This is a genomic window from Roseivivax isoporae LMG 25204, from assembly GCF_000521865.1.
GTDB classification, from domain to species: Bacteria; Pseudomonadota; Alphaproteobacteria; order Rhodobacterales; family Rhodobacteraceae; genus Roseivivax; species Roseivivax isoporae.
Genome location: NZ_JAME01000030.1, coordinates 1 through 55874, shown reverse-complemented (window position 1 = coordinate 55874; position 55874 = coordinate 1). Strand labels below are relative to the sequence as shown.

Here is a 55874-nt window from a genome sequence, read left to right as displayed (position 1 = left end):
ACGCGCGCGGGCCTCGTGCTGCGCGCGGTCGGCGAGAACCACGAGGCCGCGCACGCGCTCGGCTACAAGGTGGTGCGCATCCGGCTTCTCGCGATCTTCTTCGGCGGGGCCTGCGCGGGGCTCGGCGGCGCCTATCTGAGCCTCGTGCGCGTCCCGCAATGGACCGAGGGAATGACCGCGGGGGCGGGCTGGATCGCGCTCGCCATCGTGGTCTTCGCCTCGTGGCGGCCGTGGCGCGTCCTGGTCGGCGCCTACCTCTTCGGCGGCGTCACCGTGCTGCAGCTGAACCTGCAGGCGGCCGGCGCGCAGGTGCCCGTGGCGCTCCTGTCGGCGTCGCCCTACCTCGTGACCATCGCCGTCCTCGTCCTCATCTCGGCGCGCGGCGCGCATGCCGCGCCCGCCTCGCTCGGCCGGCCGTTCCATGCCACGCAGTAGGGCCGCCGCACGCGCGCTGCGCACAAGGGACCGTGGCGCGCGGGTTTTCCGGCATGCCCGGCCCGCACGGCCTTGCCCCGGGCGGGCGAAAGCGCCGATGATCCGATCCGAAAACTGACAGAAGAACAGGGGAGATTTCCATGCTTCGCAGAACCCTACTCGCCACCGCGGCTCTGGCGCTCGCCGCCGGCGGCGCGCTGGCCCAGGACGATCCCGTCAAGGCGGGCTTCATCTATGTCGGCCCGATCGGCGACGGCGGCTGGACCTACGAGCACGACCAGGCCCGCCTCGCCCTCGAGGAGCATTTCGGCGACCAGGTCGAGACCGTCTACCAGGAAAGCGTGCCCGAGGGCGCGGACGCCGTGCGCGCGATCACCCAGATGGCGCTGTCGGGTGCCGACATCATCTTCACCACCTCGTTCGGCTACATGGACCCGACCATGGAGGTCGCGGCGAAGTTTCCGGACGTGAAGTTCGAGCACGCCACCGGCTACAAGCGGTCGGACAATGTCGGCACGTACTCGGCCCGCTTCTACGAGGGCCGCGCGGTGCAGGGCCTGATCGCGGGCCGCATGACCGAGACGAACAAGGTCGGCTACATCGCGTCCTTCCCGATCCCCGAGGTCATCCGCGGCATCAACTCCGCCTACATCCACGCCAAGAAGGAAAACCCCGACGTCGAGTTTTCGGTCGTCTGGGCCTACACCTGGTTCGATCCCGCCAAGGAGGCCGACGCCGCCCGCGCGCTGATCGAGAACGGCGCCGACGTCATCCTGCAGCACACCGATTCGACCGCGCCGCAGGCCGCCGCGCAGGAGGCGGGCAACGTCATCACCTTCGGCCAGGCTTCCGACATGGCGGAATACGCGCCGTCGCCGCGGGTGTCCTCGATCATCGACAACTGGGCGCCCTACTACATCGACCGCGTGCAGGCGGTCATCGACGGCACCTGGGAAAGCGACGACACCTGGGACGGCATCGGCCCCGGCATGGTCGGGATCGGCGAGATCAGCTCGGCCGTGCCCGAGGACGTCAAGGCCGACGCGCTCGCGCTGAAGGACAGCATCGCCTCGGGCGAGTACCACCCCTTCACCGGACCGCTGAACCGCCAGGACGGATCGGTCTGGCTCGAGGAGGGCGAGGTCGCGGACGACGAGACCCTGCTCGGCATGGACTTCTACGTCGAAGGGCTGACGGGCGAGATCCCGAACTGAGCCACGGATCCGGGCGCGCCTGCCGCGCCCGGCGCCTTTTCCGCCCGGCGGCACCGCCGGGCGGTCAATCCTCGCCCTGCCTCCGCGCAGTCCCGTCGAGCCATGACAGCGCCGCGAAGGACAGCCCGAGCGCCAGCACCGCCGCCGCAAGCCCCATCAGGAGCACGCCCGTGACCGAGTCGAGCTCGAGCACGATGAGCTTGCGCACCACGGCGAGGATGCCGATCACGAGGATGCTGCGCACCTGCGCGAAGCCGCGCTGCCCGCTCGCCATCAATTGGACCGAGTTCGCGAGCTCGAGCGCGATGACCGCGCCGAGCAGAAGGTCGAAGAGCGTCTGGAGCGTGCCGTAGGTCACCGCCCCGCGCGTGTCGCGCGCGACCTGCACCACCTCGCCGAGGAAGGCCGCCACCGCCAGAAGCACCACCGCGGCCGCCCCCACGAGCAGCAGCACCGCCACGAGCCGCGAGAAGGCCGAGAACACCCGTTGCGTCACCTGTTCCATGCCCCCGAGCTAGGGCGCCCGGGCGCCCTGTCCCGCGCCGCTCAACCGCGCGGGCGGTCCGGCTCTGCCGGCGTGCCGCGCATCATCTGCGCCGCCTGACCGTCGAGGAGGTTCGGCACCAGCCGTTCCGAGAACCCAGCCATCACGCAGATGAAGCTCAGCCAGTAGGGATCGAACCGGCCCGCGCCGATCGGCAGGGCGGTGCCGCTCGGCGGCTGGAAGAGCCCTGTCAGCACGCCCGAGCGGAAGCCGAAATAGATCACGAGCGCGCCCATGGCGCCCACCAGCACCCGCTGCGCGCCGTAGACCCAGTGCATCATCTGGGTGACGGTCGGATCGACCTCCATGCTCTGCAGCCGCACCGTGGTGGAGAAGAGCGCGCCGACCGCGCCCATCATCACCGCGAGGGAGAACTCCTTGACGTCGAAGGCGAAGGCCGAGACGTAGCTCGACCGCGCGAAGCTCAGCGCGCCGACGATGGCAACGGCCACGAGGATCACGTTGATCATCAGGTGCACGACCCGCGCGCGGTTGGCGATGCGCGCGGCCAGCCGCTGGCGGAGCGAGACGAGCGAGGCGGCGGCCTCGTTCTCGTGGCCGAGCAGCGCCTGCGCGATGCAGCGTGCCAGTTCGCGTTCGTAATGCACGAGGTCCGCGCGGCGGCGGGTCTCGACCGGCACGACCCACCAATGCGGGCGCAGGGTGTGGATCAGGTGGTTGAAATCGGCGATGCCCTCGCCGATCCGCAGGTAGATTCCCTTCTGCTCGCGCGCGAGGTCGGGATCGTCGGAGAAGAAGGGCGAGATGCCCGCGTCGGTGCGGTAGATCTTGAATTCGTCCACGGCCCAGAGGATGTCCCGCACCAGCCGACCGCGCGGGTCCCTGCGCCCCGCCTGGAGATCGTCGAGCCGGAAATCGCGGGCCGGTTCCGGGCGCTTCATGGTCCCGTCTGGCATGGTGCAATTCCTTCCTCAAATATCCCTTCGTTCTATCATGGGTTGAAGGTGACGCAAGGTAAGGCAAACCGGACGTCGGCGCGGCAGGATCTCAGCCAGGGCGGTTTTCGTCGCGCGCGGGCGCCGCGCCCATCAGGTTGCAGCCGAGCGTGACCCGCATGGCCGCGACAAGGTCGTCGGCCGAATCGGCGGTGACGTACTGCCCGCCCGTCGCGTCGGCGAGGCAGCGCGCCACCGAGGCCACCGTGTCGTCCGGCGCGCCGCGGCTGCCCCAGCGCACGGGCCCCGGCCGCAGGCGAAAGCCCACCACGTGCACCGTCAGGTCGCGCCCCGCCGCGGCGAGGTGGCTCGCCAGCCGGCAGGGGGCGCCGCCGCAGGTCTCCTTGCCGTCGGTGATGAGCAGGATCGCGCCCGGACGGTTGCGGTAATCGAGGACCTCCGCCGCGCGCAGCACCGCGTCGGTGAGGGGTGTGGCCCCCGCGGGCCAGAGCGCCTCCACCGCGCCGATGATCGGGTCGGCGGCCCCCCAGACCGGCCCGAAGCGCAGGTGCACGTTGTCGCAGACCGGGTTTCCGCCCGGCCCGTAGACGATGAGCCCCAGCCGCCGGGTGCCCGCGATCCCCGGGATCGCCTCGCGGACCGCGCGGCGCGCCTCGATGATCCGGGGCGCGCCCGAGGGATCGAAGCCAATCTCGGACATTGACCCCGAGCCGTCGAAGACGATCATGGCGTCGTCGGTGCAAAGCTCGGAGGCGCGGCCTGCGGGCGCCATCAGGCAGCCCGCGAGAAGCGCCGCCCGCAGGCCCCGCAGCCCCGCCGCGAGCCCCCCTCCCGTCCTGCCCGGCCTTTCGCGCATGGGCGCTCTCCGCAACCGAACCCCGATCGTCCGAGCTTAGCAGAGACCGCCTTAAGGTTGCGTGCTTTCTGCCGCTGACCACCCGACCGCGCGGCGGTGGTCGCCAAACGCGTTCGCGCCGCTAGGATTCCGGGCAAGGCAAGTCCACGAGGGGAATGACAGCCATGCAGAAACTCCAGGTGCAGGGCGTGCACCACATCACGCTCACCGGCGCCGACCGGCAGACCAGCATCGATTTCTGGGAAGGCGTGCTGGGCATGCCCTTCGTGTTCGACCAGCCCAATCTCGACGATCCGGACGAGGGGCACCTCTACTTCGACCCGGGCGACGGGCGGCTCATCACCATCTTCACCAACGAAGCCCGCAAGCCCGTGCACCGGCGCACGCCCACCGATCCGGGCTGCGTGCACCACATCGCGTTCAACGTCAGCCGCGCGAGCTGGCTGCAGGCGGTCAAGCGGCTGGACGCGCGCGGCATCGGCCATTCGGGCCCGAAGGACCGCGGGTTCATGGACTCGATCTACTTCAAGGATCCGCTGGGCCTGCTGATCGAGCTCGCGACCTACAAGTTCGAACCGCCCGTGGGCTGCACCCATGCGGACGTGATGATCGAGGCGCACCGCATCCGCGTCTCGCGCGGCGACCACCACATCGCCGAGGAGCACCTGGCCGACGCGATCGAACTGCTGGTCACGCGCCGGCAATCGACGCTGTCTGACGACCGCGCGCCCAAGGACCCCTATGCGCGCTGAGCGGGCGGCCCCTTCCGTCCGCGCGCCCGCCCCGGCATCGTCGCGGTCGGACCACGGGAGATGCCCATGACGACCACGCTGACCACGCCGGACGGATCGGCCGTTCCGCCCTATGCCTTCGGCACGATGCAGTTCGGCGGGCGCGCCGACGAGGCGCAGAGCCGGGCGCTGTTCGATGCGTGCCGCGCCGCGGGCATCCGGCATTTCGACACCGCCTGGGTCTATACCGAGGGGCGGTCCGAGACCTTGCTCGGCCGGTTCGCCGCGGCCGAGCGCGACGCGCTCTTCATCGCCACCAAGGTCGCCAACACCCCCGGCTGCGGGCGGGCGGCGATTCGCAGCCAGTTCGACACCTGCCGGTCGCGGCTCGGGATGGACCGGATCGACCTTCTCTACCTGCATCGCTTCGACCCGGACACGCCGCTCGAGGAGACGATCGGCACGCTGGCCGAGCTGCAGGACGAGGGCCTCGTGCGGCACCTGGGGCTGTCGAACTCCGCCGCGTGGCAGGTGATGAAGGCGCAGGCCATCGCGACGCGCCTCGGCACGCGCATCGACGTGCTGCAGCCCATGTACAACGTGGTCAAGCGGCAGGCCGAGGTCGAGATCCTGCCCATGTGTGCCTCTGAGGGCATCCTGCCCGTGCCCTACTCGCCGCTCGGCGGCGGGCTCCTGACCGGCAAGTATGCCGCGGGCAGCTCAGGCCGGCTGACCGAGGACACGATGTATGCCCGGCGCTACGGCGCGCCCGAGATGCACGCCGCGGCCGCGGGTCTGGCCGAGATCGCGCGCGACGTGGGGATCGATCCGGCGACGCTCGCGGTCGCATGGGTGGCACGGCACGCGGCGCGGCCCGTGCCGATCCTCTCGGCGCGGTCGGTCGAACAGGTCGCCCCCTCCCTCGCCGCGATGGGCTTCGACATGGACGACGCGCTCTACGCGCGGATCTCGGCGCTGATGCCGCCGCCGCCACCCGCGACGGACCGCAGCGAGGAGGCCTGAGCGTCGCTCAGGCCCGCCCGCCCTCGGCCGACAGGGCCAGCGCCGCGACGCCGATCGATTGCAGAGCGGCCTCCCACTTGCGGGCGTCCGGCGTGCGGAAGACGAGCTCGGGCGTCGCGTCGCAGACGAGCCAGCCGTTCTGCGCGAACTCCGATTCGAGCTGGCCGGGGCCCCAGCCGGCGTAGCCCAGGCACATCAGCCGGTCGGTCGGCCCGGTGCCGCGGCCGATCTCCTCGAGGATGTCGAGCGTCGCTGTCATGTGAAAGCTCTCGTTCACCTCGAGCGTGGTCACGACCGAGGTGTAGTCCGGCGAGTGCAGCACGAAGCCGCGGCCGGTCTCGACCGGGCCGCCGAACCGCACCTGTTCCTCGGTCAGGTCCTCCCCGCCCTCGATGGACAGCTGCTCGAGCAGGATCGCCATGTCGATCTCGGGCGCGGGCTTGTTCACGATCAGCCCCATCGCCCCTTCCTCGGAATGGGCGCACATGAACACCACGCTGCCGGAAAATCGGGAATCGCCCATCCCCGGCATGGCGATCAGGAGCTTCCCGGTGAAGTCCGTGGGACTGTCGTCGGACGGCATGAGTGGCTCCGATGCGGTCATGCCCCGCAGCATGACGGCTCGCATCCGCGGGCGCAAGGCCGCGTCCCGCGGGCGGGGACGGCATGTCGCACTCGGCCGCCTGTCGCCGGAACGTGACTTTCCATTTCAGCGCGGCTGCGCCAATCCTCGCGCCATGTTTGACCGAACCCCGTCCAGGACTGCCCGCATCGCGCGCGCGCTTGCCGTTCTCTGCCTCGTGGCGGCACCCGTCGCGCGCCCGGCGCCCGCGATGGCGGAGGAAGCGATCTCGGCCGAGCTGCGGCCGGGATGGCGGCGCCCCGACGGCACGCATGTGGCGGCGCTGGAACTGCGCCTCGCGCCCGGCTGGAAGACCTACTGGCGCGCGCCGGGCGACGCGGGCATCCCGCCGGTCTTCGACTGGTCGGGCTCGCGGAACGCGCGCACGCTCAGCATCGCCTGGCCCGTGCCGCACGTGTTCCGCCAGTCCGGCATGCGGTCGGTCGGCTATTCCGACCGCGTGGTGCTGCCGCTCATGATCTCGCCGGGCGCGCCCGGCGACGTGGAGCTGTCGGCCGAGATGCAGCTCGGCGTCTGCAAGGACATCTGCCTGCCGGCGACGCTGCGGATCTCGGGCACCCTTCCGGGCGCGGGCGCCCGGCCGGACCCCGTGATCGCGGCGGCGCTCGCGTCGCGGCCCTTTTCGGCCTCCGAGGCGGGCGTCCGCGGCGTGACCTGCCGCGTGGCGCAGGACGGGCACGCGCTGCGGCTGACCGCCGAGATCGAGATGCCGACGCTCGGCCGCGACGAGGAAACCGTGATCGAGGCGCGCAATCCCGAGGTCTGGGTGGCCGAGCCCGACACGCGCCGCGCCGGCGGCACGCTGACCGCCGAGACCCGCCTCGAACACGTGGACGGACGGCCCTTCGCGCTCGACCGCTCGGGGCTGCGCATCACCGTGATCGCCGATGGCCAGGCGGTGGACATCCACGGCTGCACCGGCTGACGCCTCAGGTGGCGCGGCGCCCGCGCCGGAGTGCCACGGCCCCGGCCAGGTAGGCCGCCCCGCAGAGCACCAGGAGCCCCGCCGCGAACACGAGGAAAGCCGCGCCGGTCCCCGCGTCCGCCGGCAGGTGCGCGGCAAGCGGCGCGGGCGGCGTGCCCGTGAGCGCGGTCCAGCCCACCGTGACCCCGAGCCAGCCCAGGGCGAGCGCGCCCACCGCCCCGAGCCCCAGCCGGGGCCCCTGCCGGCGATGCCTGAGCCCGCGCCGGAACGCGGCCCGCGACCGTGCGATGTCCTCGCCCACGGCGAGCAGCGCGGGCACCACCAGCAGAACGAGCAGCATCCCGAACGCCAGCCCGAAGACCAGCGTCACGACCGTGGGCTTCAGGAACTCGGCCTGGCTCGACCCCTCGTAGAGCAGCGGCGCAAGCCCGAGGACCGTGGTCAGCGTGGTCAGCAGCACCGGGCGCAGCCGGTCCGCGGCGCCGTCGACGATGGCCGGCGCCATGCCGCGGTCGCGCGCGTATTCGTCGATCTGCGTCACCAGAACGATGGAATCGTTGATGATGATCCCGGTCATGCCAAGCAGCCCCACGACCGTGAACATCGACGCCGGCACGTCCCAGACCTGGTGCCCCCAGATCGCGCCGACGAGCCCGAAGGGAATGACCGCCATCACCACCAGCGGCCGCGACCAGCTGGCGAAGACCCAGGCGAGCACGAGGTAGATGCCGAGCAGCACGAAGACGAGGCCCGCGAACGCGTCAGACAGGAACGCGTCCTCGTCCTCGGACAGGCCCGACAGCGTGTAGTCCACCTGCCGCTCGGCCGAGATTGCGGGCAGGATCTCCTGCTCGAGCGCCTCCATGATGCCCGCGGCGCGGTCCGGATCGTCGCCCGAGATGTCGCCGGTGACCGAGATCACGCGCACCCCGTTCTCGCGCCGCACGGTCGAGAACCCGGTGCGCCGCTCGACTTCGACGATGTCGGCGAGCGCCACGTAGGCGCCGTCCGGCGTCCGCAGCTGGGTGGTCGACAGGAAGTCGGCGGTCAGCTCGTCCTCGGGCAGTTGCACCCGGATCTCGGCCGAGCGCGGCCCGAGCGGATAGGTCGCCGCCTCGACGCCGGCAAGCCGTGCGCGCAGCGTGCGGCCCAGCCCGTCGATGTCGAAGCCCAGCGCCTGCCCCTGCGCCGTCAGCTCGAGGATCAGCTCCTCCTGGTCGTAGGCGAGATTGTCCTCGAGCGCCGAGACTTCGGGAAAGCGGCCGAGCGCCGCCTTCAGATCCTCGGCCGCCTGTTTCAGCACCGATGCCTCGGCGCCCGAGAACTCGACGTCGATCGCATCGCCACCCGGCCCCGAACGCCAGCCGCGGAAGCTGACCGTCTCGGCCAGCGGATGCGGCACCACCGCCTCCTGCAGTTCACCGACGAAGGCGAAGGTCGAGAAGGGCCGCAGGTCCGCGTCGATCAGCTCGATCGAGATCGATCCCAGCAGGTCCGGGTCCTTGTTCTCGGTGCCGGCGAGCCCGCGTCCGGCGCTGCCGCCGATCTCGGTCATCACGTAGGCGACCGGGTTCGTGCCGTGCCGCTCCGCGTATTCTGCCGCGAGCGCCTCGGTCGCGCGCTGCATCTCGCGCATCATGGCGAGGCTGTCCGCGCGCGTGGCGCCCGGCGCCATGGCGAAGTTGCCGGAGATCGAGGACTGCTCGGGCGCGTTGAAGAAGCGCCACTGCACGTCGCCCCGGATCATCAGTGCGGCCGAGGCCGCAAGCGCCACGACGGCCGCCGCGAGCACCGGGTAGCGCGCGGCGATCACGCCGCGCATCAGCGGGCGGAACAGTCGTTCCCGCACATGCCGGAAGCCGCGGTTCACCACGCGAGAAGGAGCGTCGTACCAGCGGTCCTCCCCCGAGCGGGCAAGCGCGTGCGCCATGTGGTTCGGCAGGATCAGGAAGCATTCCGCGAGGCTTGCCAGCAGCACGGCGATAACCGTGAAGGGGATGTCGCGGATCATGTCGCCGAAGGGTCCGCCGATGACGGTCAGCCCGAAGAAGGCGATGACCGTGGTCAGCGTCGCGCAGAACACCGGCAGCGCCATCCGCCGCGCCGCCTGCTCGGCCGCCTCGGCCGGGGGCAGGCCGCGCCGGGCCAGCGCGTCCGCATGTTCGCCCACCACGATCGCGTCGTCGACGACGATGCCGAGCGTGATGATGAGCGCGAAGAGCGACACCATGTTGAACGTGATGCCACCCAGGTACATCAGCGCCACCGCCGCCAGCATCGCCGTGGGGATGCCCGCTGCGACCCAGAAGGCCACGCGCGCGTTCAGGAACAGGAAGAGCAGCGCCAGCACCAGCACGAGGCCCGTCAGGCCGTTCTCGACCAGGATGTCGAGCCGCGCGCTGATCTCCTCGGACCGGGTGCGGATCAGGTCGATGCGCGTGCCGCCCGGCAGCTCGGCCGTGAGTTCGGCGGCGATCTCCTCGACCTGGTTCTGGATGGCGATGGCGTCGCCGCGGGCGGTGCGGTCGACGCGGATCGAGATCGCCGGGTTGTCGCCCACGTAGTAGCTGCGCAGCCGGTCGATGCCCTCGACCCGCACGCGCGCCACGTCGCCCACGGTCAGGTTGGTGCCGTCGCGGTTCGAGCGCAGGACGATGCCCGCGATCTCGTCCGCGGCGCGTTTCTCCTGCCCCGTGCGCACGCGCGCGTTCGCCCCCTCCACCTCGCCCGCGGGGTCGGCGTCGACCTCTGCGGCGATGGCGTCGGCGAAGTCGGTCAGCGTGAGGTCGTGGGCGATGAGGCTCGCCGACGGCACCTCGACCACCGTGCGGGGGGCAGCGAGGCCGCGGATCGTGGCATTGGTCACCCCTGCCTCGAAGAGCCGCGCGACGAAGGTGTCGGCGTATCCCGCGAGCTGCTGCGGCTCGACCGGGCCGGTGACGACCACGTCGGTCACCCGGTCGAACCAGTTGTTGCGCGTGACCTCGGGATCCTCGGCCTCCTGCGGCAGGCCGGTCACCGCGTCGACCGCCGCGCGCACGTCGTTCGCCGCGCGCGCCATGTCCCAGCCCGGCTCGAACTGGATCTCGAGGCTCGCGCGGCCCTCCTCCGAACGTGCCTCGGTCGCGGCGACGCCGTCGACGGCCACGAGCGCGGGCTCGAGAAGCTGGACGATGCCCGCGTCGACATCCTCGGCCCCCGCACCCTCCCAGACCACGTCCACGTCGATCTCCTCGATCACCGTGTCGGGAAAGAACTGGGCCCGCATGTTGGGCAGGGCCGCGGCGCCCGCCGCGACCATCACCACGAGAAGGAGGTTCGCGAGCGTCCGGTGGGTGGTGAAATACCCGATCAGCCCCGAGAGCCCGCCTGCGTCGCGCCGCGCCACTTGATCAGCCCCCGATCCGGGCTTCGATGCGGCGCACCACGTCCGCGGGCACCTGCGGCTCGGCGAGTTGCGCGAGGATGCGCTGGCGCGCGGTCTCGGGCATGCGCTCGTTGCCTTCGACGAAGCTCACGAGGCGCGCGCGCCGCTCCTCGGTGAGCGAGACGAAATCGGCCTCGGCCTCCGTCGCGGCCAGCTCGTCGGGAACCGCGCGCCCGATGGCGCGCACCTTGATCCCGGCACCGAGAAGCGGCGTGCGCTGCGCCACGACCTGCCGGCCGGCCACGGCGTCGGCGACCACGAGGATGTCGTCGCCCTGACGGCGCAGCAGCGTGACCGGCACCGCCTCGAGCCGGTCCTCGGGTCCGATGGCGAGCACCGCGCCGGCGGGGTCCATCGCCGTCGCGGGCAGCCGCGCCACCCCGGACAGGGGCGGCTCCGCCACGGTCACGGTCACGAAGTCCCCCGGCCGGAACCCCGGCGCGCGGTCGAGCCGCGCGTAGATCACCCGGCCGGTCTCGCCGTCCGCCACCGATCCCGCCGCACGGTCGACGCGGCCCTCGGCCACGATGTCGGTTCCGAAGACGTCGAGCGTGACCGTCACCTCGGCGTCCCGCAGCGCACCGTCCCCGTCGAGCAGCCGCGCGTAGCCTTCGGTCGAGACGCGGAAGGCGACCTCGAGCGCATCGGGATCGATCAGCCGCGCGATCTGCTCGTTCTCGGAGACGAGCCGGCCCTCGACGACGGAGACCTCGCTGAGCACGCCCGCGAAATCCGCGCGGATCTCGGTATCGGCCAGCGCGCGCTCGGCCTCCTCGACGGCGATGGCGGCCCGGCGGCGCAGCGTCGCGGACCGGTCGACCCGCGCCTCGGCCTCCGCCACCGCCTGCCGGCGCTGGATCACCGTCGCACGGGCCGCCGCGGCGGCGAGCTCGGCATCCTCGACGGCCGAGGTGCTGCCGACGCCGCGCTCGCCAAGGTCGCGCTGGCGGGTCAGCGCGCGGGCATAGAGCGCCGCCTGCTCCTCGGCCGCGTCGAGGTTGTCGCGCGCCAGCGTCACCGCGCGCCGCGCCTCGCGCCCCTCGGCCTCGGCATCCTCGAGATCTGACCGCGCGCGATCGCGCGCGGCCTCGGCATCGGCCGGATCGATCCGGGCGAGCACCTCGCCCGCGGCGACGCGCCCGCCCTCGTCCATGGAGGGCGACAGCGCGACGATCCGCCCCGAGGTGCCCGCCCGGATCTCGAGCTCGCGGCGCGTGCGCACCTCGCCATAGGCAGTCAGCACCGGGCGCAACGTCTCGGCCTCGGGCAGCACCACGTTCACCGAGAACACGCGCTCCTGCCCCTCGGGGCGCGGCGGATCGTCGGCCAGCCGCACGGCGATCGCATCGCGCACCAGCGCCGCCGCCCAGACGAGCAGCGCGAGCGTGAGCGCGGTCATGAACAGGCCGCCGAGGCTGCGTCTCAGGAACCGCATGTCGTGTCCGTCCTCCCCGTTCCGGTGCCGCTTGCCGCGTTCAGATGGCGCGCCCGCGCGCCGGTCCCATGCGGGCTCTCGGGGATTTTACGGACCGGGCCCTCACTTCCGTCGCAGGTGTTCGTCGAGACGCGGCAGGATCTCGACGAAGTTGCAGGGCCGGTGCCGGTAGTCGAGCTGCGGCGCGAGGATCTCGTCCCACGCATCGCGGCAGGCCGAGGGCGAGCCCGGCAGCGCGAAGAGGTAGGTGCCGTTCGCGACGCCCCCGGTCGCGCGCGACTGCACCGCCGACGTGCCGATCTTCTGCATCGACACGATGGTGAACACGGTGCCGAAGGCCTCGATCTCCTTCTCGTAGACGTCGCGGTGTGCCTCCACCGTCACGTCGCGGCCGGTGAGCCCGGTCCCCCCGGTCGAGATCACGACATCCACCTCGGGATCGGCGCACCAGGCGCGCAGCCGACCGGCGATGACGTCGCGGTCGTCGCGCACGATGTCGCGGGCGGCAAGGGTGTGGCCGGCTTCGGTCAGGCGGGCGACCAGCGTGTCGCCCGAGCGGTCGTCCGCCGCGCCGCGGGTGTCGCTGACGGTCAGGACGGCGATGCGGACGGGCAGGAAATCGCGGGACGTGTCGATGCGGCTCATGGGGCGGGAATGTCCTTGGGGTTCGACGCGGCCAGCCGCGCCCTGAGGTCGAGGAGGTCCCCCCACGCCTCGCGCTTGGCGGCGGGATTGCGCAGGAGGTAGGCGGGGTGGAACATCGGCAGGCACGGGCGGTCCATCGCCTCGGTCCAGGTGCCGCGCAGCCGGGTGATGCCGCTCCGGCCCAGCACCGCCCGCGCCGAGATGTTGCCCATGACCACCAGCACGTCCGGGTCGGCGAGCGCCACGTGCCGGCGCAGGAACGGCAGCATCATCGCGATCTCCTCGGCGGCGGGATCGCGGTTCTGCGGCGGCCGCCACGGCAGCACGTTGGTGATGTAGACGCCCGCGTCGCCCGACCGGTCGCGACCGAGCCCGATCGCCGCGAGCATCGCGTCGAGAAGCCGCCCGGCCCGCCCGACAAAGGGGCGGCCCTGCAGGTCCTCCTCGCGGCCCGGCGCCTCGCCCACGATCATCAGCCGCGCCGAGGGCGCACCGTCCGCGAAGACGCAGTTCCGCGCGCCGCGGCGCAGGTCGCAATGCGGATAGGCCTCCATGGCCGCGCGCAGGGCGTCGAGGTCGGCCGCGGCGTCGGCGGCGCGCGTCGCCTCTGCGACCGGATCGACCTCTGCCGGCGCCGCAGGTGCGGCGGCGGCGGTGATCGCGGCCGCCCGGGGCGGCTCGGCCGCGACCTCGAACCGGTTCACGGGTCCCTCGGCGATGGTCTCGGTCACGCCGAGATCCACCTGCCATTCGAGTGCCGCCAGTGCCGCGTGCCAGTCCAGAGCCGATTCCATGCGCGCATCCTAAGGTTCCGCGCGCCCGAGCGGAATGCGCCGTTTGGCAGCGGCCGCGCGCCGGCCCGTCTGCCGGCTCGGCCTTGCCGCCCCATGCCCGCGCCGCTACAACGCCCCGGACCGCCCGACGGAGACCCGTTTCCCATGCGTTTCGACCATCGCCACCTTCTCGGGATCGACCCGCTGCGCCCGGACGAGATCGTGACGCTGCTCGACCTCGCGGACCGCTACGTGGCGCTCGGCCGCCAGCGCGAGAAGCACGCGACGAGCCTTGCGGGCCTCACCCAGGTCAACATGTTCTTCGAGAACTCGACCCGCACGCAGGCGAGCTTCGAGCTGGCCGGCAAGCGGCTCGGCGCGGACGTCATGTCGATGTCGATGCAGGCCTCGTCGATCAAGAAGGGCGAGACGCTGATCGACACGGCGATGACCCTGAACGCCATGCATCCCGACCTGCTCGTGGTGCGCCACCCGCAATCGGGGGCGGTCGACCTCCTGGCGCAGAAGGTCCGATGCGCGGTCATCAACGCCGGCGACGGTCGGCACGAGCACCCGACGCAGGCGCTGCTCGACGCGCTGACCATCCGCCGGGCGAAGGGACGGCTGCACCGGCTGACCGTCGCGATCTGCGGCGACATCGCGCACAGCCGCGTCGCGCGGTCGAACATCCTGCTCCTGCACCGGATGGAGAACCGCGTGCGGCTCGTCGCGCCGCCGACGCTCCTGCCCGCCGGCATCGACGGCTTCGGCGTCGAGGTCACCCACGACATGCGCGAGGGGCTGAAGGACGCGGACGTGGTGATGATGCTGCGCCTGCAGAAGGAGCGGATGGACGGCGGGTTCATCCCCTCCGAGCGCGAATATTACCACCGCTACGGGCTCGATGCGGAAAAGCTCGCCCATGCCAAGGAGGACGCCATCGTGATGCATCCCGGGCCGATGAACCGCGGGGTCGAGATCGACGGCACGCTGGCCGACGACATCAACCGCTCGGTGATCCAGGAACAGGTCGAGATGGGCGTCGCGGTGCGCATGGCGGCCATGGACCTCCTGGCCCGCAACCTGCGCGCCCGCCCGACCGAGGTGATCACGTGACCCGGATGGAGATCAGCGCCGCCGAGGAGGGCGTGACGCGCGTCTTCCACCTCGACCTGCCCGCCGACGCGGTCGAACGCTTCACCACGCAGGCGGGCACCGGCGAATGGCCGCTGCAATACGCGCTCGGCGCCGAGACGCTGCGCCCGGCCTTCGTCGAGGTCGTGCGCCTCTCGGATCTCGGCGACATGGCCCTGTCGACCTACCTCGCCGAGGCGCATGCCCTGTCGGGCCCGGATTTCGAAGCCGCGCGGCCGCAGCTCGACGCGCTCGCGGGCCATGTGGTGGTGCTGCCGAGCCAGGCCTTCGACCATACCGCGCAGGTCCTGAACGTGCAGTCACCGCTGCGCTGGATCGGCACGTTCCTCGAGCCGCGGGTGCGGCGGGCCGCGGCGCCCCTGCATTCCGAGGCCGCGCGCGGAACGTCCGGCGGCTCCAGCCGCGACGGCGGCCGGGCGCTCGGGGGCAACCGGCTCCTGCGCGCGCTCGCGGTGCTGCTGATCGTCCTCTTCGTGGGCGCGCTCGCCATCGGGCTGGGGCTCGGCGGATGAGCGGCCCCGAGACCCCGATCGCGCTCCACCGCGACGCGCCCGTGCTGATCCGCAACGCGCGCCTCGTCGACCCCGAGGCCGGCGCCGTGCGTGCCGGCAGCCTGCTGATCGAAGGCGGCCGCATCACCGAGATCATCGATGCGCCCGAGCCCGAGATCGACGCGGGCCGCGTGCCGGACCGCAACCGGATCGACGCGAACGACCGTTTCCTCGCCCCCGGGATCGTCGATATCGGGGTGAAGGTCTGCGAGCCTGGCGAGCGGCACAAGGAAAGCTACAAGACCGCCGGCGCCGCCGCCGCGGCGGGCGGCGTCACCACGATGGTGACGCGGCCGGACACACTTCCCGCCATCGACACGCCCGAGACGCTCGAGTTCATCCGCCGCCGCGCCGTCGAGGCCGCGCCGGTCACCGTCCTTCCCATGGCCGCGCTGACCAAGGGGCGCGAGGGCCGCGAGATGACCGAGATCGGCTTTCTCATGGATGCCGGCGCCGTCGCCTTCACCGATTGCGACCACGTGGTCACCGACACCCGCGTCCTGTCGCGCGCGATGACCTATGCCGCGGGCCTCGGCGCGCTGATCGTCACCCATCCGCAGGAGCCGGGCCTGAGCCGCGGCACGGCGGCGACCTCGGGCAAGTTCGCGACGCTGCGCGGCCTGCCCTCCGTCTCGGCCATGGCCGAGCGCATGGGGCTCGACCGCGACATCGCGCTCGTCGAGATGACGGGCGTCCGGCTCCATGCCGACCAGATCACCACCGCGCGCGCCCTGCCCGCGCTCGAGCGCGCCAAGCGCAACGGCTTCGACGTGACCGCGGGCACGTCCATGCACCACCTGACGCTGAACGAGATGGACGTCGCGGATTACCGCACGTTCTTCAAGGTGAAGCCGCCGCTCCGGTCCGAGGACGACCGGCAGGCGGTGATCGAGGCGGTGCGCTCGGGGCTCATCGACACGATCTCGTCCATGCACACGCCGCAGGACGAGGAATCGAAGCGCCTGCCCTTCGAGGAGGCGGCCTCCGGCGCCGTGGGGCTCGAGACCATGCTGCCGGTCCTGCTGCGGCTCTACCATTCGGGCGACCTCGACCTGCCGGTCCTTTTCCGGGCCCTCGCGCTGAACCCCGCGCGGCGGCTCGGGCTCGACGGCGGACGGCTCGCCGTGGGCGCGCCCGCGGACCTCGTCCTCTTCGACGCCGACAAGCCCTTCGTGCTCGACCGGTTCGGGCTGCGTTCGAAGTCCAAGAACACGCCGTTTGACGGCGCGCGGCTGCAGGGTAAGGTCCTGAAGACGTTCGTCGCCGGTTCCGTCGTCTACGAGAGCGCCTGATGCCCCCGATCGATTCCCCTCTGGCCGTCCTCCTGCTCTGGGGCCTCCTCGGCTACGTTGCCGGCTCGGTGCCCTTCGGGCTGGTGGTCACCCGCGCCATGGGGCTTGTCGATCCGCGCAGCATCGGGTCGGGCAATATCGGCGCCACCAACGTCCTGCGCACCGGCTCGAAGAGCGCCGGCGCGCTGACGCTGATCCTCGACGCCGTGAAGGGCGCGCTGGCGGTGCTGGCCGCGCGGCTCGCGGCGGGCGAGGACGCGGCGCAGGTGGCGGGGCTCCTGGCCTTCGTCGGACACTGCTACCCGGCCTGGCTGCGGTTCCGTGGCGGCAAAGGGGTCGCGACCTTCCTCGGGGTGCTGCTGGCGCTGATCTGGCCCGTGGGGCTCCTGACCTGCGCGACCTGGATCGCGGGCGTCGCGCTGACGCGGGTGTCGAGCGTGGGCGCGCTGGCGGCGGCGGCCTCCTCCACCATCTGGATGGTGTTCCTCGGCCGGGGCGACGTTCTCCTCATCGGGATCGCGATGACCCTGCTGCTCTACTGGCGGCATCGGCAGAACCTCGCCCGGCTGCGCGCGGGCACCGAGCCGCGGCTTGGCCGCAAGCCCTGACCTGCCCTCATCCCGGAATCTGACCGGACAGCGCCCCGGCCACCGCGTCGGGATGGGTGATGGGCACCATGTGGCCTGCCTGCGGCACGACGACCTCGCGGGCATTGGGCAGACGCGCCTCGAGGCCGGCATGGATGCCCGCCACCACCGGCCGCGTCTCCGCGCCGCGGATGAGGAGCGTCGGCGCCGTGACCGCCTCTGGCCGGCCCGGCGCGAGCAGCCCGCGGGAATCCTCCATCAGCGCGCCGTCGGTGGCGAGGACATAGGCCATGCCGGCGCCGAGGGCCGCGCGCTGCGCGGCGCTCAGGTCGTCCCATCCCCGCGCCGGGTCACCCCAGAGCGTGGTGAAGATGCGCGCGGCCTCTTCGCGCCGCCCCGCATCGAAGGCGGCCCGGATCGGCCCGAACTCCGCCACGTGCCCGGCGAAGGCCTCGGGCGCGTGGCCGCGCGCCGCGGCAAAGAGCACGGGCTCGACCAGCGTCAGCGAGGCCACCCGGTCGGGATGCGCCTCGGCGAGCCGCAGGGCCACCGTGCCGCCGAAGCTGTGCCCCACGAGGTGCACGGGCGTGCCGAGCGACCCGTCATCGAGAAAGCTGCCGGCGATCCCGGTCACCACGTCGTGCAGGTCGCCCGTACCGTCCCAGTCCGCGCTCCGGCCATGTCCCGGCATGTCCGGCGCCACCGCGTCGATGCGATCCGAGAGGCGTTCCGCCACCCCCTTCCATGCGCCCGAATGGGCGAGCGCGCAGTGCAGGAACAGCACCGGCGCCGTCCCCCTGCCGAGGCGCCGCCAGTGGACGGCCGTGCCTGCCCGCGACCCGTCCGGCATCAGAGCTTGCCGGCGAGGTGCAGGTCGAGGTCCTCGAGCCGGTCGTGCCCCCAGAACCGCTGGCCGCTGTCGACGATGTAGAACGGCGCGCCGAACGCGCCCGAGGCCACCGCGTCCTCGAGGTTCGCGGCATAGATCTCCGCCCCGGTGAGCAGCCCGCGATCCGCGAGGCCGGGATCGAACCCCGCCTTCTCGAGGCAGTCGCGCACCACCTCGTCCTCGGCGATGTCGCGTTCCTCGGCCCAGCAGGCGCGCAGGAACGAGAAGGTCAGCGCACCCACGTCGCCCCCGCCGGCCTTCTGCGCTGCGATGATGGCATAGGCGGACGGCGCGGGGTTCGTCGGCCAGTGCGCGGGCTTCAGGTGCATGTCCATGCCGCGCTTCTTCGAAAGGCGCAGGATCTCCTGCGCGCGGTATTCCTGCCGGCTCGGGTGACGCTGCGCCGGGGGCGTGCCGCCGGTGCGCTCGAACAGCGCCATGATGTCGACGGGCCTGTAGGTGATGTCCGCGCCGTGGCGTTCGGCGATCGTCTCGAGCTCGGTGCCCGCGAGGTAGGTGAAGGGCGAAAGCGTCGTGAAGTAGTAGTCGATATGCGGCATCGCGGCATTCTCCTGCGGGCATCGGCTTTGCCAATTGGTAAGCGCATGCTAAGCGCACCGCAACCTGACCCCACGAGACGATTTCCGGAGCCCCCGTCCCATGCCCAGCGTGATCGAACCCAAGCTGATATCCGGCAACGCGAACCTGCCGCTCGCCAAGGCCATCGCGCGGCGCATGTCGCTCTATCGGGGCATGAGCGTGGGGCTGGTCGACGCGCGGGTCGAGCGCTTCAACGACGCCGAGATCTTCGTCGAGGTGTTCGAGAACGTGCGCGGCGAGGACATGTTCGTCATCCAGCCGACGTCGAACCCCGCCAACGACAACCTGATGGAGCTGCTGGTGATGGCCGACGCGCTGCGCCGGTCGTCGGCCGCGCGCATCACCGCGGTGATCCCCTATTTCGGCTATGCCCGGCAGGACCGCCGCACCAAGGCGCGCACGCCCATCACCGCAAAGCTCGTGGCCAACATGATCGCGAGCTCGGGCATCGAGCGGGTACTGACCATGGACCTGCACGCGGCGCAGATCCAGGGCTTCTTCGACATCCCCGTCGACAACCTCTACGCCTCGCCGATCTTCGCGCTCGACATCCAGAGCCAGCTCAAGGGCCAGCTGGACGACGTGATGGTGGTGTCGCCGGACGTGGGCGGCGTCGCCCGCGCGCGGGAACTGGCCAAGCGGATCGGGGCCCCGCTCGCCATCGTCGACAAGCGCCGCGAGAAGCCCGGCGAGATCGCCGAGATGACCGTGATCGGCGACGTCGCGGGCAAGCAGTGCTTCATCGTCGACGACATCTGCGACACGGCCGGCACGCTCTGCAAGGCGGCCGAGGTGCTGAAGGATCACGGCGCGACCGAGGTCCATGCCTACATCACCCACGGCGTCATGTCGGGCCCGGCGGTCGAGCGCATCACCAACTCGGTGATGAAGTCGCTCGTCATCACCGATTCCATCGAGTGCAGCGACGCGGCCCGCGCCGCGCCCAACATCCGCGTGCTGCCCACCGCCCCGATGTTCGCGCAGGCGATCCTCAACATCTGGAACGGCACGAGCGTGTCGTCGCTCTTCGAGACCGAGACGCTGGGCCCGATCTACGAGGGCATCCTCTAGGCGCCTGCCCGCCCACCGCCAGCGTCGCCGCCATGATCCTGCCGCAATCTAGTTCTAGCAGATAATCATTATCGAACGCTGGTTTCGTTCCGATCGAACCGGAAAACAAGGGCGACGCGGACGGACCCAGAAGGTGTGCAGGTGTGTGATGCGATGTTTTGCCTTCTCCGGGTTCATGCCCGGCCGGTCTCTCGGGTGCCGTGGCCGCAACCACGCAACCGGCGGTCCGTTCCGCGTGACTGACGTCCCGAGTCCCCTCCAGCCAGACTGACGCCCGGCCCTGCCGCGCGGCCGCCGCCCGTTGCACCGGGCGCAGCCGCGCGGATCCGGCCGGCGCCAGGCGCTTCAGGACGCGGACATGGCGACGATCTACGATCTCATCGAGATCACCACCGAACCTGCGGCCGACACGACCTATTCGGTCGCGGACGGCCAGATCCTCGGGGTGATCGACGGGATGACCTCGGCCGATCTCGACGACGGCGAGTTCGACCTGGGCGATCGCGTCACCATCGCCGGCGTCGGCTACACGATCAGCCGGATCCAGAAACCCGCCTCGCAGGGAACGTTCCTGCTGGCCGACGGGAGCACCCGCAGCTTCCTCCCGGCGCACGAGGATAACCTCTGGGTCACGTTCCTGACGGTGACCAACGGCGCGACCTCGCGCCACTTCGTCATCCCGGACGACAGCTACGGCGACATGGACGTCGCGGCCGTCACCACCGGCGCGCTCGACGACGTCACCGCAAGCGATTCCGCCACGGTCAGCACCTTCGACAATTCGGTGAACGTGGTGTGTTTCGCCCTCGGCACGCGGATCGAGCTGGCGGACGGGCGCGAGCTTCGGGTCGAGGAGATCGGGATCGGCGACCTGATGCGGACGCGCGACCACGGCGCCCAGCCGGTGCGCTGGATCGGCCGGATGGACCTGCCGCCCGCCGCACTCGCCGCGAACCCGAAGAACCGGCCGATCGAGATCGCGCCGGGCGCGCTCGGCCCGGGCTGCCCGAGCCGGCCGCTGGTCGTCTCGCCTCAGCACCGGATGCTGGTCCGCTCGGCCATCGCCCGGCGCATGTTCGCCTCGGACGAGGTGCTGGTGGCCGCGCGCCTGCTCCTGCCCCTGCCAGGCATCCGCGTGCGCGAGGACGTGGCGTCCGTGGTCTACTACCACCTGGCCTTCGACCGGCATGAGGTGGTGAATGCCGACGGCGCGCCGGCCGAAAGCCTCTATGCGGGGTCGGAGGCGCTGCGCACGCTCAGCCCGGATGCCGCGGCGCGGCTGCGTGCCCTCGCGCTGACAGACGCGCCCGCGGGCCCCCTGCCCGGACTGGCGCGTCCCGTGGCGCAGGGCGCGCGCGGAAAGGGACTGGTGCAGCGCCACCTGAGGAACCGCAAGCCGCTCTTCGCCCCGTGAGAGCTCGGCGCATGGGCGTCAGTAGAGCTCCCAGCTGTCTTCGTCGCGCAGCTCGCCGATGGCCAGCCAGGTCATGCGGACCCGCGCCACGCGACTGTCGGACCAGGTGCGGAACACCATGTCGAAGCCGTCCTCGTTCACGTCGTCCGCCGCCACATCGGCGCGGATGTTCGGCCCTGAATCCATGTCCCAGAGCGCCAGCGCCACCTGCACCGTCGGGGGCGCCCGGAAGGGTTCGGAAAAGGCGATGCGCCGGCGCCGTTCGCGCGTGCCCGACCCGGTCCACATGTCGCCGCCGGTCGCGAACTCCGAGAACAGGTCCACCGCGCCCTGGTCCACGCCGATCGTCGCGCCGTTCAGTCTTTTCATGGATGCGTCTTGGTCCGATGGCCTGAGACCGCAAACGACGACGCCCCGCCGGGACGGCGGGGCGTTGCGTCCGGTCGGTGCGGCACGTCAGAGGCTCGGCTGACGGGTCGACAGGCCGATGTGACCGCCCACGGCGACCATGTCGGCGAGCAGCTTTGCCGCGTCGTCCACCGGGCCGGGTTCGTTCTGGAACGTCTCCTTGGCCTTGCGGTAGGTTTCCTCCGCCTCGGCCACGAGCGTCTCGTAGGTTTCCTGCGTCACGTCCTCGCGCGCAAGCGCACGCTCCGCGAGCACCGTCAGACCCTCGCCCAGCTCGGCGAAGCCGCCGGTGACCACGAACTCCCTCGTGCCCGACGGCGTCTCGACCCGCATGATGCCGGGGCGCAGCGTGGTGATGAGCGGCGCGTGGTTCGGCATCGCCGTCAGGTCGCCGTCGGCGCCGGGGATGACGACCGACACGACCTCTTCCCGCATGAGCCGGCGTTCCGGGCTCACCAGGTCGAACTGCATGGTCTCTGCCATTCAAGGCCTCCTTCACTGCGGGCGGGGGCGTCGAACGCGCCCCCGGCCCCAAGTCTCGTCAGGATCAGGCGGCTTCCGAAGCGAGCCGCTCGGCCTTGGCCTTCACGTCCTCGATGCCGCCGACCATGTAGAAGGCCGCCTCGGGCAGGTGGTCGTATTCGCCGGCCACGACCGCCTTGAAGGATGCGATCGTGTCCTCGAGCGGCACCTGGATGCCGTCCGAGCCGGTGAACACCTTCGCCACGTCGAAGGGCTGCGACAGGAAGCGCTGGATCTTGCGCGCGCGGCTCACGGTCAGCTTGTCCTCTTCGGACAGCTCGTCCATCCCGAGGATCGCGATGATGTCCTGCAGCGACTTGTAGCGCTGCAGGATCCCCTGCACGTCACGCGCGACGGTATAGTGCTCGTCCCCGAGGATGCCCGGATCCATCAGGCGCGAGTTCGAATCGAGCGGGTCCACGGCCGGGTAGATGCCGAGCTCGGAGATCGCGCGCGACAGAACGGTGGTCGCGTCGAGGTGGGCGAAGGTCGTCGCCGGCGCAGGGTCGGTGAGGTCGTCGGCGGGAACGTAGACGGCCTGGATCGAGGTGATCGAGCCGGCCTTGGTCGAGGTGATGCGTTCCTGCATCGCGCCCATGTCGGTGGCGAGCGTCGGCTGGTAGCCCACGGCCGAGGGGATGCGGCCAAGAAGCGCCGACACCTCGGAACCCGCCTGCGTGAAGCGGAAGATGTTGTCGACGAAGAACAGGACGTCCGTGCCCGACTGGTCGCGGAACTGCTCGGCCAGCGTGAGGCCGGTCAGCGCGACGCGCGCGCGGGCGCCCGGGGGCTCGTTCATCTGGCCGTAGACCAGCGCCACCTGGGATTCCGACAGGTTGTCGGGCTTGATCACGTTCGATTCCACCATCTCGTGGTAGAGGTCGTTGCCCTCGCGGGTCCGCTCGCCGACGCCGGCGAAGACCGAGAAGCCCGAGTGCACCTTGGCGATGTTGTTGATCAGTTCCATGATCAGAACCGTCTTGCCCACGCCGGCACCGCCGAAGAGGCCGATCTTGCCGCCCTTGGCGTAGGGCGCGAGAAGGTCGATCACCTTGATGCCGGTCACGAGGATCTCGGACTCGGTCGACTGCTCGCTGAACTCGGGCGCCGGGGCGTGGATCGGGCGGTACTCGTCCGCCGTGATCGCCTCACCCTCGTCCACGGGCTCGCCCACGACGTTCAGGATGCGGCCGAGCGTGGCGTTGCCCACGGGCACGGTGATCGGCTTGCCGGTGTCCTCGACGGCCTGGCCGCGCACGAGGCCCTCGGTCCCGTCCATGGCGATGGTGCGCACGGTGTTCTCGCCGAGGTGCTGGGCAACCTCGAGCACCAGTCGGCGGCCATGGTTGTCGGTCGTGAGCGCGTTCAGGATCTCGGGGAGGTGGTCGTCGAACTGGACGTCGACCACGGCGCCGATGACCTGCGTCACTTTGCCTTTCGCGTTTGCCATCTATCGTCTCCGGTTTTCGAGGGCCGGCGGCCCCAAGTCGGTTCATTCGGTTGTCGCGCGGCGTCCGCGGGCCCGATCGCGGGGGCCTGGCCCCGCTCCCGCGCCTGCCGCGCATGCATTCGGTCGGGCCGCCGGGCGGGCCGGCGGCCGGAACTCAGAGCGCCTCTGCCCCCGAGATGATCTCGATCAGCTCGTTGGTGATGACCGCCTGACGGGTGCGGTTGTACTCGATCGTCAGGTCGTCGATCATCTCGCCCGCGTTGCGCGTCGCGTTGTCCATCGCGGACATCCGCGCACCCTGCTCGGACGCGCCGTTCTCGAGCAGCGCCGCGAAGATCTGCGTGGCCACGCCGCGCGGCAGGAGGTCCGCGAGGATCTCCTCCTCGGACGGCTCGTAGTCGTAGAGCATGTTCGCCTCGGGCGCCGCGTCGTCCTGCTGGTAGTCCGCGGGGATCACCTGCTGGGCGGTCGGCACCTGGCTCACGACGTTCTCGAACTTCGAGAAGAAGATCGTCGCGACGTCGAATTCGCCCTTGTCGAAGCGGTCGAGCAGATCCTGCGCGATCTTCTGCGCGTCCGCGTAGGACAGCCGCTTGACGTCCGACAGGTCATGGTGCCCGACGAAATGCGCACCGAGATCGCGGCGCAGGTTGTCGCGGCCCTTCTTGCCGACAGTCAGGATCTTGACGTCCTTGCCCTCGCCGCGAAGCTTCTGCGCCCGCTGGCGCGCCAGCTTGGCGATGTTGGCGTTGAAGCCGCCGCAGAGCCCCCGCTCGGCGGTCATGACCACGAGCAGGTGCACCTTGTCCGATCCCGTCCCGGCCAGCAGCCGGGGCGCGCTGTCGCTGTCGCCCACCGATCCGGCGAGCGCCGCCATGACGGCGTTGAACCGCTCGGCATAGGGGCGCGCCATCTCGGCCGCATCCTGGGCGCGACGGAGCTTGGCCGCCGCGACCATCTGCATGGCCTTCGTGATCTTCCTCGTGTTCTTGACCGAGGAGATCCGGTTTTTCAGGTCCTTGAGGGACGGCATGCGTCGTCTCCCTTACGCGAAGTCGGCGGCGTATTCGTCCAGCGCAGCCTTGATCTTGTTGGCGGCATCGCCCTTGATCTTCGGATCCTCGTTGGTGATCCAGTCCAGCACGTCCTTCTTCTTGGACCGCAGGAACGTCAGGAGCCCACGCTCGAACCGGCCCACGTCACCGACGGGCAGCTTGTCGAGGTAGCCGTTGGTGCCGGCGAAGATCACGCAGACGATTTCCGCGTTGGTGAGCGGCGCATATTGCGGCTGCTTCATCAGCTCGGTCAGGCGTGCGCCGCGGTTCAGCTGGCGCTGGGTCGCCGCGTCGAGGTCCGAGCCGAACTGCGCGAAGGCCGCCATCTCGCGGTACTGCGCCAGTTCCAGCTTCACCGGGCCCGCGACCGACTTCATCGCGTTGGTCTGCGCCGACGAGCCCACGCGGCTCACCGAGAGGCCGGTGTTCACGGCCGGGCGGATGCCCTGGTAGAACAGTTCGGTCTCGAGGAAGATCTGGCCGTCGGTGATCGAGATCACGTTGGTCGGGATGAACGCCGAGACGTCGCCGCCCTGCGTCTCGATGATCGGCAGTGCCGTCAGCGAGCCCGAGCCGTTCGCCTCGTTCAGCTTCGCCGACCGCTCGAGCAGCCGCGAGTGGAGGTAGAAGACGTCGCCCGGGTAGGCTTCGCGGCCCGGCGGGCGGCGCAGCAGGAGCGACATCTGGCGGTAGGACACGGCCTGCTTCGACAGGTCGTCGTAGACCATCAGCGCGTGGCGGCCATTGTCGCGGAAATACTCGCCCATCGCGGTCGCGGTGTAGGGCGCGAGGTACTGCATCGGCGCGGGGTCCGAGGCGGTCGCGGCGACGACGATGGAATATTCGATGGCGCCCGATTCCTCGAGCTTCTTCACCAGCTGCGCCACGGTCGAGCGCTTCTGGCCGATGGCGACGTAGACGCAGTAGAGCTTCTTGCCCTCGTCGTCGCCTGCCGCCTCGTTGTAGCTCTTCTGGTTGAGCATGGTGTCGAGCGCGACGGCGGTCTTGCCGGTCTGGCGGTCGCCGATGATGAGCTCGCGCTGGCCGCGGCCGATCGGGATCATCGCGTCGATGGCCTTGAGGCCCGTCGCCATGGGCTCGTGCACCGACTTGCGCGGCATGATGCCGGGCGCCTTCACGTCGGCGACGCGGCGCTCCGCGGCCTCGATCGGGCCCTTGCCGTCGATCGGGTTGCCGAGCGCGTCCACCACGCGGCCGAGCAGCGCGTCACCGCAGGGCACGTCCACGATGGAGTTCGTGCGCTTGACGGTGTCGCCTTCCTTGATGTCCTTGTCGGAGCCGAAGATCACGACGCCGACATTGTCGGTCTCGAGGTTCAGCGCCATGCCCCGGATGCCGCCGGGGAATTCCACCATCTCGCCGGCCTGCACGTTGTCGAGACCGTAGACACGGGCAATCCCGTCGCCGACCGACAGCACGCGGCCAACCTCGGCGACCTCGACCTCCTGACCGAAGTTCTTGATCTGCTCCTTCAGGATCGCAGAAATCTCGGCTGCTTGGATACCCATTTATCCGACCTCTTTCATGGCATTCTGGAGAGCGGCGAGCTTCGAGCGGATCGAAGTGTCGATCATCTTCGAGCCCACCTTGACGACGAGACCACCGATCAGGCTTTCATCGACGGTCGTGTTCAGCTTGACCTCGCGGCCCACCTTGTCCTTCAGCGTGCGCGCCAGACGGTCGCGCTGGTCGTCCGACAGCTCGATGGCCGAGGCCACGTCCGCGGTGACCTCGCCCTTGTGGTCTGCCAGCAGCGCGCGCAGCTGCGTCACGAACGCGGGCAGCACGAACAGCCGGCGCTTGTCGGCCATCAGGCCCAGCGTGTTGCGCATCACCGGCGAGAGACCCATCTTCTCCGCCACCGCCATGATCGCCTGCTTCTGCGCCGACCGGGCGTAGATCGGCGACTGGATCAGGTCGCGCAGATCGGCGCTTTCGGAGAGGGCTGCTGCCAGGTCGTCGATGTCGGTTTCGAGCTTGCCGATCGCATCCTCGTCTCTTGCGATCTCGAAGACGGCCGAAGCGTAACGCTCTGCGATGCCGGAGGAAATCGATGCTGGTTCAGCCACGTCCACCCTTCCGATATTCGAGCCCCCGTGACCCGTTTCACGGGGTCAGGAGGCGTTGTCCGGTTTGCCCCAGCGGTCACGGGGCGTCAAAATCAGCGCGGATGTAGCAGAGCATCCCCACCCCCGCAACATAGTAGAACGTTTTCAACCTTTCTATGAAACGCCCTGTTTTCAGGTGTTTCCCGCGGCTGTCGCGATTGTCGCAGGCAGCCGGATCCGCCAGACGCCTCAAGACGTTCGCTTTTTCGTGAACGTGGCGGACGATTCCCCGGCGCGCCGGCGGCCGGTGCGCGCCCAACCGTCGCAGGCAGCGGCCGGGTCGCGGGCGGGCCGCGTCACACGGGCTTTGCCACCGGGCTCGGCGCGAGGGCGCCGAGCGGCTCGCGCACCCGTGCGCCGATCCCCCGGCGCGTGGGCGGATAGCGCTTCGAGGCGAGGACCAGCATGACGCCGCCGGCCATGGCCGCGGGGATCCACGTGCCCATCCGTTCCCAGAAGGGGCCCGTGCGCATCCAGAACCGCCGCGTCGACGGCGGCTGGTAGAGCACCGACACGTGGTCCTCGGGGATGAAGTCGTGCGCCCTGAGCTGCGCCTCGAGCTGGCTCAGGGAATAGGGCCGGCCGTAGCCGAAGGGTGTGCGGTCCGACCGCGCCCAGAGCCCGGTGCGGTTCGGCACGACGAAGAGCGCCTGTCCTCCCGGCCCCAGCACGCGGTAGCATTCGTCGAGAAGCGCCGAGGCGTTCTCGGACGTCTCGAGCCCATGCATCAGCACCAGCCGGTCCACGTGTCCCGTTTCGAGCGGCCACTCGGTCTCGTGGCAGAGAACCGACACGTTGGGCTGGTTCGCGGGCCAGTGCATCACCCCCTGCGGTGCGGGCATGAGCCCGATCACCCGCCGCGCCTCGGGCAGGAACGGGCGCAGGAGCGGCACGGCAAAGCCGTAGCCCGCAACCGTGTGGCCGTGGGTGTCAGGCCAATAGTCGCGCACCCGGTTCCGCACCAGCTTCTGCGCCACCCGGCCGAGCGCGTGCCGGTAATAGAAGTCGCGCAGCGTGCGGACATCCAGATGCATTGCAGGCCTCCCGCCGAAAGCTCTAGCGTTGTCCCGAGTCTATAAGGATGGAGCGAAATTGAAATGGCCCTCGACCTCGTGACGATCCCGGCCCTGTCGGACAACTACACGTTCCTCCTGCATGACAGCGAGAGCGGCGCGACCGCGGTGATCGACGTGCCCGAAGCCGGCCCCGTCGACGCCGCACTGAAGGACCGCGGCTGGACCCTGTCTGAGATCTGGCTGACCCACCACCACGACGACCACATTCAGGGCGTCGAGGAACTCCTGTCGCGCCACCCCGCCCGGGTGACCGGCGCGCGCGCCGACAAGGGGCGCCTGCCGCCGCTCGACCGTGCGCTGTCCGAGGGCGACAGCTTCGACTTCGGCGGCGAGGAGGTGTTCGTGATGGAGGTCCCGGGCCACACGGTGGGGCACATCGCGTTCCACCTGCCCGGCTCGGCCATCGCGTTCACCGGCGACAGCCTGATGGCGCTCGGCTGCGGTCGGGTCTTCGAGGGCACGATGGACCAGATGTGGCAGAGCCTGCAGAAGTTCCTCACCCTGCCCGCCGGGACCACGCTGTGCTCGGGCCACGAATATACCGCCAAGAACGCCGAATTCGCGTTGACCATTGAACCGGACAATGCGGCGCTTAAATCACGTGCAGACGCCATCACGGCAGCACGGGCGCGCGGCGAGCCCACGGTGCCGTCCAAGCTTTCAGACGAACTCGCCACCAATCCGTTTCTCCGGGCCGCGGACGAACCCGTGCGCCGCAACCTGGACATGATGGATGCTCCCGCCGCCGAGGTCTTCGCCGAGATCCGGCGCCGGAAGGACGGCTTCTGAACCGCCGCAGACCGGTCGCACGTTTTCCCGACAGCCGCCGCCCGTCACGACAGATGTGACCGGCGGCGACACAGAAAAAACTTGAAGGACGGGGACAATCGACCGAACTTTAACCTCACGAGGCAAAGCTGGGACGGCGCGCCCGGCGCAGACTAGAGGAGCACAGGATAGTGCCTTCATTCTCGAACACTCTTGAGCAGGCAATCCACGCTGCGCTGGCACTCGCCAACTCGCGCAGCCACGAATTCGCGACGCTGGAGCACCTTCTTCTCGCGCTCGTCGACGAACCCGACGCTGCCCGAGTGATGAAGGCCTGCGATGTCGACACCGAGGAGCTTCGGACCTCGCTGGTCGAGTTCATCGACGGCGACCTGTCGAACCTCGTGACCGACATCGAAGGGTCCGAGGCGGTTCCGACCGCCGCCTTCCAGCGCGTGATCCAGCGCGCCGCCATCCACGTCCAGAGCTCCGGCCGGACCGAGGTGACCGGTGCCAACGTGCTCGTCGCCATCTTCGCGGAGCGCGAAAGCAACGCTGCCTACTTCCTGCAGGAGCAGGAAATGACCCGCTACGACGCGGTGAACTTCATCGCGCACGGCGTGGCGAAGAACCCCGCCTACGGAGAAAGCCGCCCCGTCCAGGGCGCGGCCGACTCCGAGGAGGAGGCGCAGGCGACCGAGTCCGCCTCTGGCGGCGATCAGAAGGAATCCGCGTTGGCCAAGTATTGCGTCGACCTGAACGCCAAGTCCCGGAAGGGCGACGTGGACCCGCTGATCGGCCGGGAACACGAGGTGGAGCGGTGCATCCAGGTCTTGTGCCGGCGCCGCAAGAACAACCCGCTCCTCGTCGGTGATCCCGGCGTGGGCAAGACCGCCATCGCGGAGGGCCTCGCGCGCAAGATCGTGAACGGCCAGACCCCCGAGGTGCTGTCGCAGACGACGATCTTCTCGCTCGACATGGGCGCGCTGCTGGCCGGCACGCGCTACCGCGGCGATTTCGAGGAGCGGCTCAAGGCCGTGGTCAACGAGCTCGAGGAACACCCCGACGCGGTGCTGTTCATCGACGAGATCCACACCGTCATCGGTGCGGGGGCCACGTCGGGCGGCGCGATGGACGCGTCGAACCTGCTCAAGCCCGCGCTGCAGGGCGGGCGGCTGCGCACAATGGGGTCGACCACCTACAAGGAGTTCCGCCAGCACTTCGAGAAGGACCGCGCGCTCAGCCGCCGGTTCCAGAAGATCGACGTGAACGAGCCCTCGGTCGAGGACAGCGTGAAGATCCTCAAGGGCCTGAAGCCCTATTTCGAGGACCATCACTCGATCAAGTACACCAACGAGGCGATCAAGACCGCGGTCGAGCTGTCGGCCCGCTACATCAACGACCGCAAGCTGCCGGACAAGGCCATCGACGTGATCGACGAGGCCGGCGCCGCCCAGCATCTCGTGGCGGAATCGAAGCGCCGCAAGTCCATCGGCGTGAAGGAGATCGAGGCGGTCGTCGCCAAGATCGCCCGCATCCCGCCCAAGAGCGTGTCGAAGGACGACGCGGAGGTCCTGCGCGACCTCGAGAACTCGCTCAAGCGCGTGGTCTTCGGCCAGGACCCGGCGATCGAGGCGCTGTCCTCGGCGATCAAGCTCGCCCGCGCGGGCCTGCGCGAGCCGGACAAGCCGATCGGCAACTACCTGTTCGCGGGTCCGACCGGCGTCGGCAAGACCGAGGTCGCGAAGCAGCTGGCAGACACGCTCGGGGTCGAGATGCTGCGCTTCGACATGTCGGAATACATGGAGAAGCACGCGGTCAGCCGCCTGATCGGCGCGCCTCCGGGCTATGTCGGCTTCGACCAGGGCGGCCAGCTGACGGACGGCGTGGACCAGCATCCGCACTGCGTGCTCCTGCTCGACGAGATCGAGAAGGCACACCCCGATGTCTACAACATCCTGTTGCAGGTGATGGATCACGGCACGCTGACCGACCATAACGGGCGCACGGTGGATTTCCGCAACGTGATCCTGATCATGACGTCGAATGCCGGCGCGCAGGAGCAGGCGCAGAACGCCATCGGCTTCGGCCGCGACCGGCGCGAGGGCGAGGACACCGCCGCCATCGAGCGGACGTTCACGCCGGAATTCCGCAACCGGCTCGACGCGGTCATCTCGTTCAAGCCGCTGCCCAAGGAGGTCATCCTCCAGGTGGTCGAGAAGTTCGTCCTGCAGCTCGAGGCGCAGCTGCTCGACCGCGGCGTGACGATCGAGCTGAGCCGGCCGGCGGCCGAATGGCTGGCCGATCGCGGCTACGACGAAAAGATGGGCGCACGTCCGCTGGGCCGCGTGATCCAGGAACACATCAAGAAGCCGCTGGCCGAGGAACTGCTCTTCGGCAAGCTGACGAAGGGCGGCGTGGTCCGCGTGAGCGTCAAGGACGACAAGCTCGACCTGACGCTCGACGGTCCCGAAAAGCGCCGTCTCTCGTCCAATCGGCCGCCGCTCCTGACGGCCGAGTAAGGGCTTCGTGAAACCCGGGCTCTCGGCCCTCGCACTTCTGGCCTCCGCCGCGCCCGTCGCGGCGGAGGTCGCGTTTCTGGACCTGCCCCTCGCGTGCACGCTCGGGCAAGACTGTTTCATCGAGGACTACATGGACGCCGACCCGGGTCCCGGCGTCGCGGACTACACCTGCGGGCTGAAGGCCCGGCAGGACCACGGCGGCACCGATTTCGCGCTGCTGTCGTTCGAGGCGATGGAGGCGGGCGTGGACGTCCTCGCCGCCGCCCCGGGGACCGTGGAGGCGGTGCGCGACGGCGAGCCCGACATCGCGCTGACGCCCGGGCGCCGCGCCGAGATCGCGGGCCGCGAATGCGGCAACGCGGTCCGGATCGGGCATCCGAACGGCCTGCAGACGCTCTACTGCCACCTGAAACGCGGCAGCCTTGCCGTGACGCCCGGCACCGAGGTCGCCGCGGGCGACGTGCTGGGCCAGGTCGGCCTTTCGGGCGAGACCAACTATCCCCACCTGCACCTGACGGTCCTGAAGGACGGCGCGCGCGTCGACCCCTTCGCACCCGAGGCCGGCGCGGCCTGCGGCAGCGGGGGCCCGACGCTCTGGACCGATCCGCCCGCCTACGAACGCGCCGGCCTCTTCACCGCCGGCATGAGCGACGCGGTCCCGGACCTCGAGGACGTGCAGAGCGGCGCCGCCCGCCGCACCACCCTCGGTCCCGGGGATGCCATCGTCCTCTACGGCCACGCCTTCCATGCCGCGACCGGCGACGTGCTGCACCTCTCGGCCACGGGGCCCGAAGGCGCGCTCTTCGAGGAGGCGGTCGAGATCGCACGCGGGCAGGCACAACTCTTCCGCGCCGTCGGCCGCCGCGCACCCGAGGGCGGCTGGGCGCCCGGCACCTATCGCGGCACGGTGCGCCACATGCGCGGCGACACGGCCATCGCCGTGCGCCATGCGGAGGTGGCGGTCCGCTGAAACGTCCTCAGGGCGCGAAGGTGACGTGCCCGTCGGCGTCGATGGGCCAGGACGGGTTCCACGCGATTTCCCACATGTGGCCGTCCGGGTCCGCGACATAACCGCGGCGCCCGCCCTGCGGCGGCGCTTCGGCCCCCCGCAGAAGCGTCGCACCCGCGGCCAGCAGCCTGTCCATCACGTCCTGCACGTCGCCCTCGCTGCGCACGTTGTGGGCCAGCGCCACGGCGCCGGGCGCGCCGAGGCACGTCACCCCGGTTTCCTCCTCCAGCGTGGGGGTGAGCGACGTCCCGAAGACGAAGCCGTTCATCTGGTAGAAGGCGATCTCGTCGCTTTCGAAGACCGGCCGCCAGCCGAAACCGTCCCGATAGAACCGCGTCGACCGCGCGAGGTCCGAGATTCCGAGGGTGATCACCGCGATCTGCTGCTGCATCTGCATGTTCTTTCTTTCCGGCCGCGAGGGACTGCGCGGTCGCCTGGACCATGGGACACCGCAACCGGAGCGCCGGTCCGAAGGACCCGCCCTTGCGGGGGCCGGGCCAACCGCACCGACCTGGCCGGTTTCCGGTCCTGAAAGCCTATCCGCCCGCGCGGCGCTGGCAACGCGGCCGGGGCCCGGTCCCTATTGCTCGGTCAGCTTCAGCTCGATCCGGCGGTTCTGCGCGCGCGCCTCGGCGGTGTCGGAGGGATCGACCGGCTGGTACTGGCCGAACCCGTTCGCCGCGAGCCGCTCGGGCGGCAGGCCCAGCGCGTCGATCATGTACCGCACCACCGACAGGGCCCGTGCCTGGCTCAGTTCCCAGTTGTCCGCGAACTGCGCGCCCGGGCGGAGCGGCACGTCGTCGGTGTGCCCGTCCACGCGGATGATCCAGTCGATCTCGGACGGGATCTCGTCCGCGACGCCCTGCAGGATGGCGGCCACCTTGGCGATCTCGTTGCGGCCCTGGGGCGACAGCGCATCGTCGCCCGGCGGGAACAGCACCTCGGAGGAAAAGACGAAGCGGTCGCCCTCGATCCGCACGCCCTCGGTGTCGCCGAGGATCTGCCGGAGCCGGCCGAAGAATTCCGAGCGGTAGCGTTCGAGATCCTCTCTCTCCGCCTCGAGCCGCTGGCGCTCGGCCTCCTCCAGCTGCCGGCGGCGGCGTTCCTCCGCGGCGGCGCGGGCCAGCGCCTGGTTCAGGTCCTGGCCGAGGTTCTGCAGCTGCACCTGCGCCTCCGCATCGCAGTCCTGCGCGTCGTCGAGAAGCGCCTGCAGCGACGACAGCTGCGTGCGCAGCGCCGCGACCTGCCGGTTCAGGAGCTCGGTCTGGCGGACCGCCGCATCGGCACGCCCGGTCTCCTCGGCCAGCTCGTCGCGGGCAGTTGACAGGAGTGCCGCGCGCGTCTCGGCCTGGGTCAGCGCGTCGGCGCGGGCGGCCTCGGCGTCCTCGCGCGCGGCAAGCGCCGCGACCAGCCGTTCGCGGACCTCTTCCTCGCTCAGGCGAGCGTCCTGGCGGGCCGCGACGGCCTCGGCCAGCCGCGCCTCGAGCGCCTGCGCCGCCGCGCGTCGGTCCTCCGCGACCGCGCGCGCGGCCTCGAGCTCGGCGCGGAGCGTCTCCATCGCCGCGGCCTGCGCGCCGGAAGCGTCCTCCCGCGCGCCGAGTTCCGCGGCCAGCGCCGCGTTCTCGTCCTCGAGCCGGGCGACGCGGTCCTCGAGCGCCTGGGCGTCCTCGGCCCGCGCACGGGCCTCGGCGAGCCGCGCGTCGAGCGATGCCGCCTCCGCCGCCGCGGTGTCGCGCGCGGAAAGGGCGGCCTGCAGGGTCTCTTCAGCCTCCTCCTCGGCGACGAGCGCCGCCGCGAGCCGGGCGTTCAGGTCGTCCTCGGCCGCGCGCGCCGCGGCAAGAAGCGTCAGCGTCTCCTCCGCCTCGGCCCGCTCGGCCTCGAGCGCCATGGTCATGGCGGTCAACTCCGCACTCGAGGCGGCGAGCCGGTCGCGCAGCGCCTGCGCCGCCTCGGCCTCGGCGAGGCGCTGCGCCTCCTCCTCGCTCAGGGCGGCAGTCAGGTCCTCGACCTCTCCCGACAGCGCGGTGGCGCGGGCGTCCATGTCGGCGTTGCGGGTGCGCAGGTCGGCCACCAGCGCCTCGAGCGCCTCGCGGCGCGCGGCGGCGAGGCGCGCGGCCTCGGCCCCCGCGTCGATCTCGGAGCGCGCACGCGCGAGCGCCGTGTCGAGGGCGTCGCGCTCGTCCGACAGCGCGGCGATGCGCCGGTCGTCCGCGGCGCCCTCGGTCTCGAGCGTGGCAATGCGCGCCTCGGCGTCGTCGCGCTCGGCCAGGAGCCCCGCCACCTGCTCCTCGAACGACGCGATGCGGCCCTCGGCCTCGGCCAGCGCGGCATCCTGGCGCTCCCGCGCGGCGGTCAGGCTGCGCACGATCGCCTCGCTCTCGGCCAGCCGCGTCTCGGTGTCGTCGATGGTCGCGGTCAGCTCGCCCACGCGCGACTGCAGCCCCTCGTTCTCGCGCTGGGCGAGGCCCAGCGCCGTGGCAAGGTCCGCGACCTCGGCCGAGAGGGAGTCGAGCCGGCTTTCCTGCCCGGTGATGGTCTCGCGCAGGACGAACTGGATCACCATGAAGATCGTGAGCACGAACATCAGCACGAGCAGGAGGCCCGTCATGGCGTCGACGAAGCCGGGCCAGATCGACGCCTGGAACCGCTGTCCGCTGCGCCGGGCAAGCGCCATGGCTCAGCCCTCCCGGCTCTGCTTGGGCTGGAAGCGCTGCGCGCGGATGGGGCTGTCGCCGCCCGCGGGCGGCGTGCGGCCTGCCGACTGGCGCTGACCCAGGGCGCGCGTCAGCGCGGCGAGATCGGTGCGCAGCTCGGCCATCGTCTCCTGCCGGCCGGCCGAGATCTCCTCGAGGAGGCGCAGCATCTGCACGTCGATCGACCGCAGCCGCATCCGGCTCTCGGCGTCCAGACCGCCATCGGTGTCGCGCGCGGCGAGCGCCTCGATCAGCCGCTCCTGCCCGTCCGCGATGCGGGCAAGCGCGCTGGACGCTGGCGCCGTTGCCTCCATCCGCTCGGTCATGCGCTCGATGCTGTCGGCAAGCTGGGCGAGCCGGTCCTCGATCTCGGCGCGGCTGTCCTCGGACCGGGCATAGAGGTGCTGCAGCCCCTCCATCTGGTCGGCCACCTGTTCGAGCGCGAGCGCCGCGCCCGACATCTCGTCGCCGCCCTCCGCCCCGGAGGACAGCCCGATCCGCGTGATCGACGACAGCCATTCCTCGAGCTCGCGGTAGAACCGGTTCTGGCCGTGGCCCGCGAACAGCTCGAGCAGGCCCACGATGAGCGACCCCGCGAGACCGAGCAGCGAGGAGGCGAAGGCGACGCCCATGCCGCCCAGCTGCCCCTCGAGCCCGTTCATCAGCCTCGAGAAGACCTCGGTCCCGCTCTCGCCTTCCTGCGGCACGAGGCTGCGGATCGTGTCGACCAGCGCGGGCACAGTGGTGGCGAGCCCGTAGAACGTGCCCAGCAGCCCGAGGAAGATCAGGAGCGACACGATGTAGCGCGTGATCTCGCGGGCCTCGTCGATGCGCTGCGCCACGGAATCGAGGATCGAGCGCGACGAGGTCGTGGTGATCTGCATCCGCCGGCCGCGCGTGCGCATCAGCGCCGCGAGCGGCGCCAGGAGCTGCGGCGCACGGCCCGCATCGCCGGCATTGCGGCCCTTCACGAACCGCTCGATCCAGCGCACCGAGGTGATGAGCTGCGCCACCTGCCAGAAGCAGGCCAGCACACCCACCACGAAGACGAAGACGATGAAGCCGTTCAGGTAGGGGTTCGACTGGAATACCGGCAGCACCCGCGGCAGCGCCATCACGGCGCCCGCGGCGGACAGCCCCAGCACCGCCACCATCAGGAAGGTCTGGCGGATCGGCTGGGAGAAGTGCGGCTCGGCCTCGAGGTCCGGCTGATCCATCTGCGGACCGCTCCTGAAAGTTTGATTGCGGCTTTGCGCTTGGGGCCGACCCTATGCCTTCGGCCGGGTCAAGCCAAGCGGTGAGCCCATGATGGCCCGGACACGGTCGCTCAACCATTGCAGCTCTGCATCCGGAATGCCCAGGTCTGCCAGGTGAGCGGTCGTGTTCCAGAGGTATTCGCTGTTCGGACCGCGGCCGCCGGTGGCCCCCGCGATGATCTCCGCCTGCTCCTCGAGCGGCAGGTCGCCGCAATACTGGACGTGGTCGGGGTCGATCACGTAGGCCAGCGCCGTGACCCGCCGCCCGTCCGCGAGGTCGAGCTCGACCAGCCGTTCGAGATAGGCCGACGAGATCAGCTCGCGCTCGCGCAGGTAGGCCAGCACCGCCTCCTGCTGGTCGTCGCGGGCGGCGAGCGCGAGGCCGTCGCAATGGCTGCCCGGTTCGGCATCGAGCGCGAGGACGAGCCCCGGCGACGCCTCTGTCCCGCGGTGGTGGACCGAGCGCATGCAGAAGCTGCGCCGGTAGCCCGACAGGCGCGCGTGCTGCCGCTCCGCCACCTCGAAGCCCGGATTCCAGAGAAGCGAGCCGTATCCGAACACCCAGAGGGTCATGCACCATGGTCCTTTGCCGATGCGCGCTGTAAACACCATCGCAGACGCGGATTGAAGGGGTCTGAAGGCCCGCGGTGCCGCGCGGGCAGGGCACGGAGAACGCGACATGCGACCGATGAAATGGCTGGCATTTGCTGTCGTCGTCCTCGCGCTCGGCTGGTCGGCCTTCTGGTTCCTGCAGGTGCGCTGGCAGCGCGCGGCGATCGAGGCATGGTTCGACGCCCGCCGGGCCGAGGGGTGGCAGGCCAGCTACGAGGCGCTCGAGATGCGCGGCTTTCCGAACCGGATCGACGCCACCTTCACCGGGCTCGTCCTCGGCGATCCCGAGGGGCGCGTCACGTGGGAGGCGCCGTTCGCGCAGGTCTTCCGCCTGGCCTACCGGCCCGGCCACGTGATCGTCGCCTGGCCCGAGACCCAGAGCGTCGAGACCCAGGCCGGCCGCGTCGCCATCGAGAGCGCCGGCCTGCGCGGCAGCCTCGAGCTCTCCGGGCTGACCTTCGACCGGGTGGCGCGGCTCGTCCTCGAGGCCGAGAGCCTCACGCTCGTGCCCGACTTCGCCGACAGGCTCGCGCTCGCGGAAGTGCACGCGGCGCTCGCCGCGACCACGGACGACCCGGTGCGCTACCGCACCGCGTTGTCGGGCGTCGCCGCGGGCGACGCCGAGGGCGACCCCGAGCGCGCCAGTCTCGACGCGGTGGTGACGCTCACGGCGCCCATCACCACCGACGGCGCCCGCACGGACATCACCGCGGTCGACCTCAACCTCGCCGAATACGTCCCCGGCCCCGCGCGCCTGCGCCTGTCGGGCGATTTCGACGTGGACGGCGAGGGCCGGCTCTCGGGCGATCTCGACCTGCAGGCCGAGGAATGGCGCGACCTCGTCGCAGATGCGGCAGACCGCGGCCGGATCGATCCCGGCATCGCGGAGGGCATCGAGGACGCGATCGGCTTCGTCGCGACCCTGCGCGGCAATCCCGACACGCTCGACCTGGGCATCCGCATCGACGAGGGCAGCATGTTCCTCGGCCCGGTGCCGCTTGGACCCGCACCGCGTCTGCGCCTGCCCTGATCCGGGGACCGCGGGGGCGCGCGGCGCTTGCACCTGCCGGGCATTGCAGGGAACATCGGCCCCCAAGCGCCACAGGACTCCCATGACCGACAGCCTCTTCGCCCGCATCCTCGACCGCCGCGACGACCTGATCGCGCTGACGCAGGACCTGATCCGCGTGCCGACGCGCAACCCGCCCGGAGAGAACTACCGCGACATCTGCGCGCTGATCGAGGCGCGGCTCGCCCCGCGCGGCTTCGCCTGCACCCTGGTCCGCGCCGAGGGCGCGCCGGGCGACAGCGACCGCTACCCGCGCTGGAACCTCGTCGCCCGGATCGAGGGCGCGCGACCGGGCGCCTGCGTGCACTTCAACGGCCACACCGACGTCGTGACCGTGGGCGAGGGCTGGACCCGCGATCCCTTCGGCGCCGAGCTCGACGGCGACCGCATCTACGGGCGCGGCACCTGCGACATGAAAGGCGGCATCGCCGCCGCCATCCTCGCGGTCGAGGCCTTCGTCGACGAACATCCGGAATTCGCCGGCGCCATCGAGATCTCGGCGACCGCGGACGAGGAATCGGGCGGCTATGGCGGCGTCGCCCACCTGGCCCGCGAGGGCTGGTTCGCCCCCGACCGCGTGCAGCACGTCATCATCCCCGAACCGCTCGGCAAGGACAGCATCTGCCTCGGCCACCGCGGCGGCTGGTGGGCCGAGATCGAGACCCACGGCCGCATCGCCCACGGCTCGATGCCGTTCCTCGGCGACTGCGCGGTGCGCCACATGGGCGCGGTGCTGCAGCGCTTCGAGGAGGACCTGTTCCCGGCACTCGCCGCGCGGCGCACGGACATGCCGGTCATTCCCGACGGCGCCCGCGCCTCGACGCTCAACATCAACGCGATCCATGGCGGCGAGCCCGAACGGGCGGCCGGCGACACGGGGCTTCCCGCGCACAACGTGCCCGACCGCTGCCGTATCCAGATCGACCGCCGCTTCCTGATCGAGGAGCGGGTGGAGGATGTGGAGGCCGAGATCGTGACGCTCCTCGAGGACCTGAAGGCGCGGCGGCCGCGCTTCGACTACACCCTGCGCGAGGTGAACCGCGTGCTGCCCTCGATGACCCCCGAGGACGCGCCGGTGGTGCGCGAGGTGCGCGCGGCGATCCGCGAGGCGCTGGGACAGGAGGCGGGATTCGTCGCATCGCCCGGCAGCTACGACCAGAAGCACATCGACCGTATCGGCACGCTGCGGAACTGCATCGCCTACGGGCCGGGCCGGCTGGAACTGGCGCACGTGCCCGACGAATGGGTGGGGGTGACGGACATGCTGGATTCGGCGCGCGTCATGGCGCGCACGCTCGAACGGCTGCTGCTGCCGTGACCCGCCCGCCCCATCCCTGCCCCGCCTGCGCCGCGCCAGCGGCCCGATCGGCGCGCAGGAGGGAACGCGCACGCGGCGCGGAAAGGACGACGGCACGATGCGCTTCGCCACGATCACGCTCCTGATGGCGGCGCTCCTCGGCGCGGGGCTCGCCGCGGGCGGCCCCCTGCTCTGGGCGGCCCTCGCCTACATCGCACTCGTGACTTGGGCCCTCGACCGCATCGCCGCGCTCGCGGCCCCCGACATGCCCGGCCGGGAGTTTCCCGCCGGAACCCTCCTGTCGGCGACGCTCGGGCTCCTGCACCTGCCGCTCCTCTTCGGCGGCGTCGCGGCGCTCGCCGGCCCCGGCCTCTCCCTCCCCGAGAAGGCCGCGGGCTTCGTCGCGCTCGGACTCTTCCTCGGTCAGGTCGGCAACTCGAACGCGCACGAGCTGATCCATCGCGGCCATCGCGGGCTGCGCCGGCTCGGCGCCGCGGTCTTCGTGACCCTCCTCTTCGGCCACCACGCCTCGGCGCATCCGAAGGTACACCACGTGCACGTGGCGACCGACCGCGATCCGAACTCCGCCCGGCTCGGCGAGGGGTTCTGGCACTTCGCCCGCCGCGCCTGGATCGGCTCGCTGCGCGAGGGCTACCGCGCCGAGGCGGCGCTGCGGCGGGGCCGGGGCGGGACGCATCCCTACCTCTTCTACGGCGCAGGCGCCGCGGCCTGCCTCGCCGGCGTCGCGGCGCTCGGCGGCCTCCCCGCGCTCGCGGTCTACGTGGGCCTTGCGGCCTACGCGCAGCTGCAGCTGCTCCTGTCGGACTACGTGCAGCATTACGGGCTTCGGCGCGCCGAGATCGCGCCGGGCCGGTTCGAACCCGTGGGCGCGAGGCATTCCTGGAACGCGGTGCAGGGCGTCTCGGCCGGGCTCATGCTGAACGCGCCGCGCCACTCCGACCACCATGCCCATCCCGGGCGGCCCTATCCGGGCCTCAGGCTCGACCGCGACCGCATGCCGATCCTGCCGCACGCACTGCCGGTGATGGCGACCGCGGCGCTGGTGCCGCCGCTCTGGCGGCGCCTGATGGACCGCCGCGCCCGCGCCTGGGCCAAGCATGCACCAAGCGGCTTTCCCCCGGCGCCCGCCTCTGCCAAGCTCGCCCCATGACCCGTGCACGCCGCCTCCTCCTGCCCCTTCTCGCGGTCCTCGCCCTCGCCGGTGCGGCCACCGCGCAGGAGGCCATGACCGCCGCCGAGTTCGAGGCCTACGTCACCGGCAAGACGCTCTATTTCGGCGAGAACGGCGAGGCCTACGGCGTCGAGACGTACCTCGAGGACCGCCGCGTGCGCTGGTCCTTCCTCGACGGCGACTGCAAGGACGGCATCTGGTACGAGGACGCGGGCAACATCTGCTTCGTCTACGAGGACAATCCCGTCCCGCAGTGCTGGAGCTTCTTCCGCGCCGAGGGTGGGCTGCGCGCCGTGTTCGAGAACGATCCCGGCCAGACCGTGCTCTACGAGGCGCGGCAGGACGATGCGCCGATGATCTGCCACGGACCCGACGTGGGCGTCTGAGCCCCTCCGCCGCCAGCGGCCCCGCCCGAGCCCGGACGCCGCAGGCGGCCGGGCGAGATGACCGGCGCGGCGCGCGGCCCGCGCGCCGCTCCGCGCGGTCAGGCGGACCCGTCCGGGTCGAAGCGGTAGCCGAACCGCGCGATGTCCTCCGCGCAGATCGCCGCCACCCGTTCCGCCGTCCGGTCGTCGTAGTAGCCGCGCCAGTCCGCCCGGCGCGCCGAGGCGTTGACGCGCGGAAGCTCGGGCAGGAAGCCCAGATGCGCGGCGAGCGGCGCCATCTCCTCGGACAGCCGCTCGAGCCGCAGGAACAGCCCCGGCCGCTCGACCCCCGCGCGGTCGCGCAGGTAGGCGCCGTAACTCCATCGCGCGAGGCTCCGCGCGGTCGCGGGATGCGCCACGAAACCCGCGAAATCGGTCGCGCGGGCGAGCGCCACCGCCCGGTGCTGGAAGTCCTGCACCCGCAGCCAGTGGTAATAGCTCACCATGCGATCCCACGGGTTGCGCACCAGGGCGAAGACCAGCATCCCCGCCATCTCCGCCTCCGGCACGAGGCCCTCGATGTCGGCCAGCGTCGCGTGCTTCCAGAGCCGCCCGGGCGCCTCGAGCCCCTTCAGGCGGCCCCGGCGGGCGCGCGCCTTGGGCGTATCGCCGATCAGGATGTCGTCCGCCGCCGCCCGCGCCTCGAGCGCCAGCGCCATGGAGGTGCCCCCGGTCTTCGGGATGTGCACGAAGATGTAGCGGCGCCGGCGCGAGATGATCATGGCCGCGATCCTAGCCGGTCGCCCCGGCGCGGGAAATCCGCCCGTCCCTGCCGCGCTTGCCAGAGTGTCCAAACGGGCGCATGGTCCTGTGGCTCCGCACGGGCGCATCAGGGGAGGAGACGAACCATGGGCTGGCTGGCCGACGAGACCGGGCTTGGGAAGCGCCGCGCGAACCACACGCCCCTGACGCCCCTCTCCTTCCTCGAGCGCGCGGCGCATGTCTTCGCCGACCACGAGGCGGTGGTCTACGGGGCCGTCCGCCGCACCTATGCCGAGTACCGCGACCGCGCGACGCGCCTCGCCTCGGCGCTCGCCCGCGCGGGCGTCGCGCCGGGCGACGTGGTGGCGACCCTCCTGCCGAACGTGCCCGCACATGCCGAGGCGCATTTCGGCGTGCCGGCCTCGGGCGCGGTGCTGAACGCCGTCAACACCCGGCTCGACACAGGCACGGTCGCCTACATCCTCGATCACGGCGGCGCCCGGGTGGTGATCGCCGACAGCGAGTTCGTGCCGCTGCTCGAGGCGGCCGTCGCGGCGATGGAAGGCCCCGCGCCCCGGATCGTCGAGGTGCCCGACGACGCGGCCGGCCATCCCGCGACCGGCCGGCACCAGACCTACGAGGACTTCCTCGCCGCGGGCGATCCGCGCTTTGCCTGGATCCTGCCCGGCGACGAATGGGAAAGCCTCGCGCTCAACTACACGTCCGGCACCACCGGCCGGCCCAAGGGCGTCGTCTACCACCACCGGGGCGCCTACCTGAACGCCATGGGACAGGTCCTGTCCTGGCGCATGGTCCTGAACCCCGTCTACCTGACCATCGTGCCGCTCTTCCACTGCAACGGCTGGTGCCACACCTGGATGATGCCGGCGGTGGGCGGCACGCTCGTCTGCTGCCGCGAGATCCGCGCCAAGGCCATCTTCGATGCCATCGCCGACGAGAAGGTCACCCATTTCGGCGGCGCGCCCATCGTGCTCAACACGCTCGTCAACGCGCCCGCGGAGGACCGCCGCGCCCTCGACCACGTGGTCGAGGTCTTCACCGCCGGCGCGCCGCCCGCCCCCGCCACGCTCGCACGGATCGAGCCCATGGGCTTCAACGTCACCCATGTCTACGGCCTGACCGAGACCTACGGGCCCGCCACCGAATGCACCTGGCGGACCAAGTGGGACCACCTCGAGGGCGCCGACCGCGCCGCCTGCAAGGCGCGGCAGGGCGTGGGCATGCCGTTCATGGAACACGTGACCGTCATGGACCCCGCGACCATGACCGAGGTGCCGCGCACCGGTGCCGTGCAGGGCGAGATCATGTTCCGCGGCAACGGCGTGATGAAGGGGTACTACCGCAATCCCGAGGCCACCGAGGAAAGCTTTGCCGGCGGCTACTTCCATTCCGGCGACCTCGCCCTGCTGGAGGAGGACGGCTACCTGCGCATCGCCGACCGCGCCAAGGACATCATCATCTCGGGCGGCGAGAACATCTCGTCGGTCGAGGTCGAGGGCGTGCTGATGGGACACGAGGCGGTGAACCTCTGCGCGGTGGTGGCGAAACCCGACGACAAATGGGGCGAGGTGCCCTGCGCCTTCGTCGAGATCCGCCCCGGCGCCGACGTGACCGAGGCCGACCTCATCGCCTATGCGCGCGCGCGGCTCGCGGGCTTCAAGACGCCCAAGACCGTCGTCTTCGCGGAACTGCCCAAGACCTCGACCGGCAAGATCCAGAAGTTCCAGCTCCGCGAGCGGGCGCGGACGCTCTAGGCCCCTCTTGTCGCACGCGTTTTCCGCACGTGGACCTTTGCGGAAAGGGCGTGCTAGCATCGCCCGAACCGAGGCAGAGCAGCCCGAGGCATGACAGCGCTCAAGGAATATCAGCGGCTCGAGGCGACCGGTCTCTGGCGCCCCGAGATCGGCGCGCAGCGGCGCGAGGTCGTCGTGGCGCTGGGCGACGCCACGCTGACCATCAAGGACACGAGCGACCGGGTGCTGGCGCACTGGTCGCTGGCCGCGATCTCGCGCGCGACGCCCCGCGGGCAGGTCCCCGCGCTCTTCCATCCCGACGGCGATCCGGGCGAGGTGCTGGAGCTGCCCGAGACCGAGCGCGACATGATCGACGCGCTCGAACGCATCCTGCGCGTGGTCGACCGCCGCCGGCCGCGGCCCGGCAAGCTGCGCGTCTGGCTGACAGGCGGCGCGGGTGCGGCGATCCTCGCCGCGGCGGTGTTCTGGCTGCCCGGCGCGCTCATGACCTACTCGGTCAACGTGGTGCCGCAGGCCAAGCGGGCCGAGATCGGCTCGGCGCTGCTCGAGCGGATCACCCGCGTCGCGGGCCAGCCCTGCGATGCGCCCGACGCGCAGGCGCCGCTGCGCCGGCTCGCGGCTCGGGTGCTGGGCGAGCGGCGGCGCGACGCGCTGGTGGTGCTGCCCGAGGGGCCGCCCGACACCGCGCACCTGCCCGGCGGCCGCATCCTGCTGAACCGCGCGCTGATCGAGGACCCCGAGGATCCGGACGTTCCCGCGGGCTTCGTGCTGGCCGAGGCGCTGCGCGCGGCGACGAGCGACCCGCTCGAGGACCTGCTGCGCCATGCGGGGCTGATGGCAAGCCTGCAGCTCGTGACCACCGGCGGTCTGCCCGCCGCGGCGCTCGATGCCTATGCCGAGGACCTTCTGACCGTGCGGCGGAACGATCCGGTGCCGACGCAGCAGCTGATCGACGCCTTCGCCAAGGCCGAACTGCGCGCCTCGCCCTATGCCTACGCGCTCGACGTCACCGGCGAGACGACGATCGCGCTGATCGAGGCCGATCCGCGCGCGCGAGAGGGCAGCCGCCAGGTCCTGACCGACGCCGACTGGCTGCGGCTGCAGGGCATCTGCGGAGGCTGAGGCGCGGGCTTCAGGGCTCGACGATCTTCGGCCGGCGGATGCGGGGCGTCTCCGCGTTCACGAGCCGGCGCGGCACCGTGTTCGTCCAGACCCGCTGCGTCTGCATGTAGCCGTCGATGGACATGTTCGCGCGGTGACGGTTGAGCCGGTCGTCCTCCCAGGCGGGGCGGTAGCCGTCGGGGATGCGCAGGACCTGCTCGTCGCGGCTTTCCCAGACATGACGCGGCAGGATGCGGGTCGTGCCCGGCAGCGTGTCGGACGCGGCCGTCACCGTCCCTTGCCGCGCGCTGCGGCGGATCACGGCGCTGTCGGACGTGTTCGGCACGCAGCGCAGCGTGTAGTTCGCGCCGTGCGGCCCCTCGGTCGCCGAGCAGAGCGGCGCGGTCCCGCGCACCGTGTAGGCCCGCGGCGCCGGCGCGGAGGGCGGCGGCGCGCGGTCCGCCACGGTCTGCGGCACCGGCCGCACGATGCGCGGCGCGGGTGCGACGGGCGGCTTCGAGGGCTGCGCGCGCACCGGCGCGGCGGCCGCGGCGGGCACCGGGCGTGCGCGGGGCGGCGGCGGCGCCACGTCGGGCCCGAGGGTGATCCTCTCGGCGTCCCGAAGCCGTTCCTCGCCCGCGCTCGGCATCGGGCCCCCGGCACCCGTCGGCGTCTGCCCGCAGATGTGCTCGCGCGACCGGGTGACCCGCGGCACCCATTCCGTCGACCCGTCGACCCCCGCGCGGACATAGACGCAGCCGCGGCTGTCCACGTATTGCCGGCCCTCGAAACTCTCGGGCGGGAACTCGGCGGGAATGTCGGTGTCGCGTGGCTGCGCCTCGGCGGCCATCGCGAGGGAAAGGCCGCCCGCCAGGCAGCACAGCGCGAGGGCGCGTCTGAAATTCATGTCTGTCCCCACAGATGCGGGACCACCATGCCAGCAAGGGATAGCGTCTGTAAAGCGTTGTGACCGCTCATTTAGTGCCGAACATGCGGTCCCCGGCATCGCCGAGGCCCGGCACGATGTAGCCCTTCTCGTTCAGGCGCGCGTCGAGCGCGGCGGTCACGATGGGCACGTCGGGATGGGCCTCGCGCATGCGCGCGACACCCTCGGGCGCGGCCAGGAGGCAGAGGAACCGGATGTTCGTGGCGCCCGCCTGCTTCAGCAGGTCGACCGCGGCGGCAGAGGAGTTGCCGGTGGCGAGCATCGGGTCGACCGCGATCACCAGCCGGTCCTCGAGGCTGTCGGGCACCTTGAAGTAGTACTGCACCGGCTGCAGCGTGGTCTTGTCGCGGTAGAGCCCGATGAAGCCCACCCGCGCCGAGGGGATGAGTTCCAGCACCCCGTCGAGAAGCCCGTTGCCCGCCCGCAGGATCGAGATCAGCGCGAGCTTCTTGCCCGCGAGGACCGGCGCCTCCATCTCCATCAGCGGGGTCTCGATGGTGCGCCGCGTCATCGGCAGCTCGCGCGTGATCTCGTAGGCCAGAAGCTGGCTGATCTCGCGCAGGAGCTGCCGGAACGACGCGGTCGAAGTGTCGCGCTGGCGCATGATCGTCAGCTTGTGCTGGACCAGCGGGTGATCGACGACGGTCAGGTGCTCGGTCATGGCGTCTCCAGTCGCTTGGCGATGCGGGTGCGGGTGGCCGCGTCGCAGAAGGCGGTGTCGAGGGCGGTCCGGTTGAGCTCGCGCAGCACATCGGCATCCCAGCCGAAGGTCCTGGCAAGGTTGCGGTATTCGTCCTTCATGGTGGTGTGGAAGAACGGCGGGTCGTCGGTCGACACGCTGACCTTCACGCCCTTGCCGCGCAGGGTCTCGATCGGGTGCGCGGAAAGCTTCCGGTAGACGCCCAGCGCGACGTTCGAGCCCGGGCAGACCTCGAGCGCGATGCCGCGCTCGGCCAGCTCCTCGACCAGCGCCGGGTCCTCGACCGCGCGGACACCGTGGCCGACGCGCGACACGCCCAGCACGTCGATCGCCGCGCGCACCTCGGCCGGCCCGCGCCACTCGCCCGCGTGGGTGGTCAGGCCCAGCCCCGCCTCGCGCGCCATGTCGAAGGCATAGGCGAAATCCTTCTGCTCGCCGCGGTTCTCGTCCCCGCCCATGCCGAAACCCACGAGCCAGTCGCCCGCGGTCTCGGCCGCGCAGCGCGCCGCCGCGCGCGCCTTGTCGGGGCCGAAATGACGGATGCAGGTGACGACCCCGCGCAGGGTCACGCCCATGTCGCGCTCCGCGGCCTCCGCCGTCTCGCGGATCGCGGCGAGGTAGTCCCGCCAGGCCGACAGGTCGCCGCCCCCGCAGAAATCGGGAGACAGGAAGGTTTCCGAGTAGACGACGCCGTTTGCGGCGCTTTCCTCGAGCACCGCGCGCGTCAGGCGGGCATAGTCCGCGGGCGTCTTCAGCACGCCCGTCGCGGCCTCGTAGACCGACAGGAAGTGCACGAAGTCGCTGAAGGCATACCCGCCGTCCGGGCGGAACACGCCCGAGAGGTCGACGTGTTTCTCGGCGGCGATGCCGCGGATCAGCGCCGGCGGCGCCGCGCCTTCGAGATGCAGGTGCAGCTCGACCTTGGGCAGGTCCGCCACGTGCGCGATCTGGTCCTCGTCCATCACAGGAAACTCCGTCCCGGTCCCGTCGCCGTCACCCCGAGATGCGCCGCGACCGACGCCGCGACATCGGCGAAGGCCACGTGGCCGACCGGCCCCGTTCCGCATCCCGCGACCAGCACCGGCACCCGCTCGCGGGTGTGGTCGGTGCCGTGCCACGTGGGGTCATTGCCGTGATCGGCCGTCAGGCACAAGAGGTCCCCCGGCCGGAGCCGCGGCAGGAAGGTGCCGAGCCGCGCGTCGAACCATTCGAGCGCGCGGGCATAGCCCGCGACGTCGCGGCGGTGGCCCCAGAGCGAATCGAACTCGACGAGGTTGGCGAAGACCAGCGCGCCCTCGGGTGCGGTGTCCGCAAGCGTGTCGAGGTGGTCCATCAGCACCGCGTCCTCGCCCTTGAGCACGCGGTCGATCCCCCGCATCGAGAAGATGTCGCCGATCTTGCCGACGCCGATCACCGGCTGCCCCGCCCGCTGCACCCAGTCGGTCAGCACCGGCATGGGCGGCGCGATGGCATAGTCGCGCCGGTTCGCGGTGCGCCGGAACGCGCCCTCCTGCCCGACGAAGGGGCGCGCGATGACGCGGCCCACGCGCATCTCGTGCAGCATGGGCGCGATCCCCTCGCAGAGCGCGAGCAACCGCTCGAGGCCAAAGCTCTCCTCGTGCGCGGCGATCTGGAACACGCTGTCGGCGGAGGTGTAGCAGATCGGCCGCACGGTCCGCAGGTGTTCGGCGCCGAAGCGGTCGAGCATGACGGTGCCCGAGCCGTGGCAGGCGCCGAGGATGCCGTCGGTGCCGGCGAGCTCGGACACCCGCGCGATCACCTCGGCCGGAAAGGCCGGCACCTCGAGCGGAAAGTAGTGCCAGTCCCACGGTACCGGCAGGCCGGCGAGTTCCCAGTGCCCCGAGGGCGTGTCCTTGCCCGGGCTGATCTCGGTCGCCGCTCCCCAGCGTCCCTCGGGCGGGGCGCCCAGCCCGGGCGCCCCCTGCCCCGACGCGCAGGCCAGCGCGGCGCCGAGCCCGAGCCGGTCGAGGTTCGGCAGCGTCAGCGGTCCCGAGCGGCCGGTCTCGGCATGCCCCGACGCGCAGGCCTCGGCGATGTGCAGGAGCGTGTTGGCGCCGGTGTCGGGCCGGACGTCGTTGAAGAAGGACGCGGCATCGGGCGCCCCGCCGATGCCGACGGAATCGAGGACGACGAGGAAGGCGCGCGTCACGGTCGTGCCTCGTCGACCACCCGGCCGCGGAAGAGCGGCGGCACGGGACCCGGTTCGGGGCGGATCGTCACCGCCGCCGCGACCGCGCGTGCCGCCGCGTCCGCCGCGCCCTCGCGGGCGGCGTGCACCCGTGCAAGCGGCGCGCCCGCCGCGACCGGGGCGCCGAGGCGCACCATGTCGGTGATGCCGACCGCGGGGTCGATCCGGTCGCCTTCGACCCGCCGGCCGCCGCCCAGCGCCACCACCGCCAGTCCGAGCGCCTCGCCGTCGATGGCGGTGACATGGCCCGCCTCCGGCGCCGAAACCTCGCGCACCACCGGCGCCCCGGGCAAAAAGCGCGCCCAGTCCTCGACGAAGGTGCGCGGCCCGCCCATGCCGTAGACCATGCGGCCGAAACGCTCGGCCGCGCCGCCCCCGGCGATGGCGTCCCGCACGCGTTCCGCCCCCGACGCGGCCGACGCGGCGAGCCCGGCCGAGGCGAGTAGCTCGCCCCCGAGCGCGGTCGCCAGGTCGTGGAGCGGCCCCGTCGCGGCGCCCGTCAGCACGGCCATTGCCGCCGCCACCTCGAGCGCGTTGCCGAGCGCGGGGGCGGCCGGTTCGTCCATGCCGGTGATCAGCGCCGTCGTCGGGCAGCCCGCGCGGCAGGCGGTGGCGACGAGCGCCTCGGCCAGTGCCCGCGCCCGCGCGTCGTCCTTCATGAACGCGCCCGAGCCGACCTTGACGTCGAGGACCAGCCCGTCGAGCCCCGCGGCGAGCTTCTTCGACAGGATCGAGGCGGTGATGAGGTCGAGGCTGTCGACCGTGGCGGTCACGTCGCGCACCGCGTAGAGCCTGCGGTCCGCGGGCGCGATGTCGGCAGAGGCGCCGACGATGGCGCAGCCGGCCTCGGCCACGAGCCGCCGGAACCGCCCGGCATCGAGGCTCGTGGTCACGCCCGGGATCGCCTCGAGCTTGTCGAGGGTGCCGCCGGTATGTCCGAGGCCGCGTCCCGAGATCATCGGCACGTAGACGCCGCAGGCGGCGAGCGCGGGGGCCAGCACGAGGCTCACGCAGTCGCCGACGCCGCCCGTCGAATGCTTGTCGAGGACCGGCGCGTCGAGATCCCAGGTCAGGACGCGGCCCGAATCGCGCATCGCGCAGGTCAGCGCGGCGCGCCCCTCGGGCCCGAGCCCGCCCATGCAGATGGCCATGGCGAAGGCGCCCGCCTGCGCGTCCGAGACGCTGCCGTCGGCCAGACCCGCCGCGAACCAGGCCAGGTCTTCGGGCGGGGGGCTGTCCCCGCGCCGCAGCGTCGCGATCACCCTGCGCGCGTCGCTCACGCGCCCTCCATGTGTCCCGCGCCGAAGGCCCCGGGCAGAAGCTCCGCGACCCTGAGCGACGTCTCTGTGCCGGCGGTGGTCGCGAGCGTCACCACCACGTCCGGATCCGCGAATTCCGCGATCTTCTGGCGGCAGCCGCCGCAGGGCGGCACCGGCGCGGAGCTGTCGGCGACCACGTAGGCCGCGGCGATGCGCGTCTCGCCCGCGGCGACCATGGCGGCGATGGCGCCCGCCTCGGCGCAGGTGCCCTCGGGATAGGCCACATTCTCGACGTTGCAGCCGGAAAAGACGCGCCCCGAAGGCGTGCGCAGCGCCGCCCCCACCTTGAAGCGCGAATAGGGCGCGTAGGCGTTCTCGCGCACCGCGCGCGCCGCATCCCTGAGGTCCGTGTCCGCCTGCGTCACCTGCCGCTCCTTCCGATGCCGGGCCTTCATCGTGCGCAGAGCCCGCGACCGGACGCAAGACCGCCCGCGTGCCGGGTGATGCCGTGACGCCTTCCGCTTGTGCGGGGAATCGGCTAGCCCGACCCGGCACACGATGAGGGGGGAGAGACGACGTGTCCGACCAGACCACCGACCAGGTGCGCCAGCAGGCGCTCGACTATCACCGGCATCCGAAGCCCGGCAAACTCGAGATCCGCGCGACGAAGCCCATGGCGAACGGTCGCGACCTGGCCCGCGCCTATTCGCCCGGCGTGGCGGAGGCCTGCCTCGAGATCAAGGCCGACCCCGAGACGGCGCAGGACTACACCGCCCGCGGCAACCTCGTGGCGGTCGTCTCGAACGGGACCGCGGTGCTCGGGCTCGGCAATATCGGCGCGCTCGCGTCGAAGCCGGTGATGGAAGGCAAGGCGGTCCTCTTCAAGAAGTTCTCGGGCATCGACTGCTTCGACATCGAGCTGAACGAGCCCGACCCGGTGAAGCTGGCCGAGATCGTCTGCGCGCTCGAGCCGACCTTCGGCGCGATCAACCTCGAGGACATCAAGGCGCCCGACTGCTTCATCGTCGAGAAGATCTGCCGCGAGCGCATGAACATCCCCGTGTTCCACGACGACCAGCACGGCACCGCGATCGTGGTGGGTGCGGCGGCCACGAACGCCCTGCGCGTCGCGGGCAAGCGGTTCGAGGACATCAAGATCGTCTCGACGGGCGGCGGCGCGGCGGGCATCGCCTGCCTCAACATGCTGCTGAAGCTCGGCGTGAAGCGCGAGAACGTCTGGCTCTGCGACCTGCACGGGCTCGTGCACGAAGGCCGGACCGAGGACATGACACCCCAGAAGGCCGAGTTCGCGCAGCCGGGCGGACCGCGGGCGCTCGGTGACGTGATCGAGGGGGCGGACCTCTTCCTCGGGCTGTCCGGGCCGAACGTGCTGAAGCCCGAGATGGTCGGCAGGATGGCCGCGCGACCGATCATCTTCGCGCTCGCGAACCCCTATCCCGAAATCATGCCGGACGACGCGCGCGCCGCGGTGCCGGACGCGATCATCGCCACGGGCCGGTCGGACTATCCCAACCAGGTCAACAACGTCCTCTGCTTCCCCTTCATCTTCCGGGGCGCGCTCGACGTGGGCGCGACCGAGATCAACGACGAGATGCAGATCGCCTGCGTCGAGGGCATCGCCGCGCTCGCCCGCGCGACGACCTCGGCAGAGGCGGCGGCGGCCTATCGCGGCGAGCAGCTGACCTTCGGCGCCGATTACCTGATCCCGAAACCCTTCGACCCGCGGCTGTCCGCGACGGTGTCGGTCGCGGTGGCGCGGGCGGCGATGGAATCGGGCGTGGCCAAGCGGCCCATCCCCGACATCGAGGCCTACCGCGCCAAGCTCAACGCCAGCGTCTACCGCTCGGCGCTGCTGATGCGCCCGGTCTTCGAGGCCTCCCAAAGCGCGTCGCGGCGCATCGTCTTCGCCGAGGGCGAGGACGAACGCGTGCTGCGCGCCGCGCAGGCCATCCTCGAGGAGACGACGGAGCAGCCGATCCTGATCGGCCGGCCCGAGGTGATCGAGATGCGCTGCGAGCGCATGGGGCTCGAGATCCGGCCCGCGCGCGACTTCAACATCGTGAACCCCGAGAACGACCCGCGCTACCGCGACTACTGGCAGAGCTACCACGAGCTCATGTGCCGGCGCGGCGTCACGCCCGACCTCGCCCGCGCGATCATGCGCACCAACACCACCGCCATCGGCGCGGTGATGGTGCACCGCGACGAGGCGGACAGCCTGATCTGCGGCACCTTCGGCGAGTACCGCTGGCACCTGAACTACGTGAGCCAGGTGCTGGGCACGCCGACGCTCTACCCGCAGGGCGCGCTGTCGCTGATGATCCTCGAGGACGGGCCGCTCTTTATCGCCGACACTCACGTGCACACGCGCCCCACTCCCGACGAGCTGGCACAGGTCGTGCTGGGGGCCGCGCGCCACGTGCGCCGCTTCGGCGTGGTGCCGAACATCGCGCTCTGCTCGCAGTCGAACTTCGGCACCCAGTCGAGCGATTCCGCCGAACGCATGCGCGCGGCGCTGGCGCTGCTGCAGTCGATGCCGAACGATTTCTGCGTCGAGGGCGAGATGAGCGTCGAGGCGGCGCTCGATCCCGACCTGCGCGAACGCCTGTTCCCGGGCAACCGGATGAAGGGCGCCGCCAACACGCTGATCTTCGGCCATGCCGACGCGGCCTCGGGCGTGCGCAACATCCTCAAGGCCAAGTCCGGCGGGCTCGAGGTCGGGCCGATCCTCATGGGTCTCGGCAACCGCGCGCACATCGTCACGCCCTCGATCACCGCGCGCGGGCTGCTCAACATGGCGGCGATCGCCGGCACGCCGGTCGCGAAGTACGGCTGATCCCGGCGGCGCGGGGCCGGACGCCTCCGGCCCTGCCCTGCTTCCCGGCGGTGCCCGGCCCGGCGCTAGCGCAATCATCGCGCGGGCGGCTTGCCGCACCGTCCCTCGGGCGCGTAAGACTTTCCCGGTACGAGGGAGGAGCGTGCGCAATGGGTTATCAGGACGTCTATGCCGGCTGGCAGGCCGACCCCGAAGCTTACTGGATGGCCGAAGCCAAGCGGATCGACTGGCACACACCGCCGTCGCGGGCGCAGTTCGACCGCGGCGACGGGATTTCCGACTGGTTTTCCGACGGGATGCTGAACGGCTGCTGGAACGCCGTCGACCGCCATGTCGAGGCCGGGCGCGGGGCGCAGACGGCGATCATCCACGACAGCCCCCTGACCGGCACCAAGCGCTGGATTTCCTACGCGGAGCTGCGCAACCGCGTGGCGACGCTTGCCGGCGCCCTGCGCGCCAAGGGCGTCGGAAAGGGCGACCGCGTCATCATCTACATGCCCATGGTGCCCGAGGCGGTCGAGGCGATGCTGGCCTGCGCGCGGCTCGGGGCGATCCACTCCGTCGTCTTCGGCGGCTTCGCCGCGAACGAGCTTGCCGTGCGGATCGACGACGCCAAGCCGCGCGCGATCCTCGCCGCCTCCTGCGGGATCGAGCCGGGCCGCGTGGTGCACTACAAGCCGCTGCTGGACGGCGCCATCGCGCAGGCAACGCACAAGCCCGAGTTCTGCGTGATCCTGCAGCGCGAGCAGGAGGTGGCGCAGCTGACGCCCGGCCGCGACGTCGACTGGCACGGATTCCAGTATGGCGCGACGCCCGCGGACTGCGTGCCGGTCGAGGGCGACCATCCCGCCTACATCCTCTACACGTCGGGCACGACCGGCGCGCCGAAGGGCGTCGTGCGGCCGACCGCGGGCCACCTCGTCGCGCTCAACTGGACGATGAAGGCGATCTACGGCGTCGACCCGGGCGAGGTGTTCTGGGCCGCCTCGGACGTGGGCTGGGTCGTGGGCCACAGCTACATCTGCTACGCGCCGCTGGTGCACGGCAACACCACCATCGTGTTCGAGGGCAAGCCCGTCGGCACGCCCGATGCCGGGACATTCTGGCGGGTGATCGCCGAACACGGGGTCGCGAGCTTCTTCACCGCGCCGACGGCCTTCCGCGCGGTCAAGCGCGAGGATCCGAAGGGCGAGCATATCGCCCGCCACGACCTGTCGCGGCTGCGCGCGATCTACCTCGCCGGCGAACGCGCCGATCCCGACACCATCGAGTGGACGCAGGAGAAGACCGGCAAGCCCGTCTACGACCACTGGTGGCAGACCGAGACCGGGTGGCCCATCGTCGGCAACCCCGTGGGCATCGAGGCTCTGCCGGTCAAGATCGGCTCGCCCACCGTGGCGATGCCCGGCTACGACGTGCGAATCCTCGACGAGCAGGGCAACGAGAAGCCGGCCGGAGAGCTGGGCGCCATCGCGGTCCGGCTGCCGCTGCCGCCGGGCACCCTGCCCACGCTCTGGAATGCGGGCGAGCGGTTCCGAAAGGCCTACCTCTCGCGCTTTCCGGGCTACTACGAGACCGGCGATGCGGGCATGAAGGACGCGGACGGCTATCTCTGGATCATGGCGCGCACCGACGACGTCATCAACGTGGCGGGCCACCGGCTCTCCACCGGCGGGATGGAGGAGGTGCTGGCCGCCCATCCCGACGTCGCCGAATGCGCCGTGGTGGGCGTGCGCGACGACCTCAAGGGCCAGCTGCCCATGGGTTTCGTCTGCCTGACCAAGGGCGTGAACCGGCCGCACGAGGAGGTCGAGAAGGAATGCGTCGCGCTCGTGCGCGACCACATCGGCCCGGTCGCGGCGTTCAAGCTCTGCAAGGTGGTGGACCGCCTGCCGAAGACCCGGTCGGGCAAGATCCTGCGCCGGACGATGGCCGCCATCGCCGACGGCGAGGATTTCAAGCTGCCCGCGACGATCGACGATCCCGCGATCCTCGACGAGATCCGCGGCAGCATCGCGGCGCTCGGCTATCCGCGGACGTGACCCTGGCGGACAGCGCCCTGCCCGTGATGGGTGTGGCGCGGGTCCATCATGCCCTGCTTCACGCCGGCGCGGATCAGCAGCACGTTGACCGGCCAGGCGACGAGCAGCCCGCAGGACAGCGACACGATGAGCGCGGTCCAGAACCGCACCTCGCCCATGCCCGCGCCGGCGGCGAGCCAGAGGCTGACGCCGATGGCCGTCACCTCCATCACCGTGATCGAGGGCGTTTCGGCGAGCGCCGCGTCCTTCAGCGCCTGTCGCGGCGCCATGCCGCCCTGCACCAGCGGACCCACGGTCAGCGCGTAGCCGAAGAGGTAGGCCAGCGTGAAGGTCGTGACCGACACCCAGAGGTTCCCGAGCTGCAGGAGGCCCGCGGCCACCAGAACGCCCAGGATCTCGCCCATGCCGCAGCCCGAATAGCAATGCGACACCGACCGGAAGCCGCGCCGGCCGAGCGTGTCGTCGGCGATCTCCTTGCGCCCCGACCAGCGGTAGATCAGCAGCCCCAGCACGCCCGAATAGGCCACGGTCAGCGTCCAGACGAGCTTCATCAGGGGCATCAGGTGCGCGTTGCGGGTCCGGAGGTCACGGATCGTCCAGACGACGCTCGGCACCATCGTCGCGAGCCAGAGCCCGAGGAAGAGGGGCGAATCGAGGAAGCTGCGCAGGGTGTCCATGCCCGTCCAACCACGCCGTCGCGGATGCGTTCCCGCCGCGGCGGCCTCAGACGAACTGCTCGCGGATCAGCCTCTCCTCCAGGCCGTGGCCGGGATCGAACAGGACCCGGTGCGCGATCGAGGGCTCCGAGCGGATGTCGACGCGCACCACGTCGCGCACCGACCGCGAATCCGCCTCGGCCATCACCGGCCGCTTCTCGCCGTTCAACACCTCGAAGGTCACCTCGGCGGTCTTTGGCAGCAGCGCGCCGCGCCAGCGCCGCGGGCGGAAGGCCGACATCGCGGTCAGCGCCAGCACGTCGGCGCCGATGGGCAGGATCGGCCCGTGGGCGGAATAGTTGTAGGCGGTCGAGCCAGCGGGCGTCGCCACCAGCGCGCCGTCGCAGACGAGCTCGGCCATGCGCAGGCGGCCGTCGACGCTGATGCGCAGCCGCGCCGCCTGCGGCCCCTGCCGCAGCAGCGACACCTCGTTGATGGCGAGCGCCTCGTGCGCCGCCCCGTCCGCGGTGCGCGCGTGCATCGAGAGCGGGTTCAGGACCGCCTCCTCGGCGGCGGCGAGCCGTTCCTCGAGCCCGTGCTCGGAATACTCGTTCATGAGGAAGCCCACGGTGCCGCGGTTCATGCCGTAGACCGGCACCGCGAGCGCCTGCGTCCGGTGCAGCGTCTGCAGCATGAACCCGTCACCGCCCAGGGCCACGATCACGTCCGCGCCGCGTTCCGCGTGATCGCCGTAGACCCGCGTCAGCGCCGCCTTGGCTGCCTCGGCGATGGGCGCATCCGAGGCGGTGAAGGCGATCCTCAGCGACATGGTCGTTTCCTGTCGTGTCCGTTCGGGTCCGAAACAAGCACAAGTTTTCCCCCGAGACCAGCGGGGGTGCGCGACAGGGGGCACCGGATGTCGCCTTCCCCTTTACTTGCGTCGCCTGTGTCGCTTTACACACCCTCGCCAGCGGCTAGTTTCCCATCGGAAACGCGTCGGCGCGCCGCAGTCGCGCC

General features: G+C 71.1%; 52 protein-coding genes (1 of these 52 running past the window's edge). 22 read left to right on the top strand and 30 right to left on the bottom strand.

The genetic code is table 11. From position 1 onward, the window contains the following. Positions 1-435 carry the 3' end of an ABC transporter permease gene (locus RISW2_RS17340; RefSeq protein WP_043773520.1) on the top strand. Its footprint begins 483 nt before the window's first position, so only the last 435 of its 918 coding nucleotides appear in the window; its start codon lies off the left edge, out of view; its stop codon occupies positions 433-435. 140 nt (positions 436-575) lie between these two features. Further along, positions 576-1649, top strand: coding sequence for a BMP family ABC transporter substrate-binding protein (locus RISW2_RS17335; RefSeq protein ID WP_043773519.1), 1074 nt, complete (start codon positions 576-578; stop codon positions 1647-1649). 64 nt (positions 1650-1713) lie between these two features. Here the strand turns inward: RISW2_RS17335 and RISW2_RS17330 are convergent, their stop codons facing one another. The 3 genes from RISW2_RS17330 to RISW2_RS17320 all read right to left on the bottom strand — a co-directional run bounded on the left by RISW2_RS17330 (position 1714) and on the right by RISW2_RS17320 (position 3966). Then, positions 1714-2154 carry a phosphate-starvation-inducible PsiE family protein gene (locus tag RISW2_RS17330; protein ID WP_043773518.1) on the bottom strand — a complete coding sequence of 147 codons (441 nt, stop codon included), beginning with the start codon at positions 2152-2154 and terminating at the stop codon, positions 1714-1716. Positions 2155-2195: 41 nt separating this feature from the next. Beyond that, the gene (locus RISW2_RS17325) at positions 2196-3110 is read right to left on the bottom strand and encodes a hypothetical protein (protein ID WP_043773517.1); all 915 of its coding nucleotides are present in this window, start codon (positions 3108-3110) and stop codon (positions 2196-2198) included. 91 nt (positions 3111-3201) lie between these two features. Then, positions 3202-3966: a vWA domain-containing protein gene (locus tag RISW2_RS17320; protein ID WP_244437623.1), complete on the bottom strand. Its 765-nt coding sequence runs from the start codon at positions 3964-3966 to the stop codon at positions 3202-3204. A 164-nt stretch (positions 3967-4130) separates the two neighbouring features. On the opposite strand from RISW2_RS17320, the gene RISW2_RS17315 reads away from it, so the two are divergent. Both RISW2_RS17315 and RISW2_RS17310 read left to right on the top strand, forming a co-directional pair. Further along, entirely contained in the window at positions 4131-4718 is a 588-nt protein-coding gene (locus RISW2_RS17315) for a VOC family protein (protein WP_043773516.1), read from the top strand. A gap of 66 nt (positions 4719-4784) precedes the next feature. Continuing rightward, positions 4785-5720: an aldo/keto reductase gene (locus RISW2_RS17310; protein ID WP_043773514.1), complete on the top strand. Its 936-nt coding sequence runs from the start codon at positions 4785-4787 to the stop codon at positions 5718-5720. Between the two features lie 7 nt (positions 5721-5727). On the opposite strand, the gene RISW2_RS17305 is transcribed toward RISW2_RS17310, so the two are convergent. Then, on the bottom strand, positions 5728-6303 hold the full coding sequence (locus tag RISW2_RS17305) for a YqgE/AlgH family protein (RefSeq protein ID WP_043773534.1): 576 nt from the start codon (positions 6301-6303) through the stop codon (positions 5728-5730). Positions 6304-6457: 154 nt separating this feature from the next. Between RISW2_RS17305 and RISW2_RS17300 the strand changes: the two genes are divergently transcribed. Next, a complete protein-coding gene (locus RISW2_RS17300) occupies positions 6458-7288 on the top strand; it encodes a protein-disulfide reductase DsbD domain-containing protein (protein WP_051492126.1) in 831 nt (276 codons plus the stop codon). Between the two features lie 4 nt (positions 7289-7292). Here the strand turns inward: RISW2_RS17300 and RISW2_RS17295 are convergent, their stop codons facing one another. From RISW2_RS17295 to RISW2_RS17280, 4 genes are all read right to left on the bottom strand, one after another. After that, on the bottom strand, positions 7293-10676 hold the full coding sequence (locus tag RISW2_RS17295; RefSeq protein ID WP_043773513.1) for an efflux RND transporter permease subunit: 3384 nt from the start codon (positions 10674-10676) through the stop codon (positions 7293-7295). 4 nt (positions 10677-10680) lie between these two features. After that, the gene (locus RISW2_RS17290) at positions 10681-12150 is read right to left on the bottom strand and encodes an efflux RND transporter periplasmic adaptor subunit (protein WP_043773512.1); all 1470 of its coding nucleotides are present in this window, start codon (positions 12148-12150) and stop codon (positions 10681-10683) included. A gap of 102 nt (positions 12151-12252) precedes the next feature. Continuing rightward, the gene (gene moaB, locus RISW2_RS17285; RefSeq protein WP_043773510.1) at positions 12253-12795 is read right to left on the bottom strand and encodes a molybdenum cofactor biosynthesis protein B; all 543 of its coding nucleotides are present in this window, start codon (positions 12793-12795) and stop codon (positions 12253-12255) included. Next, the gene (locus RISW2_RS17280) at positions 12792-13589 is read right to left on the bottom strand and encodes a uracil-DNA glycosylase (RefSeq protein WP_043773509.1); all 798 of its coding nucleotides are present in this window, start codon (positions 13587-13589) and stop codon (positions 12792-12794) included. Before RISW2_RS17280 ends, moaB begins: the two co-directional genes overlap by 4 nt. Positions 13590-13733: 144 nt before the next feature. Between RISW2_RS17280 and RISW2_RS17275 the strand changes: the two genes are divergently transcribed. The 4 genes from RISW2_RS17275 to plsY are packed head-to-tail and all read left to right on the top strand — an operon-like array spanning position 13734 to position 17174. Beyond that, positions 13734-14684, top strand: a complete 951-nt coding sequence (locus tag RISW2_RS17275; protein WP_043773507.1) for an aspartate carbamoyltransferase catalytic subunit — start codon at positions 13734-13736, stop codon at positions 14682-14684. A gap of 5 nt (positions 14685-14689) precedes the next feature. Beyond that, positions 14690-15235, top strand: coding sequence for an aspartate carbamoyltransferase catalytic subunit (locus tag RISW2_RS17270; protein ID WP_244437625.1), 546 nt, complete (start codon positions 14690-14692; stop codon positions 15233-15235). Further along, entirely contained in the window at positions 15232-16566 is a 1335-nt protein-coding gene (locus RISW2_RS17265; protein WP_051492125.1) for a dihydroorotase, read from the top strand. The genes RISW2_RS17270 and RISW2_RS17265 overlap by 4 nt, the downstream gene beginning before the upstream one ends. Further along, on the top strand, positions 16566-17174 hold the full coding sequence (gene plsY / locus RISW2_RS17260) for a glycerol-3-phosphate 1-O-acyltransferase PlsY (RefSeq protein ID WP_043773504.1): 609 nt from the start codon (positions 16566-16568) through the stop codon (positions 17172-17174). Before RISW2_RS17265 ends, plsY begins: the two co-directional genes overlap by 1 nt. 7 nt (positions 17175-17181) lie before the next feature. Here plsY and RISW2_RS17255 read toward each other — a convergent pair whose 3' ends face one another. Both RISW2_RS17255 and RISW2_RS17250 read right to left on the bottom strand, forming a co-directional pair. Continuing rightward, positions 17182-17937 carry an alpha/beta fold hydrolase gene (locus RISW2_RS17255; protein WP_244437622.1) on the bottom strand — a complete coding sequence of 252 codons (756 nt, stop codon included), beginning with the start codon at positions 17935-17937 and terminating at the stop codon, positions 17182-17184. Positions 17938-18002: 65 nt separating this feature from the next. Continuing rightward, complete coding sequence (locus tag RISW2_RS17250) at positions 18003-18602, bottom strand: 2-hydroxychromene-2-carboxylate isomerase (protein WP_043773501.1); 600 nt, start codon at positions 18600-18602, stop codon at positions 18003-18005. Between the two features lie 100 nt (positions 18603-18702). Between RISW2_RS17250 and RISW2_RS17245 the strand changes: the two genes are divergently transcribed. Next, the gene (locus RISW2_RS17245) at positions 18703-19713 is read left to right on the top strand and encodes a ribose-phosphate pyrophosphokinase (RefSeq protein WP_043773499.1); all 1011 of its coding nucleotides are present in this window, start codon (positions 18703-18705) and stop codon (positions 19711-19713) included. A 358-nt stretch (positions 19714-20071) separates the two neighbouring features. After that, the gene (locus tag RISW2_RS17240) at positions 20072-21127 is read left to right on the top strand and encodes a Hint domain-containing protein (protein ID WP_051492124.1); all 1056 of its coding nucleotides are present in this window, start codon (positions 20072-20074) and stop codon (positions 21125-21127) included. Between the two features lie 18 nt (positions 21128-21145). On the opposite strand, the gene RISW2_RS17235 is transcribed toward RISW2_RS17240, so the two are convergent. From RISW2_RS17235 to RISW2_RS17205, 7 genes are all read right to left on the bottom strand, one after another. Further along, positions 21146-21496 carry an H-type lectin domain-containing protein gene (locus tag RISW2_RS17235; RefSeq protein ID WP_043773498.1) on the bottom strand — a complete coding sequence of 117 codons (351 nt, stop codon included), beginning with the start codon at positions 21494-21496 and terminating at the stop codon, positions 21146-21148. Between the two features lie 87 nt (positions 21497-21583). Next, positions 21584-22018: a F0F1 ATP synthase subunit epsilon gene (locus RISW2_RS17230; protein ID WP_043773497.1), complete on the bottom strand. Its 435-nt coding sequence runs from the start codon at positions 22016-22018 to the stop codon at positions 21584-21586. 64 nt (positions 22019-22082) lie between these two features. Continuing rightward, on the bottom strand, positions 22083-23507 hold the full coding sequence (gene atpD / locus RISW2_RS17225; RefSeq protein ID WP_043773496.1) for a F0F1 ATP synthase subunit beta: 1425 nt from the start codon (positions 23505-23507) through the stop codon (positions 22083-22085). Between the two features lie 154 nt (positions 23508-23661). Then, on the bottom strand, positions 23662-24540 hold the full coding sequence (locus tag RISW2_RS17220; RefSeq protein ID WP_043773495.1) for a F0F1 ATP synthase subunit gamma: 879 nt from the start codon (positions 24538-24540) through the stop codon (positions 23662-23664). Between the two features lie 12 nt (positions 24541-24552). Beyond that, on the bottom strand, positions 24553-26091 hold the full coding sequence (gene atpA, locus RISW2_RS17215; protein ID WP_043773494.1) for a F0F1 ATP synthase subunit alpha: 1539 nt from the start codon (positions 26089-26091) through the stop codon (positions 24553-24555). Further along, positions 26092-26658 carry a F0F1 ATP synthase subunit delta gene (locus tag RISW2_RS17210; protein WP_084615455.1) on the bottom strand — a complete coding sequence of 189 codons (567 nt, stop codon included), beginning with the start codon at positions 26656-26658 and terminating at the stop codon, positions 26092-26094. Positions 26659-26987: 329 nt separating this feature from the next. Further along, complete coding sequence (locus RISW2_RS17205) at positions 26988-27725, bottom strand: class I SAM-dependent methyltransferase (protein ID WP_043773491.1); 738 nt, start codon at positions 27723-27725, stop codon at positions 26988-26990. A 63-nt stretch (positions 27726-27788) separates the two neighbouring features. Between RISW2_RS17205 and gloB the strand changes: the two genes are divergently transcribed. The 3 genes from gloB (at position 27789) to RISW2_RS17190 (ending at position 32027) form a co-directional block, all read left to right on the top strand. After that, complete coding sequence (gene gloB, locus RISW2_RS17200; protein ID WP_043773489.1) at positions 27789-28556, top strand: hydroxyacylglutathione hydrolase; 768 nt, start codon at positions 27789-27791, stop codon at positions 28554-28556. Positions 28557-28726: 170 nt separating this feature from the next. Next, complete coding sequence (gene clpA, locus RISW2_RS17195) at positions 28727-31057, top strand: ATP-dependent Clp protease ATP-binding subunit ClpA (RefSeq protein ID WP_043773488.1); 2331 nt, start codon at positions 28727-28729, stop codon at positions 31055-31057. Between the two features lie 7 nt (positions 31058-31064). After that, complete coding sequence (locus RISW2_RS17190) at positions 31065-32027, top strand: M23 family metallopeptidase (protein ID WP_043773486.1); 963 nt, start codon at positions 31065-31067, stop codon at positions 32025-32027. 7 nt (positions 32028-32034) lie between these two features. Here the strand turns inward: RISW2_RS17190 and RISW2_RS17185 are convergent, their stop codons facing one another. From RISW2_RS17185 to RISW2_RS17170, 4 genes are all read right to left on the bottom strand, one after another. Continuing rightward, on the bottom strand, positions 32035-32463 hold the full coding sequence (locus tag RISW2_RS17185; protein WP_244437620.1) for a VOC family protein: 429 nt from the start codon (positions 32461-32463) through the stop codon (positions 32035-32037). A gap of 183 nt (positions 32464-32646) precedes the next feature. Next, entirely contained in the window at positions 32647-34740 is a 2094-nt protein-coding gene (locus RISW2_RS17180; protein WP_043773485.1) for a peptidoglycan -binding protein, read from the bottom strand. Between the two features lie 3 nt (positions 34741-34743). After that, complete coding sequence (locus RISW2_RS17175; RefSeq protein ID WP_043773484.1) at positions 34744-35976, bottom strand: biopolymer transporter ExbB; 1233 nt, start codon at positions 35974-35976, stop codon at positions 34744-34746. A gap of 51 nt (positions 35977-36027) precedes the next feature. Next, the gene (locus RISW2_RS17170) at positions 36028-36588 is read right to left on the bottom strand and encodes a gamma-glutamylcyclotransferase (RefSeq protein WP_043773483.1); all 561 of its coding nucleotides are present in this window, start codon (positions 36586-36588) and stop codon (positions 36028-36030) included. A 106-nt stretch (positions 36589-36694) separates the two neighbouring features. On the opposite strand from RISW2_RS17170, the gene RISW2_RS17165 reads away from it, so the two are divergent. The 4 genes from RISW2_RS17165 (at position 36695) to RISW2_RS17150 (ending at position 40571) form a co-directional block, all read left to right on the top strand. Continuing rightward, the gene (locus RISW2_RS17165) at positions 36695-37657 is read left to right on the top strand and encodes a DUF2125 domain-containing protein (RefSeq protein ID WP_051492123.1); all 963 of its coding nucleotides are present in this window, start codon (positions 36695-36697) and stop codon (positions 37655-37657) included. Positions 37658-37739: 82 nt separating this feature from the next. Continuing rightward, complete coding sequence (locus RISW2_RS17160; protein ID WP_043773482.1) at positions 37740-39014, top strand: acetylornithine deacetylase/succinyl-diaminopimelate desuccinylase family protein; 1275 nt, start codon at positions 37740-37742, stop codon at positions 39012-39014. Positions 39015-39111: 97 nt separating this feature from the next. Continuing rightward, a complete protein-coding gene (locus tag RISW2_RS17155) occupies positions 39112-40164 on the top strand; it encodes an alkane 1-monooxygenase (RefSeq protein ID WP_043773480.1) in 1053 nt (350 codons plus the stop codon). Continuing rightward, complete coding sequence (locus RISW2_RS17150) at positions 40161-40571, top strand: hypothetical protein (RefSeq protein WP_043773479.1); 411 nt, start codon at positions 40161-40163, stop codon at positions 40569-40571. The genes RISW2_RS17155 and RISW2_RS17150 overlap by 4 nt, the downstream gene beginning before the upstream one ends. A gap of 98 nt (positions 40572-40669) precedes the next feature. Here the strand turns inward: RISW2_RS17150 and RISW2_RS17145 are convergent, their stop codons facing one another. Further along, positions 40670-41332: a sulfotransferase family protein gene (locus RISW2_RS17145; RefSeq protein ID WP_043773478.1), complete on the bottom strand. Its 663-nt coding sequence runs from the start codon at positions 41330-41332 to the stop codon at positions 40670-40672. Between the two features lie 126 nt (positions 41333-41458). Here RISW2_RS17145 and RISW2_RS17140 point away from each other — a divergent pair, with 126 nt between their 5' ends. Together RISW2_RS17140 and RISW2_RS17135 are read left to right on the top strand one after the other, a co-directional pair. Beyond that, the gene (locus tag RISW2_RS17140) at positions 41459-43087 is read left to right on the top strand and encodes an AMP-binding protein (RefSeq protein WP_043773477.1); all 1629 of its coding nucleotides are present in this window, start codon (positions 41459-41461) and stop codon (positions 43085-43087) included. A 90-nt stretch (positions 43088-43177) separates the two neighbouring features. Then, positions 43178-44209: a hypothetical protein gene (locus tag RISW2_RS17135; RefSeq protein ID WP_043773475.1), complete on the top strand. Its 1032-nt coding sequence runs from the start codon at positions 43178-43180 to the stop codon at positions 44207-44209. Between the two features lie 10 nt (positions 44210-44219). Here the strand turns inward: RISW2_RS17135 and RISW2_RS17130 are convergent, their stop codons facing one another. From RISW2_RS17130 to RISW2_RS17105, 6 genes are all read right to left on the bottom strand, one after another. Beyond that, on the bottom strand, positions 44220-45095 hold the full coding sequence (locus tag RISW2_RS17130; protein ID WP_043773474.1) for a hypothetical protein: 876 nt from the start codon (positions 45093-45095) through the stop codon (positions 44220-44222). A 67-nt stretch (positions 45096-45162) separates the two neighbouring features. Continuing rightward, positions 45163-45795 carry a uracil phosphoribosyltransferase gene (gene upp / locus RISW2_RS17125; protein ID WP_043773472.1) on the bottom strand — a complete coding sequence of 211 codons (633 nt, stop codon included), beginning with the start codon at positions 45793-45795 and terminating at the stop codon, positions 45163-45165. Next, positions 45792-46796 carry an adenosine deaminase gene (locus RISW2_RS17120; RefSeq protein WP_043773471.1) on the bottom strand — a complete coding sequence of 335 codons (1005 nt, stop codon included), beginning with the start codon at positions 46794-46796 and terminating at the stop codon, positions 45792-45794. Before RISW2_RS17120 ends, upp begins: the two co-directional genes overlap by 4 nt. After that, positions 46796-48004, bottom strand: a complete 1209-nt coding sequence (locus tag RISW2_RS17115) for a phosphopentomutase (protein ID WP_043773470.1) — start codon at positions 48002-48004, stop codon at positions 46796-46798. Before RISW2_RS17115 ends, RISW2_RS17120 begins: the two co-directional genes overlap by 1 nt. After that, positions 48001-49323, bottom strand: coding sequence for a thymidine phosphorylase (locus tag RISW2_RS17110; RefSeq protein ID WP_043773469.1), 1323 nt, complete (start codon positions 49321-49323; stop codon positions 48001-48003). The genes RISW2_RS17115 and RISW2_RS17110 overlap by 4 nt, the downstream gene beginning before the upstream one ends. Beyond that, positions 49320-49757, bottom strand: coding sequence for a cytidine deaminase (locus RISW2_RS17105; RefSeq protein ID WP_051492122.1), 438 nt, complete (start codon positions 49755-49757; stop codon positions 49320-49322). The genes RISW2_RS17110 and RISW2_RS17105 overlap by 4 nt, the downstream gene beginning before the upstream one ends. A gap of 122 nt (positions 49758-49879) precedes the next feature. Here RISW2_RS17105 and RISW2_RS17100 point away from each other — a divergent pair, with 122 nt between their 5' ends. Continuing rightward, positions 49880-52159: an NADP-dependent malic enzyme gene (locus tag RISW2_RS17100; protein ID WP_043773466.1), complete on the top strand. Its 2280-nt coding sequence runs from the start codon at positions 49880-49882 to the stop codon at positions 52157-52159. 149 nt (positions 52160-52308) lie between these two features. Continuing rightward, positions 52309-54201, top strand: a complete 1893-nt coding sequence (locus tag RISW2_RS17095) for a propionyl-CoA synthetase (protein WP_043773464.1) — start codon at positions 52309-52311, stop codon at positions 54199-54201. Here RISW2_RS17095 and RISW2_RS17090 read toward each other — a convergent pair. Then, complete coding sequence (locus tag RISW2_RS17090; RefSeq protein ID WP_051492121.1) at positions 54186-54878, bottom strand: DUF4396 domain-containing protein; 693 nt, start codon at positions 54876-54878, stop codon at positions 54186-54188. The genes RISW2_RS17095 and RISW2_RS17090 overlap by 16 nt on opposite strands. Before the next feature lie 46 nt (positions 54879-54924). Next, on the bottom strand, positions 54925-55686 hold the full coding sequence (locus RISW2_RS17085; RefSeq protein ID WP_043773462.1) for an NAD kinase: 762 nt from the start codon (positions 55684-55686) through the stop codon (positions 54925-54927). Between the last annotated feature and the right edge of the window lie 188 nt (positions 55687-55874).

Bases quoted from the DNA above. Each gene is read 5' to 3' on its own strand.
- RISW2_RS17335 (WP_043773519.1), top strand. From the start codon at position 576: ATGCTTCGCAGAACCCTACTCGCCACCGCGGCTCTGGCGCTCGCCGCC.
- RISW2_RS17330 (WP_043773518.1), bottom strand. From the start codon at position 2,154: ATGGAACAGGTGACGCAACGGGTGTTCTCGGCCTTCTCGCGGCTCGTG.
- RISW2_RS17325 (WP_043773517.1), bottom strand. From the start codon at position 3,110: ATGCCAGACGGGACCATGAAGCGCCCGGAACCGGCCCGCGATTTCCGG.
- RISW2_RS17320 (WP_244437623.1), bottom strand. From the start codon at position 3,966: ATGCGCGAAAGGCCGGGCAGGACGGGAGGGGGGCTCGCGGCGGGGCTG.
- RISW2_RS17315 (WP_043773516.1), top strand. From the start codon at position 4,131: ATGCAGAAACTCCAGGTGCAGGGCGTGCACCACATCACGCTCACCGGC.
- RISW2_RS17310 (WP_043773514.1), top strand. From the start codon at position 4,785: ATGACGACCACGCTGACCACGCCGGACGGATCGGCCGTTCCGCCCTAT.
- RISW2_RS17305 (WP_043773534.1), bottom strand. From the start codon at position 6,303: ATGCCGTCCGACGACAGTCCCACGGACTTCACCGGGAAGCTCCTGATC.
- RISW2_RS17300 (WP_051492126.1), top strand. From the start codon at position 6,458: ATGTTTGACCGAACCCCGTCCAGGACTGCCCGCATCGCGCGCGCGCTT.
- RISW2_RS17290 (WP_043773512.1), bottom strand. From the start codon at position 12,150: ATGCGGTTCCTGAGACGCAGCCTCGGCGGCCTGTTCATGACCGCGCTC.
- moaB (WP_043773510.1), bottom strand. From the start codon at position 12,795: ATGAGCCGCATCGACACGTCCCGCGATTTCCTGCCCGTCCGCATCGCC.
- RISW2_RS17280 (WP_043773509.1), bottom strand. From the start codon at position 13,589: ATGGAATCGGCTCTGGACTGGCACGCGGCACTGGCGGCACTCGAATGG.
- RISW2_RS17275 (WP_043773507.1), top strand. From the start codon at position 13,734: ATGCGTTTCGACCATCGCCACCTTCTCGGGATCGACCCGCTGCGCCCG.
- RISW2_RS17270 (WP_244437625.1), top strand. From the start codon at position 14,690: ATGGAGATCAGCGCCGCCGAGGAGGGCGTGACGCGCGTCTTCCACCTC.
- RISW2_RS17265 (WP_051492125.1), top strand. From the start codon at position 15,232: ATGAGCGGCCCCGAGACCCCGATCGCGCTCCACCGCGACGCGCCCGTG.
- plsY (WP_043773504.1), top strand. From the start codon at position 16,566: ATGCCCCCGATCGATTCCCCTCTGGCCGTCCTCCTGCTCTGGGGCCTC.
- RISW2_RS17250 (WP_043773501.1), bottom strand. From the start codon at position 18,602: ATGCCGCATATCGACTACTACTTCACGACGCTTTCGCCCTTCACCTAC.
- RISW2_RS17245 (WP_043773499.1), top strand. From the start codon at position 18,703: ATGCCCAGCGTGATCGAACCCAAGCTGATATCCGGCAACGCGAACCTG.
- RISW2_RS17240 (WP_051492124.1), top strand. From the start codon at position 20,072: ATGGCGACGATCTACGATCTCATCGAGATCACCACCGAACCTGCGGCC.
- RISW2_RS17235 (WP_043773498.1), bottom strand. From the start codon at position 21,496: ATGAAAAGACTGAACGGCGCGACGATCGGCGTGGACCAGGGCGCGGTG.
- RISW2_RS17230 (WP_043773497.1), bottom strand. From the start codon at position 22,018: ATGGCAGAGACCATGCAGTTCGACCTGGTGAGCCCGGAACGCCGGCTC.
- atpD (WP_043773496.1), bottom strand. From the start codon at position 23,507: ATGGCAAACGCGAAAGGCAAAGTGACGCAGGTCATCGGCGCCGTGGTC.
- RISW2_RS17220 (WP_043773495.1), bottom strand. From the start codon at position 24,540: ATGCCGTCCCTCAAGGACCTGAAAAACCGGATCTCCTCGGTCAAGAAC.
- atpA (WP_043773494.1), bottom strand. From the start codon at position 26,091: ATGGGTATCCAAGCAGCCGAGATTTCTGCGATCCTGAAGGAGCAGATC.
- RISW2_RS17205 (WP_043773491.1), bottom strand. From the start codon at position 27,725: ATGCATCTGGATGTCCGCACGCTGCGCGACTTCTATTACCGGCACGCG.
- gloB (WP_043773489.1), top strand. From the start codon at position 27,789: ATGGCCCTCGACCTCGTGACGATCCCGGCCCTGTCGGACAACTACACG.
- RISW2_RS17185 (WP_244437620.1), bottom strand. From the start codon at position 32,463: ATGCAGATGCAGCAGCAGATCGCGGTGATCACCCTCGGAATCTCGGAC.
- RISW2_RS17180 (WP_043773485.1), bottom strand. From the start codon at position 34,740: ATGGCGCTTGCCCGGCGCAGCGGACAGCGGTTCCAGGCGTCGATCTGG.
- RISW2_RS17175 (WP_043773484.1), bottom strand. From the start codon at position 35,976: ATGGATCAGCCGGACCTCGAGGCCGAGCCGCACTTCTCCCAGCCGATC.
- RISW2_RS17170 (WP_043773483.1), bottom strand. From the start codon at position 36,588: ATGACCCTCTGGGTGTTCGGATACGGCTCGCTTCTCTGGAATCCGGGC.
- RISW2_RS17165 (WP_051492123.1), top strand. From the start codon at position 36,695: ATGCGACCGATGAAATGGCTGGCATTTGCTGTCGTCGTCCTCGCGCTC.
- RISW2_RS17160 (WP_043773482.1), top strand. From the start codon at position 37,740: ATGACCGACAGCCTCTTCGCCCGCATCCTCGACCGCCGCGACGACCTG.
- RISW2_RS17155 (WP_043773480.1), top strand. From the start codon at position 39,112: ATGCGCTTCGCCACGATCACGCTCCTGATGGCGGCGCTCCTCGGCGCG.
- RISW2_RS17150 (WP_043773479.1), top strand. From the start codon at position 40,161: ATGACCCGTGCACGCCGCCTCCTCCTGCCCCTTCTCGCGGTCCTCGCC.
- RISW2_RS17145 (WP_043773478.1), bottom strand. From the start codon at position 41,332: ATGATCATCTCGCGCCGGCGCCGCTACATCTTCGTGCACATCCCGAAG.
- RISW2_RS17140 (WP_043773477.1), top strand. From the start codon at position 41,459: ATGGGCTGGCTGGCCGACGAGACCGGGCTTGGGAAGCGCCGCGCGAAC.
- RISW2_RS17135 (WP_043773475.1), top strand. From the start codon at position 43,178: ATGACAGCGCTCAAGGAATATCAGCGGCTCGAGGCGACCGGTCTCTGG.
- RISW2_RS17130 (WP_043773474.1), bottom strand. From the start codon at position 45,095: ATGAATTTCAGACGCGCCCTCGCGCTGTGCTGCCTGGCGGGCGGCCTT.
- upp (WP_043773472.1), bottom strand. From the start codon at position 45,795: ATGACCGAGCACCTGACCGTCGTCGATCACCCGCTGGTCCAGCACAAG.
- RISW2_RS17120 (WP_043773471.1), bottom strand. From the start codon at position 46,796: ATGGACGAGGACCAGATCGCGCACGTGGCGGACCTGCCCAAGGTCGAG.
- RISW2_RS17105 (WP_051492122.1), bottom strand. From the start codon at position 49,757: ATGAAGGCCCGGCATCGGAAGGAGCGGCAGGTGACGCAGGCGGACACG.
- RISW2_RS17095 (WP_043773464.1), top strand. From the start codon at position 52,309: ATGGGTTATCAGGACGTCTATGCCGGCTGGCAGGCCGACCCCGAAGCT.
- RISW2_RS17090 (WP_051492121.1), bottom strand. From the start codon at position 54,878: ATGGACACCCTGCGCAGCTTCCTCGATTCGCCCCTCTTCCTCGGGCTC.
- RISW2_RS17085 (WP_043773462.1), bottom strand. From the start codon at position 55,686: ATGTCGCTGAGGATCGCCTTCACCGCCTCGGATGCGCCCATCGCCGAG.